This is a genomic window from Gemella sanguinis ATCC 700632, from assembly GCF_000701685.1.
Classification (GTDB): Bacteria; Bacillota; Bacilli; order Staphylococcales; family Gemellaceae; genus Gemella; species Gemella sanguinis.
Window position 1 is genome coordinate 1 of the sequence record NZ_JNJO01000012.1, and the last position, 45,706, is coordinate 45,706.

Genomic DNA, 45,706 nt, shown 5'->3' on the forward strand with positions numbered 1-45,706 from the left:
TTGTTTCTCTCATAGATTTTATTCCATAAAAGTCTTTTAAAAATACCAGTTTAAATAATACAACAGGATCTAGACTATTTCTCCCTGTCGTATGGCTATAGTATTTTTCTGTTAAATCATAAATAAATTTAAAATCGATAGCTTTATCTACTTTTCTTAAAAAATGGTCTTTAGGTACTATTTCTGATAGTGTCATTAGTATTATTTCATCTTTTATATTTTCTACTTTATTAAACATACTAAAACCTCCTTTATATACTTATATTATACCATTTTAAAGGTTTTATTTCAGTTAAAAAAAGGCTGTTGACCTATTTGTCAACAGCCTGAAAAATATCAAGTAAAATAATACTTGATATTTTTTATTATTTAATCTTCTATAATATTTCCATCTGAACTACAATGTAATAATGTTACTAGTAATGCTATAGCTGTTAATATTAATATGTATATTGCTACATTCCAGTTAGATATATCTCTTATATATCCTAATAATGGTGGGAATATCGCAGCAAGTAAATAACCACCTGACTGAGCTAATCCTGAAATATTAGCTGATTCTTTTTCATTTCTTGCTTTTGCTGAGAATAGATACATTACATAAGAGAATGATCCTCCTCCAGCTAATGCAAATAAAATTACTAAGATTGCCATTAATGTAAAGTTACCATGTACATATACCATTCCTAATAATGATACTATATATCCTACTACTATAAAAATAGGAATAATTAATTTATTTTTTAACTTATCAGCTAATACTGGTACTAAAAATGTAGATGGAAATTGTGCAAATTGACTTATTGATAATAGTAATCCAGCCGCTTCTGGAGTAAATCCTTTACTTATCATTATTTCAGAAAACCAAGAAACACTACAATAGAATAATGCTGATTGAAGTCCCATACTTAAAGTTAAAGTCCACATTTTCAAACTACCTAAGTAATTTTTAATACCATCAGATTTTTCTGCTACTACATTTTCTACAGTAGCTTTTCTAGAAATATAAAAGTAAACTATCGCATTTAAGATAGCTATCACTATCCAAATATTAACAGCTAATCCTATAGAAAATTCAGTACCTCCTATATTAGAACTTGCTATTGGATAACTTATTCCCGCAGCTAAAGCAGCACTCACATTCATCACGACTGCATAAAATCCAGTCATAACTCCTAGATTTTCTGGGAAATATTTTTTAGCTATTCCTGGTAATAATACGTTACCTACTGTTATTCCTACACCTACAATAAATGTAGCAAAGAAAAACACATAAGTATTTAGATAAAATCTTAAACCTAAACCAATAGTAATAATTATTGCAGAAAAGAATACAGTTTTTTCTAGACCTAACTTTCCAGAAAATTTACTAACAACCGGACTACATAAAGCGAACGCTATTAGTGGAATTGTTGTTATTAAACCAACTACTGTATTATTTATATTTAAGATACCTTTTAAAGGTCCAGATATTGCCCCTACAGAAGTAATAGGCGATCTAAGTATCATACCTAATAAAACTATACCTAATATAATAATTACTTTATTTATATTTTTTGTCATTATATATCCTTTCTCAAATCTTTCTCACAAAAAAGAAGATAGAATAAACAAAACAATTACTATTCATTCTACTTCTTTTTTTATTTTTTAATTTTAATAAGTTCTTACTGGTAGAATAAGTTCAATAATATCTCTATGATAATCACTTGGTTGAACTATAAATGCAGTTAATTCACCAGAAAACTTAATTACGATTTCTTCAGAAGCAATAGCTGAAACTGCATCTTTCAAATATTTACCAGATACAGATATTTCAAAACTATCATCTTCTAATTTAGAATTAACTTGTAATTCTTCAACAGCACTACCTAAATCTTTAGCCTGTGAAGAAATTTCTAAGTTACCTTCAGTTACTACTAATTTAATAATATCATCTTTATCTTCTCTACTCATAAGTGAGATTCTATCAACAGCATTGAAAAACTCTCTACTATCTGCAGTAAATGAACATTCAAACATAGTTGGAATAAGTTTTTCTGTATTTGGATAATTACCACTTATTAATAAAACAGTATAAACTACATTTTGGTAGTAAAGAACTATTCTATTATTTTCATAGAAGATTTCAACCTCATCTCCACCAGTTTCTATCATTCTTTGGAAGTATGTTAGAGCCTTACGTGGAATAATTAGATTAAATTCTTTTTCTGCATCTTCATCATTTAAAACTATTTGTCTTCTACTTAGACGATAAGAGTCTGTAGCAGTCGCAGTTAAAATTTTATTTTTTAATGAGAAGTTAACACCTTCTAAAATAGGTCTTTGATCATTAGGTGCTGTACAGAATACTGTTTCTCTAATAATATCATTAAATACTGTAGCTTCTAATTTAAGACTATTTTCTCTAGATATTACAGGAAATTCTGGATATTCCATAGCATCATAACCTTTAATATTAAATTCACTCTTACCTGAATGAATTTTAATAAACGAATCTGTACTTTCAAATTCAATAAGATTAGTAGGTGCTTTTCTTATAATTTCTATAAAATTACGAGAAGGTAATACTACTTGTCCTTCTTCTTCTATAGTAATAATTTCTTTATCATCTTTATAAGCATCTATTATAAATTCAACAGATACTAAAGAATCACTTGCTTTTAATACTAAGTTGTTAGAAGATAGTTCTAATTTAATTCCTTTTAAAATTTCAAAAAGAGAATTAGGAGCTATAACTCTAGCAACATGATTTAGACCTTCTAAAAAATCAGATTTTTCTATAGTAAATTTCATTTTGTCTCCTTATATATAATATATATTAAATAAAATAATAATAATAATAAGGGCTGTTAACACTGTGGAAAACTCCACCCAAATTAAAAATAAATTGTAAAGTTTGCTGTGAATAACTTGTTAATAACTAACACAAAAAGTTAATACTTATTAACAGCTATTATATTTGACCTAACTTTTCTTTAATCATAGAGATGTTTTCAAAAATATCAGGGAATTCATCTTCATTTAACTTAGCTATCTTATTAAATGAATAAAGAATAGAAGTATGGTCCTTATTAAAGTGTTGACCTATCGCAGGAAACGATAGATTAGTAAGTTCACGACATAAGTAAATAGCTATATTTCTAGCTTGAACAACTTCTTTTTTTCTAGTAGAAGAAAGAATATCATCTTTTCTAATAGAATAAAAATCAGAACAAGCATTAATAATATGATCAGGTGAAATATTTTTACGAGGAGCTTTTCTCACATCTTTTAATATTTCTTCTGCGATTTGAAGAGAAGGTTTTTTATTCATTGTAGCTGACATAGATTTAATACTCTTTAAAACACCTTCTAATTCTCTTATATTTGATGAAACATTATTAGAAATATATATAAGAGTCTCTTCATCTAACTCAATGTCAAACTGAGTACATTTATATTTTAATATAGCCATACGAGTTTCAAAGTCCGGTGGTGTAATATCTGTAGTAACACCTTGTTCAAATCGAGTAACAAGACGATCTTCTAGATCATTAAGTTGAGAAGGTGACTTATCACTTATAAGAACTATTTGTTTTTGGTTCATTTGAAGCTCATTAAAAGTGTGGAAAAATGCATTTTGTGTTTCAGTTTTTCCAGATAAAAACTGAATATCATCAATAAGTAAGGCATCTATCTCACGATACTTACGTCTGAAATCTTCATCAGCATTATCATTTTTATTTTTCATAGGTTTAATAGAGGCTAAAAACTCATTTAAGAATTTTTCCGATGAAATACACTCTATTTTAAACTCAGGAAAGTTTTTCTCCATTTCATTACCTATAGCATGTAAAAGGTGTGTTTTACCTAATCCAGCTCCACCGTAGATAAATAAGGGGTTATAGATACCACCAGGAGAATCAGCAACGTTATAAGCAACGTTATGAGCATATATATTACCAGCACCAACGACAAAATTATCAAATGTATAGTTTTTATTTAGCGTTGGGTTCTTTTTGCTGTTAAAAGCATTATTAGAGGAAACAGGCTTTTTATATTCATCTAAAGGTAAACTTTGTTTTTGATAAAAGTGTTGAGCTCCAGAAGGCTTATTACCTTGTAAGAAGTTTTGTCTAATAATATCTTCAGCAGCAGGTGTTGTTTTAGTTGGTTTTTCAGGTATTTCAAAATTATTATCAAGTGAATCATACTCAATATTAAAATCAAAACCAGTAGTATTCTTTAATATTTGTTTAAGACGTGCATCGTAAGCTCCATGAATAAATTGAGATACAAGAGCTTCTTTACTAGTAATTACGATAATCTTATTAGCAAAATCAACTTTATCAATAGAGGCACCTAAAAACCAAGTTTCAAAAACTTGAGCAGGAAGTTCTGCTTTTAATTCTTTAAGAATAATCTCCCATAAAAAATTAGAATTACTCAAAAAAAATCCCTCCTTAAAAAAATGTACACTAAATTATATCATAAAAAAAGAGATAAACCAAATAAAAAATTAAAGTTATTCACAGTCTGTGGAAAAACTTTTAATAACTATGAAAAACGAAAAGAAATTCTCTGTGAAAAACGTAAAAAAAGTATAAATTTTATAAAAAGTATAAAGAAAAATAACAAGTTTTTAACAGTTAAGAATATTATAAGAAAAGTAATTTAATATTTTTTCACACATAATTCACAGCTGTGGAAAACTTTATTAAGTGAAATTGTGAAAAAGTATAAATTTCTGTGGAAAAACAGTAAGTTTTGAAAATGAATTTTGAACATATTCATAACTTTTTAACAGTTATTCTATGAAAAACTAACTAAATCTGTGGAAAACTTTTAAATATATATTTTTTTATTTGTTAAAAAAGTTTTCAATAAATATCTCTATTTGAGCTATATTTTTTAAAATTTTTAAAGGTTTCTTCTTGATTAATTAAGCTAGATATGTTAAACTAAATCAGTTATTACATCTATCTATTAAGAATTAAAGAAAACTCGAGGAGGATAAAATGAAACGTACGTATCAACCAAATAAAAGAAAACATTCAAAAGTACACGGATTTAGAGCTAGAATGAGCACTAAAAACGGAAGAAATGTATTAGCTAGACGTAGAGCTAAAGGAAGAAAAGTTCTTTCTGCTTAATATATAAGTACTTAAAGCATCGCTTCGGCGATGCTTTTTTGCGTTATACGTTAGTATTTCGAATGTTGAAAACATGAAGAAATACTTACGTATAACGTATGCAAAAGGAACTTGAATTTTGAAGACGCAAGGATGAAAAAATTCCTAGTTCCAACTGCTGCGTTTAAAATAGGTCTGCGCAGAAATGCTTACGTATAACGTATGCAAAAAGAACTTGAATTTCGAAGACGCAAGGATGAAGAAATTCTTAGTTCTGACTGCGGCGTTGACTGCTTAAAGCAACTGCGGTGTTGTTAATAAATACTCGTAAAATACTTACGTATAACGTATGCAAAAGGAACTTGAATTTTGAAGACGCAAGGATGAAAAAATTCCTAGTTCCTACAGTGAATATCAGCCAAGGATAGAGTCGTCTTCCTCCCTATCCTTGGGATATTCTTGAGTACGTTACTCAATAAGATTTCTTTGTATCTTACAGATTTAAGAAATCTAATGATTAACGCAACTGCAGCGTTGAAAATAGGTCTGCGCAGAAATGCTTACGTACAACGTATGCAAAAAGAACTTGAATTTCGAAGATATTGTATAGAAAAACATACTTTAAAAATTAAAAATGTAAAAAGAAAAATATTCTATAACTCAAACAAGATAGATAATTTAAAGAAAGATAGTTGTAAAAATTTCAAGAAACTGTTAAAATATTAGTGTTAAGAAAGGTTTAAAGATGAAAAAAGAATATAGAGTAAAAAAAAGTCAAGATTTTGATAATATAATAAGAAAAAAACAATCTTTTGCTAATAGACAGTTTGTTATTTATTATCAAGAAAATAAACTAGATCATATGCGCTTAGGTATTTCTGTGAGTAAAAAATTAGGAAAAGCTCACGAAAGAAATAGGCTAAAAAGATATGTAAGAGAGAGTTTTAAGACAAGGAAAGATTTCTTAAAAAATTACGATATTATAATTATAGTAAGACCTGCGGCAAAAGGATTATCATTTTTAGAGTTTGGTAGTTCAATTGACCACGTATTAAAAAGATCAAAATTATATAGAGGAAAGAGGGTTTAAAAATGGAAAAAGAGTTTATTTATGTAGCAGGAACAGTAGATGAGGCTATAAAAAATGGTTTAACAGACTTAGGATTAAAAGAAGAAGATGTTAAAATAGAAGTATTAGAAGGTGGAAGTGCTGGTATCTTTGGGTTATTTAAAAAAGAAGCTAGAGTAAAATTATCTCCACTAGATAGTGAATTTAAAAAAGAAGATAAACCAAAAGTAGAAGAAAAAGAAGTTAAAGAAGTAAAACCTGAAGTAAAAGAAGAAGTTAAAGAACAAAAACAAGAAGAAAAAGTTGTTGTTAAAGAAGAAAAAGAAACACCAGTAGTCGAAAAAACTACAGAAGTACAAGAAGAAACAGTAGTTGAAAAAGAAGAAGTAAAAGAACAAAAACCAAAAAGAGAAGACTATATTGTAAAAAATCAAGATAAAATAGTTAGCTATTTACAAAATATAGTAATAGCTATGGGATATCCAGATGCTACTGTAGAATTTAGTGAAGATGGAAATAGACATTTCACATTAAATATAAAAACAGAAGAAAATACAAGCCTAATTATAGGTAAAAGAGGTTCAACTCTTAATAGTTTACAATTTTTAGTAAACAATTACGCTAAAAAATTCAGTTCACACTTCTTTAGAATAGAAGTAGACTGTGATGATTATAGAGAAAGTCGTAAGAAAACTTTAGAAGAATTAGCACTAAATCTTGCTAAAAAATCTAAAAAAACAGGAAGACCAGTTGAATTAGAACCAATGACAAGTGTTGAAAGAAAAATTATTCACAATGCTTTAACTGGTATAAAAAATGTTGAAACAGAATCACGTGGTGAAGAACCATATAGATATTTAGTTATAACAGCAAAATAGGAGAAACAATGAAATCAATACTAATTGTTGATGATAGTGCATATTATAGAAGTCGTGGCGCAGAGATAGCTGAATTAGCTGGTTTTAAGTGTCATTTTGCAGAAAATGGAGAACAAGCAGTAAGGATGTATCATAGAATACAACCGGACATAGTTACAATGGATATTTGTATGCCTCTTATGGATGGTCTAGAGGCTACTAAACAAATCTGTTCTCGCTATCCTAATGCAAATGTACTTATTTGTAGTAGTGTAGGTCATGTGCCAGTATATCGACGTCAAGCGTATGATAACGGAGCTAAAGGTATTCTTCCAAAAGAATATGATTTAGATGAATTAGAATTTGCTATAAAAGAAATAGAACTAATGAAATAAAAATGAGTAAGGCGTTAGCCCTACTCATTTTCTTTAACTTAAAAAAGACATTTAGAAGTAATTAAGTAATATATAACATAAATTTATGACTTTATTAACTAATTACCTATAAAATGGAGAAAGACCCGCAAAGTAGCGAGACTATATTAGGAAGGAAAATATATAAAATATAGGTGTTTTGTTGAAAAAAGATTATTAATTTTATAATATTATTGATTGAAATAGTTTTTCTATAGATGTTATAATACAAGAGAGAGGGCTAAGCTGTCTTCGCTGCACCAGTGTTTTTCGTTAGTTATGGAGCTATACAAGACAGTAAAGTAATTAATAAAGAAATAAAGTTATTACATAAAAAATTCTCAGAATTAAAAGATATTTTAGATTTTATTTATGAGAATAAAGGGATTGTATATTCAAAAAAATTAGTTGAATATATTATAAAATCAAGTTTAGATGAGGTTTCATCTAATATTAAGGAAAATATTTAAAAAAATGTAATAAAGCATTAACATAAGAAAGTAGTTGCTTTCTCTTATTTATAATTTTAAGGAGGTAATAACTATGTCAAAATTACAAATTTTAATTTTTTCAGGGATTTCTATATTATTGATAGTTATAGGAAGAACTATGGAAAATAATTATTCGTTAAAATCAGGAGTAGCTATATTAGCTATAATGTCATTTATCACAGGATATAATATGGTAATTCAAAATCGAATAGATTTATTTGCGGGTTCAGGTTTAAAAAAAGAAGATTTGGATAATTTATCGGAAGAAGTAAAAATTAAATATAGACCTGTAACCTTAAGTTGTGGATTATTCTCATTTGTTGTTGGAATATATTTAATATATACTATTTTTAATAAATAATTAGGGATAAGGGTTGAGAGAAAACTATAAAATTAGGATATTTTGACCTCTATATCAAATATATCGCTTTATAAGGAGAATAAATATGCTAAAAAAAACAATATTATTATCTTTGTTAACGGTAGGTGTAGGTTTAATAATAATATCGAATAATAAAGGAGTAATGAAAAGTGGAGGAATAATAGTAACCGTGGGTATGTTGTATGGATCTTTTGAATTACTATTTAGGAATAGTGTAGAATTACTTTCTGGATCTAAAATTACTAGCAAAGACTTAAAAAAACTACCTTTAGAAACGCAAAAAAAATATAGAAAAGCAACAATATTAGTTGGTATTCTGTGTTTATTAGGGAGTATATTAAATATGTATGCTGTGCTTTATAGGTTATAGTGACATAGATAAAAAAATGAGTAAGGTATATTTGCCCTACTCATTTTCTTTAACTTAAAAAAGACATTTAGAAGTAATTAAGTAATATATAACATAAATTTATGACCTTATTAATTAATTACCTATAAAATGGAGAAAGACCCGCAAAGTAGCGAGCCTATATTATGAAAAAAATATTATTAACTGATTACTATTATATATAACTTACTTAAAGGGAACTTAAAATGCTACTTAAAATTTCAAAAAAAGATAATAAGTTTCAAATATATAATATAATAGTGTATAATTAATAAGGTATTTAGAAAGATAAAAAATTAGAAAGAAGGAGTACAGTAATGAGTGAAACGATTTGCGCTATATCTACTGCCTTAGGAGAAGGTGCTATTGGTATAGTAAGACTTAGTGGTGATGAAGCTTTTAGTATAGCGGATAAAATAGTAAGATTACCTAAAGGTAAAACTGTAGAAAGCTTACCTACCCACACTATTAACTATGGAAATGTTATTGATCCAGCAACAAATGAAAAAATAGAAGAAATAATGCTTGTTAAAATGGTAGGTCCACGTACATATACTACAGAAGATGTTGTAGAAATAAATTGTCACGGTGGAATAATTACTATTCAAAAAGTATTAGCCTTATGCTTAGAACATGGAGCAAGAATGGCAGAGCCTGGTGAATTTACAAAACGTGCCTTTTTAAATGGACGTATAGACTTAACACAAGCAGAAGCTGTTATCGACTTTATTAAGAGTAAAACAGACGAAGCTAGTCAAATAGCTAACAATCAAATGCAAGGCCGCCTATCTACCCTTATAAAACGACTAAGAGCAGAAATTTTAGATATATTAACGGTAGTAGAAGTTAATATAGATTATCCAGAATATGATGACCTTGAAATAGAGACAACAAAAACTATTTTAGAAAAATCAACAAGTATAAAACGTAGTTTAGAAGAATTATTAGAAACTTCTAAACAAGGTAAAATAATAAAAGAAGGTATAAACACAGCTATTATAGGACGTCCTAATGTAGGTAAAAGTTCATTATTAAATAACCTATTACAAGAAAATAAAGCTATTGTAACTGATATAGCTGGAACTACGCGTGACGTACTAGAAGAGTATGTAAATATTAAAGGAGTACCTATAAAATTAATAGATACAGCGGGTATTCGTGAAACAGATGATATAGTAGAACAAATAGGAGTTCAACGTAGTAAAGAAGCATTAGAAAAAGCGGATTTAGTATTATTCTTACTTAATAGTAGTGAAGAACTAACAGAAGATGACAGAGAATTATTAAAACTAACTGAAGGAAAAACTACTATAGTAATACTAAATAAATTAGATTTAGAAACAAAAATAGATTTAGAAGAAGTAGAAAAATTAGCACATAATCACCCTATTATCAAAACTTCTATGACTACTTATAAAGGTATAGATGAATTAGAAAAAAATATTAGAGATTTATTCTTTGGAGGAGCAGCAAGACCAAAAGATGCTACTTACCTATCTAATACACGTCAAATTAATTTAATTCAAAGAGCCCTATCAAGTCTAAATGAAGCAATAGGAGCTGCAGAATTAGGATTAGAAGTAGATATGGTGCTTATAGATTACACAAATGCTTTTAATTTATTAGGAGAAGTAATTGGAGAAAACTCAGGAGATGAGTTAATTAATGAATTATTTAGTAGATTCTGTTTAGGAAAATAAAATGTTTCGCGTGAAACAAAAGTAAAATATATAGGAGAATTAAATAATGAAATGTATAAGTTTTAATGTAAATGGTCTACGTGCTATAGTAGGAAAAAACTTTGAAGAAGATTTTAAAAAATTAGATGCAGATTTTTTCTGTTTGCAAGAAACTAAAATGCAAGAAGGTCAATTAGATTTACAATTTGAAGGTTATTATAGCTATTTTAACTATGCAGAACGTAAAGGTTATTCAGGAACAGCAATATATACAAAACACAAACCTTTAAATGTAACATATGGAATTGGAATAGAAGAACATGATAAAGAAGGTCGTGTAATAACATTAGAATATGATAATTTCTTCTTTATCACAGTTTATACACCTAACTCAGGAAGTGAATTAAAGAGATTAGAATATAGAATGAGTTGGGAAGATGATTTTAAAGATTATTTATTAACACTAAATAAAGATAAAGGTGTTATTGTTTGTGGAGATTTAAATGTTGCTCACACAGAAATAGATTTAAAAAATCCAAAAACTAATGTAAAAAATGCTGGATTCACACCAGAAGAAAGAGAAAAATTTACAAAGTTATTAGATGCAGGTTTTATCGATACATTTAGATATTTCAATCCAGACTTAACAGGTGCTTATTCATGGTGGAGCTATAGATTTAATGCTCGTAAAAATAATTCAGGGTGGAGAATTGATTACTTTTTAGTAAGTAAGGACTTGAAAAAATACTTAGTTAGTGCTAAAATACATAATGATATTTTTGGTAGTGATCATTGTCCAGTAGAACTTGTATTAGATGAAACTTTGATGTAAAGTAGAATATAATTCGGAGAGAACAAATATAGGTCTCTCCGAATTATATTATGAAAGTAAGATGATTATTATTAAAAATAGTTTCAAAATTACCCAAAAAGGTAGGTAATATAATGTTAAGAAAAGCAAATAGTACAGAAATAGAAGAAATAATGTCAGTAATAGAGGATGGTAAAGAGTTTTTAAAACAACAAGGTATAAATCAATGGCAACACGGTTCACCAGGGTGTAGTGATGTAGAAAATGATATAAAACAAGAAACATCATATGTTTATGAGTTAGATGGTGAAATAGTCGGAACAGCTATGTTAAATACTTATGACGCTGATTATGAGAAATACCCTACTCTTTGGACAAAATGTAATAAATACCTAGTTATCCATCGTTTATCTATAAAAAAAGAATATCGTTCACAAGGTATAGGACATAAATTTATGAATGATATTATTTTATTTGCTAAAGAAAATAGTGTAGAATACATAAGAATAGATACTCATAAAGACAATGTAATAATAAGAAAATATTTAAGTAAAAACAACTTTAAAGAGCTAGATGAAATAAAATTATCAATGAAAAATAGTTTAGATGATAAAGAAAGAATAGCTTATGAGTTAAAAATAGAATAATATAAATGTTTCACGTAAAACAAAAGGAGTGATAGGTTTGAAATTTTACTCTTATGAATATTTATTAAATAAAATAGATCAGAGTAATACTATAACATATATAATAGGAGGCTGCTTACTATTAATAATAATAGGATCACTATTTAAGTATTATAAAAATAGACAAGATAGTAAGTATAGAGAATTAGCTATCATAATGGTAGTAGGCATCTTTTTATTAATTGGGATACAAATAAGTGATTATCAAAGTAATAGTATATCAGCTAATCAGTATAAGAGTTCTGTTAAATTTATTGAGGAAGTTTCAGAAAAATTAAATATTGACAAAACACATATTTATATAAATAGTGAAGTATCTATAGAAAATTCATTTTTAAAAATAGATGACAACTACTATAGAGTTATAAGTAGCGAGAAAAAGGATGATTATTTACTAGAGAAAATAGAATTGGTAGAACCAATTGTTGAAAAAGTAGAGGTGAAAAAATAATGCAACTTTCATATATAGAAATAGCGGTAAAACTAGCTTTAGGTTTATTATCGCTTGTAATAGTAATTAATATATCAGGAAAAGGAAACTTAGCCCCTACTTCAGCAAGTGATCAGGTTCAAAACTATGTACTCGGGGGAATAATAGGAGGAGTAATATATAGTCCATCAATATCTATTTTACAATATTTAAATATATTATTAATATGGATAATTTTGGTATTAGGTATGAAGTGGTTAAAAACAAATAACTCATACTTTAAAAAAATGATAGATGGACAACCTACAACAATAATAAAAAAAGGAAAAATAGATATAGAAGCAACAAGAAAAGCAGGTTTAACAGCGCAAGATGTTGCATTTAAATTAAGAACACAAGGTGTCTATAGTATTCAAAAAGTAAAAAGAGCAGTTTTAGAACAAAATGGACAACTAATTATAATACAACAAGGTGAGGAAAATCCTAAATATCCGGTAATTACTGATGGAACTATCCAACATAGCACGCTAGAATCAATAGATAAAACAGAAGAATGGTTATTGGAAGAATTGAAAGATATGGGGTATAAAAATGAAAGTGATATCTTTATAGCTGAATATGATAAAGGTCAATTACATATAGTAGAATATTAATTAAATAAAGATAAAAACAAATAAAAACATAAAATTTATCAATATAATAAATTTTATGTTTTTTTGTTTTATAAAATACTATTTATCTACGTTAATAAAATCGTAAGAAGAATCTTCTTCAAACTTTTTAACTACATACGAACAACTAGCTTTAATCTTTTTATTTTGTTGTTTCATATCTTCAACAAGAGCGTTTAGAAGCTTTCCAGCAACACCTTGCCCTCTTAATGAAGAATCAACAAATGTGTGGTCTGCAACAACTACATTAGGATCAGAAGTATTAGCATAAGTAATTTCGGCTATTAATTTGCCATTTTCATCGTGTTTAACGAAACCATTATTAGTTTTTTCGAATTTCATAGTAAACCTCCCTAGCTAAATATAATATTAGCTATAATTATTTATTGTACATCTTCATTATAGCATATTTAAAATAGTAATACGAATGTTAAAAATAATAAAAATATAAAAAATAAAAAGAGTAATAATTTTATATTAATGATATTAAGTATTTTATTGTTAAAATTTTAAAAATTATAATATATAAAATTTAAATATTTTTTTTTGAGAAACATTTTATAGAAGAAAAAAATAAGAGAAAAAATTTATAAAAAAGTGTTGACAAATAAAAAAAACAGGTGTACAATGAGTACAAACTTAATAAAAAACGTTGAAAAGATAAGTAGATTAGTACGTAGCTAAAACAGAGAGTTGCTGGGTGGTGCGAAGTAACAAAGTGAAGATTAATTGAAAATGGTCTTAGAGTTTTGTTTATCTAATAGGTAAACACGTGAGTTGCACGATATAGCACGCAGTATAATTTTGTACTGGCTAAGGTACTAGCTGTAAAGTTAGTATAAAGTAGAGTGGTAACGCGAATATTAACATACTCGCCTCTATTGCAAACGCAATAGGGGTGAGTTTTTTTATTTATTACACTCCCCTAATCTATTATCAATAAAACAAACGAGAAAAGAGGAAACACAATATGACAAGAAAATTTAGTTTTGAAACATTACAATTACACGCAGGACAAACTGTTGGAGATACTAAATCTCGTGCAGTACCAATTTATCAAACAACATCTTTTGTATTTGATGATACTGAAGAAGCTGCTGATTTATTCGCTTTAAGAAAAGCGGGGAATATTTATACTCGTATAACTAACCCTACTACTTCTGTATTTGAAGAACGTATTAACGCTTTAGAAGGTGGTGTTGGTGCACTAGCTGTTGCATCAGGAATGGCAGCAATCACTTATGTATTTCTAACTTTAGCTCATGCTGGAGATCATATCGTATCATCTAAAACGGTATATGGTGGAACATATAACCTATTCAAATTAACATTACCACGTTATGGTATTAATACAACATTCGTTGATCCAGATAACTTTGAAGAAGTAGAAGCAGCAATCAATGAGAATACAAAAGCTCTATTTGTAGAAACATTAGGAAATCCATTAGCTAACGTTGCTGATTTAGAAAAATGGGCAGAAATTGCACACAAACATAAAATTCCATTAGTAGTAGATAATACATTCGCTACACCATACTTAATTAATGCATTTAGCCACGGTGTTGATATTATCGTTCACTCTGCAACTAAATTTATCGGAGGACATGGTACTTCAATCGCTGGTGTGATTGTAGACAGTGGTAAATTTGATTGGGAAGGTAGTGGTAAATTCCCACAATTAGTAGAAGAAGATCCAAGTTACCACAACTTAAGTTATACACGTGATGTAGGACCAGCTGCATTTATTACTAATGTAAGAACACAGTTATTACGTGATACAGGTGCTGCTTTATCACCATTTAATGCATTCTTATTATTACAAGGATTAGAAACACTATCTCTACGTGTAGAACGTCACATAGAAAATACTAAAAAAGTAATAGACTTCTTAGTAAATCATCCAAAAGTAGAAAGTGTGAACTACCCTGGTTTAGAAAATAGTAAATATTATGAACTAGCTAAAAAATACTTACCAAAAGGTACTGGTTCTATATTCTCATTTGATGTAGTTGGTGGAGAAGAAGCTGCAAGAAAAGTAATAGATAGTTTAGAAATATTCTCTAACCTTGCAAACGTAGCTGACGCTAAGAGTTTAGTAGTGCACCCAGCTTCAACAACTCATGGGCAATTAAGTCCAGAGGAGTTAGCTTATACAGGTATTACTCCATCACAAATCCGTTTATCAATCGGATTAGAAAATGCTGATGACTTAATTGAAGACTTAAGATTAGCGTTAGAAAATATTTAATATAGAACAAACAAAAATGTTTTACGTGAAACATTTATAAGATTACTAAATACCAAATAACCTTAAAAAAATATATATTTATAGAATATGTGCGGGGTTAAGACTCGACTTCTGATAATTTAATAACCGTTTATTTTTGTATTGTATATTTATAATAAACACGTCTTAACCCTCGCGAGTTTTCTCTTTTTGGAAGGTGATTAACAAAAGATAAATAATGATAAAAACAGTATCGACATTTATCTTTATAGTTAATCACCTTCTTTTATATTCAGTTATAAAAAAGAGGGTATATAAAAAAAGTCTTTTTAGGGGAATATCCTAAAAAGACCTATATAAAGGATAATAATTAAGTTAATAGGGTGAAAAAACTAGCTTTTAGCTATTAACATATCACCTGAGGCAACTTCTTTACCATTTTCATCTTGAATCACAGCATTTACTCTTATAAGACTACGTAAACTAGACTGTAGTTCACATATAATCTTTAATTGATCCCCAGCTGTTACTAATCTTTTAAATTTAAAGTTTTTAACGCTAGCTAAATAACCAACGTTATTTGTGACAGTTTCAAAGTCAGTCTGTTCATTTATTTCATCTACTCCTAAAGAGTCTAAAATACACAGTAAACCAGCAGATTGTGCTGCCATTTCAATCATTAAAACTCCTGGTACAACAGGTTTTTTAGGAAAATGCCCTTGAAAATAAGGTTCATTTATCGTTATATTTTTACGACATTCAATTGAACCAGGTTTATAACTAATTACTTTATCTACCAATAGAAAAGGGTAGGTATGAGGTAATAACTTCATTATAGTTTCAATATTAATCATGATAATAAAACTCCTTTTTGTAAAAAATTATTTCAATACTTATTAAAAACACCTTAAAACATTAAATATCTTTACTATATATAATAGAATTTTATTCTTCAATTGTCAAATTAAATAGAAAAAATCGCTTAATTAAATAAAACTATAATTTCTTAAGTTATTAAAGCTAGTTAAAATATTTTTTTAGTGATTTTTTACTATAAGTAGATTAAATTTAGAATGAAATATCTTGTTTTTTCACTCCCTTCCCTTTTTTCTTACATATTCTCCTCTTCCCCCTTTTTTCAGGTGCTTTCCCTCTTTTTTTACATAGATCTATTCCTTTTTCTTTAAAAATCACAATAAATGTTACATATTCATTCCTTTAATACGTATTTTACTACTAAATAATGAATATCCGCCCTCCTCTTTTTTGCTTCTAGACGCTCTCCCCTCCCCTATCAGTATTTTATTATTTAAATTTTATTTATAAAAGCAGTTAACTACAAGAAATATCGATTATAAAATATTAAGGTGAATTAATTTTAATTTTATTATAAAAATTATAAATAACTTTAATATTTAAGGAAAATACTCCTCTTTTATATAAATTTAAGAATTAATTTCTGTTTGTTTACATTTTATGGTATAATTTTATTAAAGTTTTACAATAAGGAGGAGATAATATGTATAAAGTAATGATAGTAGAAGATGATGAGATAATCTCTAACTCAATAGCTGGCTATCTTAATAAATGGCAGTACACTACACATGAAGTAAGTAACTTTCAAAATGTTATTACTGAATTTGTAGAAGAAAAGCCCGATATAGTGTTAATGGATATAAATCTCCCCTATTTTGATGGATATTATTTTTGTGAAGAAATAAGAAAAATATCTAAAGTACCTATTATATTTATTTCATCAGCTAGTGATGATATGAATATAGTTATGGCTATGAATATTGGTGCGGATGATTTTATAGAAAAACCTTTTAAACTAGTGGTATTAAAAGCTAAAATAGAAGCTCTATTAAGACGTGTTTATAATTTTAATAGTAGTAATTCGCTAATTGTTTATAAGGAAGTTATATTTGATATAAATAAAGATGAAATTAAATACAAAGATAATATTGCAACATTAACAAAAAATGAAAGTAAAATTTTGACGATATTATTAGAAAATAGAGAAAAGATTGTTTCTAGAGAAGATATAATAGCTGCTTTATGGCAAAGTGATAATTTTATAGATGAGAATACACTTTCTGTAAATGTTAATAGACTGCGATCAAAATTAAAAGATATAGGAATAGCTGATTTTATAATTACAAAAAAAGGTAAAGGGTATATGGTTTAATGGATATAATAAAGAGTTATATAAAGAAAAATTTAAAAATATACTTATTGCTTATCGTCTTTATTTTTATCTTTGTTTTAATATTTTATTTATACAATCTACCTTTTGAATCCTTGTTTTATGGTGGTTTATTATGTTTTCTAGTTTCTTTAATAGCGAGCATAATAGATTATAATAATTATAGAAAAAGTTATATCGATTTAAAATATCTTGAAACTAATATTTTAAGTAGTATGGAAGACTTGCCTAAGAGTTTAGATATAAGAGTTGAATACTATCAAAAGATTATCGAAAGATTGCATAATGAAGTAGAAAGACTAAAAATTGAAGATAATAAAAAAATGGAAGATTTAGCTGATTACTATAGTATGTGGATTCATCAAATAAAAACACCAATAGCTGCGATGAATTTTCTATTAGATAATGAAGAAACTGATGTAAAAGTATTTAAACAAGAATTATTTAAAATAGAAAGATATGTAGAGATGGTTCTTACATATATCCGTCTAGGTAGTGAAACTTCAGACTATGTAATAACGAGTATTGATTTAGATGAAGTAGTAAGAGAAAACATAAAGAAATATGCGACATTATTTATTAATAAGAAGATTAAATTAAATTATGTTTCACATGAAACATATGTAATAAGTGATAAAAAATGGCTTGGTTTCGCATTTGAACAACTTCTTAGTAACGCTATAAAATATACGAAAAGCGGCGGTGAGATAAGTATAAATATATCTGAGAGTGAATTAATAATAGAAGATAATGGAATTGGTATTTACGAAGAAGATTTACCAAGAATCTTCGAACAAAGTTTCACTGGATTAAATGGAAGATATGAGAAAAAATCAAGTGGTCTAGGTTTATATCTATGTAAAAAGACTTTGGATAAACTTCAACACAAGATAGAAATAACTTCTGAAGTGAACAAAGGAACAAAAGTAAAAGTTAGTTTTCCTAAGAAAGATATATTTAGAGATTAAAAACTCTAGTCTTACAAAATTGTAAGATTAGAGTCTTTTTTGTAAGGAAAATCGATAGAACGAGTAAGAAAAGTAAGGTAAAATATAAATATAAACAAGATAAAACTTGTAGATAAAAGTTCGAACTAGTTAAATTAGATTAAGATAAAATTAGGAGTGATAAAGATGTTATTAGAAGTAAACAATATTAGAAAAGTTTATACAACAAGATTAAGTACACAAAGTACAGAAGCATTAAAAAATGTGAATTTCTCAGTAGACAATGGTGAGTATGTAGCGATTATGGGAGAAAGTGGTAGCGGGAAAACGACTTTGCTTAACATACTAGCTACATTTGATAAAGCAACTTCAGGTAATGTATTGCTAAATAATTTAGATTTAAGTAAGTTAAAGGATAAAGACTTAGCAGATTTTCGTCGTGATAATTTAGGTTTTGTTTTCCAAGATTTCAATTTATTAGATAATTTTTCAATAAAAGATAATATTCTTTTACCATTAGTTTTAGCAAATAAAAAATATAAAGATATGGAAGCAAGATTAGAAAAAGTTACTAAACCTTTAGGTATAGACCAACTAATTAATAAATATCCATATGAAATCTCAGGTGGTCAAAGACAAAGAGTTGCAGTAGCCCGTGCGATTATAACAAACCCATCACTAATTTTGGCGGATGAGCCAACAGGTGCTCTTGATTCAAAATCAACAGATCAACTATTAAATGTTTTTGATAAGTTAAATGAAGTTGGACAAACAATTATAATGGTTACGCACTCTGTAAAAACAGCGGCGAGAGCTAAACGAGTATTGTTTATTAAAGATGGAGTAGTTTTCCATGAATTAAGAAAAGGAAATGCAACAGCAAATGAAATGTTCCAAAAAATAAATGATACACTATCATTGATGCAGGCAGGTGAGTAAAAATGAATTTATTTTATAGTAAATTTGCATTCAATAATCTTTTAAAAAATAAAAGATTTCTAGTACCTTATGTGCTATCAGCAATCTTCACGATTATTTGTTTTTACATATTAAGTTCATTAACATATGGTGGAAATTTAGATAAACTTGAACATGGAGCAAGTGCAGTAAAACAAGTATTAGGTTTTGGGGTTATAGTTATTGGTATATTTTCTGTAATATTCCTTTTTTACACATATAGTTTTTTAATAAAACGTAGGGTAAAAGAGTTTGGGTTATACTCAGTGCTAGGAATGACTAAAAAACAAATAGCGCGTATTTTAGTATTAGAAACAATATACATCGCAGTAGTAACTATAGGATTAGGATTAGTACTAGGTATTGTGTTAGATAAATTAGCACTATTAGCTTTGTTAAAATTATTTACTACTGGTGTTAGTTTTGGATTTGTAATTACACCAAAAGCAATAGTAGTAACAGCATTACTATTTGGTGGAGTGTACTTCTTATTATTAATATATACAATAATCAAAATTTCAAGATTAAAAATAGTAGCTTTACTAAAAGAAAGCAGCAAAGGTGAAAAAGAACCTAAAGCTAGATGGTTATTAGCGATAATAGGTTTAGGATTAATAGGTTATGGTTATTACACAGCTCAAACTGTAACTAACCCTATAAAAGCAGTGACAGTATTCTTCTTTGCGGTAATAGCGGTAATTATAGGTACATACTTTATTTTTGTTGCTGTAAGCATTACAGTATTAAAAATAATGAAAAATAATAAAAGTTTCTACTATAAACCTAAAAACTTTATAAGTGTATCAGGTTTATTATATAGAATGAAAAGAAATGCCGTAGGACTAGCAAATATTTGTATCTTAGCAACTATGATTCTAGTTACTATGGGGACTACTTCAGCTTTATATGCAGGATCAGAAAGTTCATTTGAAAAAAGATATCCAAGAGATATAGCTATAATGGCATATGGTCAAAACGATAAAGAAATAGCTGATTTAGATGCAGGTATAGAAAAAATCGTAAAAGAAAATAATACTGAAATAAAAGATTTAATAACATATAATCAATTAAATATTGCGGGTACAGTAGAAGGTTCAAATTTTTCTTTACAAAGAGAATTTGGATTAGGATCAGTGGATAAAGTTAAGTTTATGACAGTGATAACACTAGATGATTATAATAAAGTAGCTAAAACTAATAAAACACTTAAATCAGATGAAATATTATTGTACGTTGATAAAAAGGGAACTTATGACTATGATCAACTAAATATAAATGGTGAAAACCTAAAAGTAAAAGAAAAAATGAGTAGTTTCCCTGGTGAAGTTGGTTCGCAAACTGCAAATATAACGGATACATACTATGTAGTAGTTAAAGATAAAGAAAAGCTAAACAGTATAAGTACTAAAACAGGTGAAGCTTTTAAAAGAAGTAATATGGATGATATGAAATCAAAATATATTACATTTGATTTAGGAGATAAGAGTAAAGAAGAAATAGTAGTAAATAAATTAAAAAATTTAGAAAATAGTGACAGAGTAATTATAGAAAGAAAATCAGAATCTAAAGTAGAATTTATAGGGTTCTTCGCATCATTCTTATTCATCGGAATATTTATTAGTATGGTGTTTGTAGTTTCACAAGTAGTTATAATGTACTACAAACAAATATCAGAAGGTTATGAGGACAAAGACAAATTTGAAATAATGAGAAAAGTAGGTTTAACTGATAAACAGATTAAACAATCTATAAGAGCACAAGTATTGTTAATATTCTTTGCTCCACTAGTAGTAGCGACAATACATACAATAGTAGCTTATCCGTTTATAGAGAAAATTCTTAAACTATTCTTATTATCAGAAACACGTTCATTCTTAATAGCTATGTTTGCTACAATAAGTATCTTCGCTCTATTCTACCTAGTAGTTTACACAATTACATCGAAAACATACTACAGAATAATAAAAGAAAAATAAATAATAAGTCGGTCATTATTATGATCGACTTTTTTAAGTTGATTAAACTTGATAAGATAGGGATTTTTAATAGGTGTAGAAAACTCTTTTTATTTTTTCCACAAAAAACTATTGACAAGTGAGTGATTACTCACTAAAATATAAATATAAGGTGAGTGGTTACTCACTAATAAAAATAAATAGTTGATTCTTATAAAAAAGAAGTAGAGTTATGTAATGTAAAGAGGTGTTTTTACTATGGGAAGACTAATAGAAATAGAGAAATTATCAAAAAGTTTTGGAGAACAAAAAGTATTAGATAAAATAGATTTTAATCTTGAAAGTGGCGAAATCGTTGGCTTAATAGGTCCTTCTGGTTCAGGTAAATCAACATTAATTAAAACAATGTTGGGAATGGAAAAAGCAGATGAAGGAGAAGCGTTAGTATTAAATTATAAAATGCCAAAAAGAGAAATCTTATCTAATATAGGATATATGGCACAAAGTGATGCTTTATATGAAATGCTAACTGGGTATGAAAACTTAGATTTCTTTGGAAAAATGAAAGGTGTACCTTCTGATAAATTGAAAAAAGAAATAGAATATATAGCTGAGATTGTTGATTTAACAGATGATTTGAAAAAGTTAGTATCTAAGTATTCAGGAGGAATGAAGCGTAGATTATCTTTAGCTATAGCCTTAATAGGGAGCCCAGAGTTATTAATATTAGATGAGCCTACAGTTGGTATAGATCCAAGTCTTAGAAAAAACATATGGAAAGAGCTATTTAAACAAAGAGATAGTGGTGTAGGAATATTAGTAACGACTCATGTAATGGATGAAGCTGAACTTACAGATAAAGTAGGGTTACTTCTTAATGGTAATATTATAGCTTTTGATACACCACAACAGCTGAAAGTAAAAAATAATGTTAAGACAATAGAAGAAGTATTCTTAAAAGTGGAGGAAAACTAATATGAGAGTATTTATGATAATAAAGAGGGTATTTAAAGAATTTTTTAGAGATAAAAGAACGCTAGCACTGATGTTTTTAGCCCCTATATTAATTATGTGGTTAATTAGTATTGTCTTTTCTGCGAGTACAACAACAGATGTGAGTGTCGCTTCAGTAAACACACCTACAAATGTTGTAGAGTTTATGAAGAGTATTGATAATGTTAGTTTAGAACAATATCAAACAAAAGAAGAAGCTGATAAAAGGTTAAAAGATGGAGAAGTAGATACGGTTATTTATTACGATAATGGCACATATAATGTAACTTATGCCAATATAGATTCTAGTAAAACTGTTAAAGCTCAACAAGTATTAAAAAGCTCCATACAAGGTGCAGAAGCAAAAAATCTAGTAGAAGTAGTAAAAAAAATAAATCCAAAAATTGAGAATAAGCAACAACAACAACCAGAGTTAAAAGAATATTACAATTATGGAAATGCTGATACAACATTTTTTAATAAAATAGCTCCGGTATTAATAGGTTATATATTATTTTTTTATTGTTTTTTAATCTCAGGTATGGCATTACTAAAAGAAAGAACAACAGGAACACTAGATCGCTTACTAGCCACTCCAGTAAAAAGAAGTGAGGTAGTATTTGGATATATATTATCTTATAGTTCATTAGCGATAGTACAAACTATTATAGTAACACTATCATCAATATATTTATTAAATATTGAGGTTGTTGGAAGTCTATATTATGTTATAATAGTAAATGTATTATTAGCTATGGTTGCATTAACATTAGGTTTATTACTTTCAACTATAGCGAAGTCAGAGTTTCAAATTATGCAATTTATCCCAATTGTAGTTATTCCACAGATGTTCTTCTCTGGAATAGTATCAGTAGAAAGCATGGGAAAAATAGCGGTGTATATTAGCAAAATACTACCAGTTACATACGCAAGTGATGGATTAAGTAAAATCATTTTAGAAGGAAAAAGCTTAGTTGCGGTAAAATATGATGTAATAGTATTAATAGTATTTTGCATAGTGTTAATAGTATTAAATATTATAGGTTTGAAACGTTATAGAAAAGTTTAATAATAGCGGAGAAAAGCGATGAAAGAAAATATTTTAAGTTCATATTTGGACATAATGAAAGAAGAAAAAATGCCATCTGGCAAGAAGAAAACTATAGAAGCAGCGATAAAGCTATTTGCAAAACAAGGGTATAATGGAACATCAACTTTGCAGATTGCAAAAGAAGCGGGAGTAAGTCAGGCGACGGTATTTAAATATTTTAAGACTAAGGAAGATTTATTATACTCTATAACTTTACCAGTCCTTCCAAAATTGTATTTAGTTTTTTTAGGTAGAGTTCAAAATGCTAATTCTTTACAGGAACTAATTAGATATATTGTAAGAGATAGGTTTGAATTTTTAGAAGAAAATAGTAATACTGTTAAAATTATATATTCAGAAATATTAACAAATGAAAATTTAAAAAAACAGGTAATTGAATCAACTTTAGAAATTTTTGATGAGTTTGATATTAAAGAAACACTATATAATTATAAAAAAATTAATCCAGAAATTAATGAAAATCTTACAACAGCAGAAATAATACGTTCATTTACCGGCCCAATTATCACTTATGTAGCACAAAGATTTGTATTATTTGAAAATGTTCCTTGTGAAACACAAGAACATGATTTACAATTTATAGAAAATCAAATTTATAGAAATATTACAAAATAAAATAAAAAGCAGTAGAAGAAAAAGTATTCTTCTACTGCTTTTTCGAACGTTAAGTATGGAATGATCGGAAAATAACGCAAAATAATATGCCATTAGAGACATTAATGATAGATTTTTAGAAATAACGTTCATTTTTTTATTATACCACAAAAAAATATAAATAAAAGTCTTTTTTTACAAAAAAATATACTATATAATGAAATGTAAGAAAATGAAAACAAGACTTCATTTTCACAACATAGCTGTTTTATGTCTATAAGAGAAGATTAATTATTATTCTTTATAGGTATAAGGTAAGCTAGAGTATAAAATATAAGGAGAGAACGGTAATGAATAAAGTAAAAAATATCACAATCGCGACTTTAGTTTTTTCTAGTTTAGTGGCAGTATCTGCTAATACATCAGCAGCTCAAGCAGGAGACACAGCATCTGAAAGATATGGGGTTCATTTAAACCTTACTCCATCTCATATGACGGCTGAAGAATATCAAAAATATTTTGGTTCAAAAACTGAGAGTACAAATACGGTATCAACAAAACAAAGTGAAGTACCAACTTTTGAAAATACAGAAGTGAAAAAAATAACAATTCCTTATTATTATAATTCTTCTACACTTTCAGGTAGATATGGTATCTATACAGACGATGAGAAGAAAGATATTATAGTAACTCAATATAAAACTTCAACAGGTAGTTTTGTAGATAGAGGTTATGTAGGCTATGAAGGAAGTTATTCAACAAACAATGAAGGAAAGAAAGTTTATAACTTTAGAGAAAACGGAATGCAATTAAAAGAAGAAAGTACTAATTTTGCAGACAAAACTTTCCTAGGAGAAATTAAAAATAGTGATGGAGCAATTTATCGTTACTGGAGATAATAATTACAAAAGTCTTTTGTAAAACATAAGATGTTTTATTACTAAATAGGGCAAAAAGAAGATCGAACATAAATAGTTGATCTTCTTCTTTTTTTATTCTATTTCATATAATTATTCTTTTCCTGCCTTATAAACATCATCCAGCAGTTTATTTATTTCTTCTTTTACCTCTTTTTCATACTTAGGTTTTTCTTCTTCTGTTAACTCCCTTCTAGGTTTTTCTTTATCTTGGTCAATAACACTACTAACTATATTCATATTTTTATCGAAAATTATAAACTTACTACGGTCATCTAGATAGGTATACAATTTTCCGTTGTCATCAGGAGATAGAATAATAACTTTTACTTTCCCTTTAGTTTCTAACTTTGGTATTCTATCCATAATCTTTAAGTCATAATCATCTACTTCATATCCCGCTTTTCTTACTTGTTCTGCATATCTTGTTGTATTCATTAATCTATCAAGTTGTTCAATCTCATTTCCTTTGTTATTTTCTCTTGTTAAGACTTTTGGTGGTATTAATAAGTAACAAGTAACTATTATTGTTAAAACAGCGACTATACATAAAATTATTTTAATTTTCTTATTCAACATGCTTTAATTTAACCCTTTCTAAATAATCATAGAAATCTATTTCTGCCTACTTTCATCACACTATAAAAAGTACTAATTTGTAAGTTATTATACTATACTTTATACTATTTATCAAAATTATCTAATGCTTATAAAAAAGAATCTAAGTAATTATATTTTACTTAGATTCTTATATTTATCCTTCTAATTTAACGATTTTATCACAAATAGATAGGGTAGATTTATTATGAGATATAATAATTGTTATTTTATCTTCTTTATTAGCTTCTAGAGCTTTAAGAACTTCGATTTCACTGAAAATATCGATGTTTGCTGTTGCTTCATCTAAGATTAGAAGTTTACTATCGTTATAGAATGAACGAGCAACAGATAGACGTTGTTTTTGCCCAGAACTAATATTTGAACTACGCTCCCCAACTATTTCTTGGTCTTCGCGTTTTAAGCTAGTTACGAAGTTTTTAAGATTTGTATTTCTTAAAGCATCGCTTAATCGATTTTTATCTAAATCTTTATCAAAGAAGTTTATATTATCTCTTATTGTCGCATTAAATAAATAGCTGTCTTGAAGGATAATAGAGCTGTTTTCTCTGAAATATCTATTATCTATATCTGCTAAGTCGACATTATCAATAGTGATACTGCCATCCATACCTTCATCTGAGATAAATTTCATAATCAGTTTAGCGATTGTAGATTTACCACAACCACTAGGTCCGCTAATACCGATGATTTCGCCTTTTTTAGCTGTTAGATTAATATTACTTAATACTGGAGTACCGCTATAGCTGTAAGATAGATTATCAATTTTTAGTTCATTGAAATCTACTACTTTTCCACTATTTTGATCTTCTTCTGGCATATTCATCAGCTCTAAAAATCTTTTACCACTAGCCATAGTTTGACTAAGCGTAGAAGCTAAGTTACCCATATATAAAATAGGAATAAACGACACAATAAACATAGCCACTAAGGCAAGTATCATATTAGGTCTATCTAGTGAAGTAGTAGCGAAATAAATAAATGCCAATACTCCAAAATTATATGTAACAACATTAAGTGCATTTAAATCAATTAAAAATTTATTTTTTACATAAGAGCTACGTGTTAATTCCTCTGTCTCATCAATAATTGCTTGTTTTGCTTCTCTAACTTTATTATATTGTAAAGTTTCAAAGATTCCATAGGCTTGTTCTGAAGAATTATTATTTACCTTTGTAAGTTTTCTTCTGTATTTTTCTCCGACTAATTGACCTCTATTTTTAAAGCTTAGCGGATAAACAAGTCCAATAATAATATAGACAGCTAATGCGATAAAAGCAAGCTTGAAGCTAAAGAACATTAGGAATATAGTTACGGCTAAACTTTGAACGATATAAATCATAAATGGAGTAATTGTATGAGCGTAGAAAACCTCTAATAATTCAATATCAGTAGTAATAATAGTCATATAATCTCCAGAAGTGTTTCGCGTGAAACTATCGATAGAAATCTTCTTAAATTTGTTTAGTACTTTAACTCTTAGGGTATGCAGCACCTTGAATGCTACGTAGTGATTTAACAATTGTTCAGTATAACTAAATAATCCTTTTAAAATAGCTAATGCAAAAATTATAAAAAATAATATTACTGCAATAGTAGTTATTTTTGTTAAAAAGAATAATGCTAGGAAGTAGGTAAATACTACAAGTGTTAGGTGTCCTAAACTACCAAACAGTGTTGCGCGAAGTAGAGGACGTTTAAAGTCTTTAGCGATTGCTAAAAGTTGTTTTAATTCTTTTAAAGAAGTCATTATTCTACCTCCTTAGCTGAAAATTTTGATTTTAGTTCTTGTTGATCATTAAATAATCGTTTGTAAAGTGAAGGAGAATCTAGTAATTCGTCATGTGTACCTTCTTCGATTATTTTTTTATCTTTAAGAACATAAATGTTATCAGAGTTTGTAATTGTTTCTAAATCGTGAGAGATTATAATAATTATTTTTTCTTCTTTAATTGAATCGAAGGCAGAAAGAACGATATTTTTACTATAGTCATCTATATTAGAAACAGCTTCATCTAGTATATAAATGTAACTATTTTTTAGAATAGCTTTTGCGGCAAGTAGACGTTGTTTTTGACCACCAGAAAGGTTACCCGCCCCAGCAGTAAGCTCATAGTCTAAGCCACCATTTTTAATTACAAAGTCTTTTAGATTCACTTTTTCTAATGTATTAAACATATCTTCTTCCGTGATGTATTTACTTACGGTTAAGTGATCGCGGATAGTTCCTTTTACTAAGTAACTATCGTTTGTAATAAGTGTTGTAATTTTTAACATTTCATCAGTAGGGATTGCATCGATATCACAAGTATCATATTTAATAGTCCCTGAATAATTAGAGTATAAACCAAGGATAAGTTTAACAAGTGTAGATTTTCCACTACCACTTTCACCAACAAAAGCTATTTTAGTACTTGGTTTAAGAATCATATTTATATCTTCTAATGTAGTGTTATCACCGTAAGAGAATCCAACATTACTTAAAACAATATTTTTTCCTGGTGTTAGGGTAATATCATTATTTTTTTCTTGTTCAGGATAGTCAAGAAGTTTATAGATATTATCTAATTCTACATTACCTTTCATAGAAATGTGGAATAGTCCACCTAAAGCACGAAGCGGTTTAAAACATTCTAAAGATGCTACAATAACAAAGATAATAAGTTTATTATCTTTAACGATAAATATCGCAATAATTGATAAAACAAAAATCGAAATATAAGTAATAGCGTCCATTACATTAATTGAATTTAACTGATGACGTAAAAGAGCCATAGTTGATTTTCTATATTTAGAACTACGTGTATCTACATCACCAGCTACGCTATCTTCTTTACCGTAGATTTTAGCAGTTGTAAAACCAGCTAGTCTATCATAGAAAACTTCTGATAAGTTTAAGAAATCACTGAAGTTTTGCTTATTTGCCTTTTTAGATTTTTTAATAATAATCATAATAGAAATAGGAATCAGTGGGTAAAGAAGTAACATCGCTACAAATAGTAGAATATGTATTTTTCCATAGATTACAAATGAGCTAAGCACTATTAATAGTGTTGCGAACATTTGTGGTACAAATTTATTAAAGTAAAACTCTATATTAACAATAGAAGATGAGTTCATCACAAGAAGGCTCCCAGTATTAACCGCCTCAGTATAGTTAAGAGACAGACGTTCTACTTTATTATAAATTTCTTGACGTAAAGTATTTCTCACCTGTTTAGAAATTTTATGGCTAAAGAAATTATCCCCAGTAGTTGCAAGGTAATAAAGAACAAAACTTAGTGCAGTTCGTAGTGTAAAAGTAAGAATATAACTAATAGGGTATTCACCGCTAAGTAGGGTAAATAGGAAGTCTACAAAGTTATATATGAAAAAAAGCGAACACCAGAATGCGACTAGTTTGCAAAATGCAACGAGATAAACTTCTTTTTTGATATTAAAAAGAGCCAGAGCTCTACCGTCAATTTTCATATTGCCTCCTTAAATAAGTTAGTTTATGATTGAAAACATCAATCAGATAAGGTAATATAACATTAAAGAGTAAGTATAGTTCATCTGTTGATATTTACTATCAATTATATCTTATTTATTATACTATATTGTGCAAATAAATGAAATAGTAAAAGAAAATATTACGAAAATGTTCAAAAAAATCTATGTTTTATAGCGAAATAACAAAAGTCAAAAAAGGTAAAAAATATAAGCTATATTTTAAGTTGCTAAAATATAATATAGGAACATTAATAGATTAGGAGGAATTTATTAAGATGAAAGTTATAAACAAATTATGGAATAAATTTCTTGGTTATTTAGAGGATAAGAAAATTTATAGAACATATGACGGCGCATTATTCGCTGGTGTATGTAGTGGAATTAGTAAAAGATTTGGAATAAGTTTAAGTTTAGTAAGAGTATTATTTTTATTAACAGGAATAGCCTTTATCGGTAGTCCATTAATACTGTACTTCTTGCTAGTAATAATAATGCCGGCAGAACCAAGAAAACAAAGATATAGAAAACCAAGTTATATTGACGTAAGAGCTTGGGAGAAATAAATAATTGTTTCTAAATAAAAGAAACGCAAAAAAATAAAACAGGATTGACTAAAAATCAGTCCTGTTTTTTTCTATATTTTTTGTTATATCCTGATTATATATAATTAGTAAAATTATGATATAATAGAGAAAATAAAAGGGAACGAAATATCCGGAAAGGAATTAAAAATCATATGAAAAAACTTATAAATAGAATAGCAAATGTTTTTAGAAAAAAATCAGAAGACTCAAATAATGGGAGTGAAATATTTGAATATCACGCACTTATAAAAGAAGATGGTCAGTATAAAATAATATGGAGCAGAGATGGTAAATCTTTTGAATATGAAATCTCAGAGACTTTAGCGAATAAATCAAGAAAGTCAGATAAAGGTGCGCTAGAAGTAATGTTCTATGTAGAGCATAATAGATGGCCGCAAGAAGGGGAGCTAGATAATTATCACCAAGTAAAAGTAAAGACATATAGAGGATCGTTGTTTACAATTTATGTTGAGGATGACAAGTATGAAATAGGGTTTGAGAGTGAACACGGTCATATGAACTTAGGAGATGAAAAATTTCCTATAACGAAAGAACTAAAGGAAAAAGCTTTTAAATCATATGAAGACGCAGAAGCGGTAATGTGGTATGCGTTGACGGGGGCTTGGTTATCCGATGGTAAGGAAGAAGTCTTTAGAAGATTCTTTAGAAGGTTTCCAAAATTCATACTTGTAAACCCAGAAAAATATAAAGGATTATTTTCGGAAGAAGAGTATGAGCATATATTGACAGTTGCTAAAGAAACAGAAGAAAGAGAAACTGAAGAAGCTAGGGAAAGAATTAGAGAAAAGATTCGTGAAGAACCTGAGTTGATACTATTGGATACTGAGAGAAGAAAACAGTTATTTTCAAAAGAGGAGTTTGAATATCTATTTTCACTTGCATTAGACAAAGAAAGAGAATATATTAGAGAAAATCCTGTAAATATATTAGTGTATCCAGGGAGAAATCAAAGATTATTTTCAAATGAGGAGGAGTACAATCGCCTAGTTTCACTTGCAGAAGAACAATGGGAAAAGGAAAAAGGGGATGTAAGATATAGCTTAAAAACCGCTGATGACGGAGAAACAAGATATTTTGAAAAGATAACACTAGAAGCTATAGTAAGGAATCAGAAAGCTCGTAAAGAATATATTAGAAAGAATCCTGAAAGTATGTTAGAGAGTATACAAGAAGGCAAAGATCTGTTTTTAGAGGAAGAATTTGAATCTATCTTATCATTAATAGAAGAACGAGAGAAGGAAAGAAAAGCTATTCGTAAAAACCCAGAGCTTATATTGGAAAAAATAGAAGAAAATAGAAAACTATTTTTATCAGAAGAAGAATTTAACCATTTAGTGTCGATTGCTAAGGAAAAAAAGAATTCTTAAGGAATAAACTATGAATAAGTTAAGCAAAAAATGGAAGATATCTATAATGGCTATAGCAGTTTTGTTAGGCAGTCTATATGGCATTTATAAAGCAAACAACAGAAATGCATTTGAAGAAATGTTCAACTCATACTATAATTTTGTACCGATATCGGCTCTATATAATATGCCGCAAATAGAGCCAATACCTAGAGATAATATAGGAGCTGATGTTGTAGTATTAAACTATAAAGAAAATAATAATGAACGGGAGATAGATATTACATTAGTAGGTGATGATAATGAAAGTATTTCAATATTTTACTCTGTATTAATATCTGATGGAGTACATTTAGCTATAAATTATAGTTATGATATAAATAGTCATAAATTAAGAAATTATGTAAGTTTCTACGGAGATAATGTTCCAAAGACTAAAGATGAAAAAAAACAAATTGAAGAACTACTCAAACAATATAATATTTCTAAAGAACAGCTACAAAAAATATCAGATGAAGGATTAGATAGAGTACTGACGGACTGGAAAAGGTATAGTAATAGCCCATATTCAAGAGATAATATGGGAAGACTAACGATAGAAAAAGATGAGTTTTTAAGGTGATAAATTAAATATAGATATAATAAGGTTGTGGCTTAAGTAAAGTTACAACCTTATTGTTATAATTACTCAATAATAGTATAATAAAGATAAATAATATAAGGTTTTAAATAAGGGAGAAATAAGTTAGTTTAAGCGTAACTAGTATACTGAAAAAAAGGGGCGATTGAAAAATGCAGGAAGTAGAAATAGAAACTTATAAACATCATGGAATATGGATAAGTGGTGATGAGTATAATATATTTTGGTTTAGAGGTAAAGAATATTTCAGTTATGATGCAACGGAAGAATTGGTAGAGAAATCAAGAAAATCAGATAAAGATGCATTAGAGGTAATGTTTTATTTAGAACATAAAAGATGGCCCGAAGAAGGTGAATTAGAAAACTACAATAAAACAGATATTAAAACATATGTAGGAGACGGATTTTTAATTTATGAAGAAAATGGAGAATATGAAATAGAAATAGAAAGAGATTGGGGAAAAGCACAACGTTATCCTATAAATAAAGAGCTCAAAGAAAAAGCGCTAAAGTCCTCTAGAGATGGATACGAAGTCGCAATATATGCAGAAACGGGACGATGGCCCTTAAAAGATCAAGATGAGGTAGACAGAGAATTCCTTAGGAAATATCCTGAATTCATTCTTAAAAACCCTGAATTTAATAAAAAACTATTTTCAGAAGAAGAATATGAACACTTAGTAAAACTTGCAAAAGAAGAACAAGAAAAAGAAAAAATAGCGGAGAGAGAAAAAGAAGAAATTAGAGGGAATCCAGAACTTATCTCATGGGTATCAGAGAAAAAAAGAAATTTATTTTCCAAAGAAGAGATAGAGCGTTTAGAGGTGCTTGCAAAAGAAAACAAAAAAATTCATAAAAAGAAAATAAGAAAACGATGGGGAAAAATTATAGTAGCAAGTGCAGTAGTACTTATATTCTTGAGTGGAGGGTTATATGGATATTTTAAAATAAGTAATAAAAATGCATTTCAAGAGATGTATAACTCATATTATCATTTATCCCCTTATAAGTCAGTTGAATATATGCCACAATTAAACGAGCATTATAGACCAACAAAAACACTGTGGGATACACTTACACATTTATATTCTAATAAAGCAAGCTTGACATACAAAGGTTTTAAAAAAAGTATAACCTTAGTAGAAGATGGTCAAATAGTATTGGAAAAGTATATCCCAATATCGGAGGATGCAAGTATAGAAATATACTATTCATATGATATAAAGGCCTATAAATTAACCAATTATGTAATTGCAAAAGAAGGGTCTAAAGAAGTACCAGTAGAAGACTTTCTGGAAAAATATAACATCTCAAAAGGATACATAAAAGCAGTATCAGATAAATTGTTAGATAGTGTATTGACTGATTGGAAGAACTTTAGCGGTAGCCCATATTCAAAAGATAATATGGGAACAATAACAATTGAAAAAGATGAAATATTAAAATAACAAAAACAGGATTGACTAAAAATCAATCCTGTTTGTTCTATTTCACAGCGTTAATAAATCTTGATGCTATCTCTTTTGGACGAGTAATAGCTCCACCTACAACTACACTAAATGCTCCAGCATCATAGGCAGCTTTTGCATTTTCAGGGTAGTGGATTCTACCTTCTGCAATAATAGGTATTGAGATGTTTTTTGATAAATCTGAAATAAGTTTTAAGTCAACTTCATCAGGTCTTTTCGCAGTGTTTTCTGTATAACCACTTAGAGTAGTACCGACAAGATCCACACCTATTTTTTCAGCATTGATTCCTTCTTCTAATGTTGCGATATCAGCCATAAGAATAATATCAGGATATTTTTCTTTAATTTCTTTTACGAAATCATTTATTGTTGACCCGTCAAAACGTGGACGAAGTGTACAATCTAGAGCGATAATTTCACAACCTGTTTCTACTAGTTCATCAACTTCTTTCATAGTAGCTGTTATAAATTGTGACATACCTTCGTAGCTGCGTTTAATAATACCGATAATAGGTAAGTCTACTTGCTGTTGAATTTCTTTGATGTCACGTACTCCTTGGGCACGGATTCCTACTGCACCAGCTTCTTTAGCGGCTAAAGCCATAAGAGGCATAATGCCACCTTTTTCTGTATATAGTGGTTCACCAGGAAGAGCTTGGCAAGAAACGATGATACCACCTTTAATTTGCTCTAAAATTTCATTTTTTTTGTTCATAACAAACTCCAATCTTAACACATTAATCTTTGATTGTTAATGTATAGTATTTATAATTTATATATATTTTTACATATTCAAAAACCTTACCGTCTGCAAAATATGTGAATCTATCAAATTCGAAGCAAGGTTCATTGTCTTTAGCTACATATTTAGCAACTTTTTTCGGTGTATCTAACGTTACTTTCATTGTTTTTTTAGATTTTTCTTTATGTATGTCTATGCGATATTTTTTTCTAATCATAGTTGCTAATTCTTTAAAGTTATCTAAGTCGTCTGTATTTATGTCTGGTAAGTATTTTAACGGTATGTAGTTAGTTTGATGTGCCCAAACTACATTTCCAATATATTTTACACGAACTACTTTTAGTAGTTTTTGATTTTTGATTTTTAATTTGTCACAAAGTTCTTTATCTTGGATTATTTCCGCAGAAATAACTTTTGAGTGTTCATAAACTGACTCTTTAAAGTATTTATGAAAATTATTGTTTTCTGTGACATAAACTTTTTTATTAACTAATGTTTTATTAACGAAGCTACCTTTCCCTTGAACTCTGAAAATATATCCAGTAGTTTCTAGTTCGTTTAAGACACGAACAGCAGTAGTGCTACTAACGTTATAAATTTCTTTTATTTCACGTTCTGTATAAAGTTGTTCTCCCTCTTTAAACATTCCTGATTGTATCTTTAAGATGATATCATCAATAATCTTTTCGTATTTTTTCAAAAATGGCACCTCCGTCTCAGTGTTATGAAGTAAAATATTATTTGATTATAAATTTAATGTGTTAACTTATTTTTATATTATCACTTAAAGTATTGTTTGTAAAGTTAAAACTGAAGAATTTATATAAAAAGAAAAAAAGAACCGCAAAAGCGATTCTTTTAGGTTTTATATTATTTTTTTACGAATGGACTAATCGCTCCGTAAAGCGCAGCATCATTACCTAATTCAGCCGCTAGGAACTTAGTTTTGTTAATTTTAATTGGGTGAAGTTCACGAACTTTTGCTTCTAATTTGTTTAATAAATAATCTCCTTGTGCAGATACAGCTCCACCAATAATTATGTATTTAGGATCTAAAATACATAATAGATTAACTATACCGCGAGCAACTTCGTATAACCATTCATCAAGTACTTTAAGTGCAGTAGAGTCATCGCGTTTACAAAGATCAAAGAATTCAATAACGCTTAAACCTTCGTACATTTCATTTTTAATTTTACGATCTAGTGCTATAGTAGATGCACGTTGTTCATATGTAGTGTCAGTATCCGTGTCATAAACAGATTGTCCGATTTCTCCTACACTGAAGTTTGAACCAAATGGTAAGCTAGTTAAGTAATAAGCTCCTCCAATACCAGTTCCTAAAGCCATGCAGAATACTTCATCAAGACCTTTAGCTCCACCTAACCATTGTTCCCCAAGTAACGCACAGTTAACATCATTATCAGCGTAAACATCAATACCTAGACGGTCTCCAAAATCTTTTTTAAAGTTTGTCCCTAAATAATTTTTAATAGTTGGAGCAGAACGGATAACTTCCATATTTACATTATCGATTACTCCAGCTGCAGAAATACCTGCGGCAGTAAAGTTATAGCTTTCGCGAATTTTGCTAGCGATTCTAAACATTTCATCTGTGATTTTCGTTGTTACATTGTCTGGTGTTTTACAAGTTTCATAGTGAACAATTTTATAGTTATTATCAATAACTGCAAATTTGATACTAGTACCACCGATATCTATTCCTAAAAACATATACATACCTACCTTATTATTTTATTAAATTCATAAATTGGATAAAATCACCAACTTATGAAGATGCTGTCAACGTTATGTTATCATAAAAGAGTATTTTTGAAAATAGTTTGTAAGAAATTTCTTATAATATTTTTTGAATAAGGTTTTATAACTTTATTATTAATGTTATAAGTTATATGTTATAATGATTTGGTAAGAAATAGTTGAGTAATAAAAAATTATATAGGAGAGCGGAATGGATAAAATAGTATTTTTAGAGCCGGTATTTTGCGAAAGAATTTGGGGTGGAAGAAACTTAGAAAGTTTTAACTTTGATATACCTGAAGGAAATATAGGAGAAGCGTGGGTTGTTGCGGCTCATGATAATGGTAGTTCAAAAATAGTTAACGGAGAACTAGCAGGCTTAACATTAAAAGAAGCTTACGCTAAAAATCCACAACTATTTACAGAGAAAAAATATGATAAATATCCGTTGCTAATTAAAATTTTAGATGCAAGTGATAATTTATCGGTACAAGTTCATCCAGAAGATGATTACGCACGCGTAAATGAAAATGGCGAGCTAGGTAAGACAGAATGTTGGTACGTTCTAGACGCTAAAGAAGATTCAAAACTTATATATGGGCATACCGCTAAAACAAAAGAAGAGTTTGATGCGGCTATTGATAATGAAGAGTGGGATAAGCTTTTTGTAGAAGAAGGAGTAAAAAAAGGTGATTTCTTCTATATTCCAGCAGGAACTCTACACGCTATTGGAGAAGGCATATTAATATATGAAGTACAACAAAACTCTGATACAACTTACAGAGTATACGACTACGATCGTGTAGACAAAGATGGTAATAAACGCGAATTACACATTGAAAAAACTAAAGATGTAACAAAAGTTCCATTTGAAAAAGCAGCTACGACTAGAGAAGTAGAAAACAAAGAAGGAGCTACTATCACACACTTAGCTAATGAAAAATATTTCGCCGTGTATAAGGTAGATGTCTCAGGAAAAGTAACATTAGAGAAAAACAAAACAGGAAACTTATTTACTGTACTAGAAGGTAGTGGAGTCGTAAGAGTAGGAGGAGATAGTTTTGATGTTAAAAAAGGAGATAGTTTTATCTTAACAACAGCTTGCGATACTTTTGAGTTAGAAGGTGCAATGTTCTTAATAGGAAGCTACGATAAATAATTACACAATAAATTAAAAATATAAGAAATTCAAAAACTAGAATTAACTATAGTTTTTGAGTTTCTTTTTTTGTTTTTAAAATACATAATGTGTTAAATAAATAATAGTTATCTATACAAGTGAACTTAAAATTTTTTTGTTGTTTTCTCAAGCCGAACACAAGGAAACCTTTACACATCAACGTTTATAGACGCTAAAATATTTTGTATAATTTAAGCGTTTTCTATTGACAAAACAAAGAAAACGTTTTAAAATGAAAGTGTATTAAAATTTAATGTGTTAAATTATTTTTAAATAACGGAGGACAAAAAAATGAAAGATTTAAAAGGTATTTATTCAGCATTACTTATTCCTTTTGATGAAAAAGGTGAAGTAAAAGAAGAGGGATTACGCCAAGTAATTGAACACAATCTTAATGTTTGTGGAGTTGACGGTTTATACGTTAACGGAAGTAGTGGGGAAAACTTCCTACTAAACACAGCACAAAAAAAACAAATTTTTAAATTTGTTAAAGAAGTAGTTGGCGATAGAGCAAAACTTATTGCACAAGTAGGTTCTTTAGACTTAAATGAAGCGGTAGAATTAGCAAAATACGCAACTGAATTAGGGTATGATTCATTATCTGCAGTTACACCATTCTACTATCCTTTATCATTTAAAGAAATCAAAGATTACTACGAAACAATTATTAACGCAACTGATAACAGTATGATTCTTTACTACATTCCAACTTTAACTGGGGTAAAAATCAGCTTAGAACAATTCTCTGAATTACTAGATAATGAAAAAGTTATCGGTGTTAAATACACTGCGGCAGACTTCTATCAATTAGAAAGATTCAGAAGAAGATTCCCAGATAAATTAATTTGGTCTGGATTTGATGAAATGTTAGTTCAAGCTGCTATATCTGGAGTAGATGGAGCTATCGGTTCTACATATAACGTTAATGGTAAAACAAGTAAAAAAATCTTTGAACTTGCTAAAGAAGGTAAAGTAGAAGAAGCATACGAATTACAACACAAAGCAAATGATGTAATTGAAAAAGTATTAGAACTTGGTTTATACCAAACATTAAAAGAAATCTTAAAAGTAAAAGGTATAGATGCAGGATATTGTAAAAAACCTATGAAAGTTTTTGATCCTGAGAAATTACCAGAAGTAGAAAAATTAGTTAAAGACTATAATCTTTAATAAAAATTAGGGAAAAGGAAGAATGAAGACAAATAGTCGATTTGACTAAAAGCCACATTATAAAAAATTAATAAGTAGGAGGGATGTACCATGGATAAAATAGGATTTGGTACGCTTAACAGTATAGTATTAGCAGTTTATCTAATAGCTATGCTAGCGATAGGGGTGTATTTCACTAAAAAAGCGGGTGAAAGCACGGATGAATTCTTTAAAGCCGGAGGAAATATTCCATCTTGGGCAGTAGGATTCTCAATTTACGCAACAACATTATCTGCCATTACATTTATGGCAACACCGGAAAAAGCATTTAACGGGGATTGGACATATGCGGCTGGGAACTTCTCAATTATCGCGATTATTCCGATATTGATTCACTACTATGTTCCATTCTTTAGAAAATTAAATGTAACAACAGCATATGAATATTTAGAAGAACGTTTTAATCCTAGTGTACGTGTAGTAGGAAGTGTGTTATTCTCGCTATTCCATATTGGACGTGTAGCTATCGTTATTTACTTACCAACAGTTGCTATTACATCAGTATCGACACTTAACCCATTCTTAGTGTGTGCGGTTATCGGATTACTTTGCGTAGTCTACTCATTCTTAGGAGGGGTAGAAGGAGTTATTTGGACAGACGTTATCCAAGGTATTATTTTACTTGGAGGAGCTGTTTTAGTAATTATCTTAGGGGCATACCACGTAGGTGGATTTGGACACATTACTCAAGATGCTTTAGCAAATGGTAAAATTGTAACTGCTGAGAAATTTAATTGGTCATTAACTGCATCTACTATTCCAATCATCTTCATTGGATCAGTATTTAACAGTTTACAACAATATACAGCTTCTCAAGACGTAGTTCAACGTTATAGTACTACTGAATCAGTTAAAGAAACTAATAAATCACTTTGGACTAACGGATTATTAGCATTCATTTCTATTCCAATTTTCTATGGAATGGGAACAGTTCTTTACAGCTTCTACAAAGGTAGCCACGCTGTAACTAAATTACCAGACTTCATGAACGCTGAAGTAGTAGGTAAAGCAGCTAACACAACAGCTTTAGTACCTTACTTCATCTTAACAGCATTACCAGCTGGTATCGCAGGATTAGTTATCGCAGCTATTTTAGCAGCTGCTCAATCAACTATCGCATCAAGCTTAAACTCAATTTCTGCTTGTATCACAGTTGATATTAAACAACGTTTCTTCGGATTAAGTAAAGATGCTAAACAAGACGTTCTATTAGCTCGTGTTATCATTATTGTAGCAGGGGTACTTGGAACAATTGCAGCATTATACTTTGTTAACACTAACCAAAAAGAAACTTGGGATTTATTCCTTAAATATATCGGACTTCTAGGAGTGCCTTTAGCTGGTACATTTGCACTTGGTATCTTTACTAAACGTGCAAATGGAGCTGGAGCATTATTAGGATTATTAGTAGCAGGTGTTGTATGTTGGTATATCCAAGACTACACAACTTATGCTAAACAAAGTCCATTTATCTTCTCAGGATTCTCATTCTTAAGTGCATTAGTATTCGGTTATATCTGTAGTTTCTTCTTCAGATCTACAAAAAATATCACAGGTCTAACTATCTATACAAAAGATCAAGAATATGTAAAAGAAGCAAAATAAAGTTAAACAACAAAAGAAGAGTAGAGTTACTAATTTGTAACTTTACTCTTTTTTTTCGATTTTTAAATAGATGTATATACATGCTCAAGGTAAGGTTAATTTAGGGTGATTTTATAGTTGAAGAATTTATTGAATGTATTAGAGACGTTAAATCTATTTTATTTATATTTTAAGTGAGTGATTTATGATGAAGGTCGATGATTTCGTTCATTATCAGGATTAATATAGTATAATAATTTAGGTATAAATATTGATAATGACTAGAGAGTTGGTGGTATAAATAAAAGAATAGCGAGAGCGTTCATTAGATTATATTGCTGTATTTATTATATTATAATGAAACGCCATTTATAGTTAGGGTAGTAGATGAGGTTGAAAATAGTCTACATAAAAATGACATGTAGATGTATTTTCCAATAAAAGTAAGTATATTTGATTAAAAATAAAAACCAAGAAAGGATGTAACTATGAAAGTTAATAAGAAAAAGTTATTTTTAACAGTGTTAATGGCAAGTAGTTTATTTACTAGTCAACAAGCGTTAGCAAATGATACATCTCAAAAAAATATTGAAGCTAAGCTAAACAGCGCGCAGTGGAAAGGGCTAAAACCTTCTAGAGCTGGTGGAGATAATATTGCGTTTGTAGATAAAGCATCGTTGAATAGTGATGAAGTAAAAGAAATTAAAACACTAGGTGAGAATGAAAAAGTAGATGGATGTACAGTTTATAAGTTAGTCTACGAAAAAAACTCGGTAGGAACTACTAACAGTACTAAAGAAAAAATTCAAAAAATCTTACCTAAAACAGGAGATGTTATTGGGTGGGGACACCTAGTGGGTGCTGGTATATTAGCTGGTTTAGCATTTTTCCTAATTAAAAATAAAAAAGGACGTAAATTCCTAGTTATCGCTTTAATCGGAGGGGGATCACTAGTTTATGCAATGCAAGATACAGGCGCATATTCAGGAACTGAAATAAAAGAAACTACTTTTATAGCGAGCGATCAAGAGTTAAAAACACCCGAGATAGACGGTTATCATTTTGTAGGTGTAATAAAATTAGAAGATGCATGTGTATTTAATACTTCATCAGATGAGACGCCTGCTGATAATCAGAAAGAAGAAAAACCAAAAACAGAAAAACCTGATAATAAAAAAGAAGAGCAGCCAAAAACAGAAAAACCTAATAATAAAAAAGAAGAGCAGCCAAAAACAGAAAAACCTGACAACAAAAAAGAAGAAAAACCAAAATCAGATAATCCTAAAACAAATAAAGAAGAACAGACAGTTAAACCCGCTGAAATACAGTTTAACTTCACAAAAGCTTACCATGGTAGAACACTAAAAGCAGGTCAATTCAAGTTTGAAATGCGTGATAGTAGTGGCAAAGTAGTTCAAACCGCAACTAACGATGAAAAAGGAAATATCTTATTCCAATCAATTAAGTTTAAAGATAATGAAGTAGGGACACATACGTATACTATAAGTGAAGTAAAAGGGACTGAAGAAAATACAGAATACGACAAAATGGTATCAACAGTAACTGTTACAGTAACTAAATCTGATGATAAGCTGGTCGCAAAAATAACGAAGATTGTTTCAGCTAATGGAATAGACGGAAAACATAAGTCTACGAATGGACAAGCAGATACAGAGTTTAATAACAGTTATATTGAACCTATCACAGTAGCGCCATCAGATCATTTAGATGATTAATTATAAGTATAAGTTCTCGGTAATATAAAAAAGAGTTACAAAAAAATGTAACTCTTTTTTGTTTATATTATTTAATTTTACTAATCTCTTCTTCAAGAGCGCTCTCTGTTAAAGCACCAGAGATTTGGTTTGAGATAGTTCCATCAGAATTGATAAAAATATGTGTTGGGAATGAACGAATAGTGTAGTTTACTAAGAATCTATCGTTCACATCGAAAAGAACAGGGTATGTAACTCCAAGTTCTTTTGCCTTAGCAAGGATAGTAGCTTTATCCTTATCTTGAGGACTTTGGTTTTTGAATACATCATCGCTAGGAGATGTTATTGATAAGAAAACAACATCCTCCTTATCTTTTAATTTTTGATAAGCTTTTTCTAATTCAGGCATTTCTCTAACGCAAGGACCGCACCAAGATGCCCATACGTTGATATATACTTTTTTACCTTTGTAGTCGCTAAGTTTAACTGTGTTACCGTCTTTATCCATAGCGCTAAAGTCAAAGGCTTGTCTAGTTTTTTTCTCTTCAGTAGAACTTGAAGAGCTAGAACTTGAAGAACTAGAGTTATTTTGTTCGCTAGAATTTGATTGAGTCTTTGAACATGCTGTTAAGACTAATGCACCACTTAAAAGAGTGGCAGTAAGTATTGATAATTTTTTCATTAATTATACCTCCAAGGTTAGTGTGAATAATTTTTATTAACTAAAGTATCTTGCAATCGTAGTGAATGAACCACTTAAAATTAGAACACCGATAATTATAAGTATTATTCCAGAAATAATCTGTGTATATTTTAAAATATTAGTATTGCGTTTGAATACTGCAAGTAGTGTAGAAGCGAAGAAAGCTACTAAAATAAATGGCAGAATAAATCCTAAACAATATACTAATACTAAAAGAATACTCATAATACCTGTATGGCTAGAAGCGTATAAGAAAACACTAGCTAAAATAGGGCCGATACAAGGTGTCCAAGAGAAACTAAAAGTGAACCCCATAAGAAATGCAAGAAACGGTGTAGTTTTATTACCTTTTCGTTTTACTTTATTTTTTGCAGAGAATTCTTGTTTTAAGAAACCGATTTTGAAAACTCCTAATTGAAGAAGCCCCATAAATACGATAAGAACACCACTTATAATTTGTAATGTTTTTATATTTTCATTTAAGAAGACACTGATAAAACTTGTTGCAAATGCCAAAATAAAGAATGTGGCACAAATACCTAGTACAAAGAATAGGGTATTAGTTATAGTGTTCTTTTTGTTAAACACTAATTCTCCGTTAGCATTTTCCTCTTTTTTTCCTGCGAGAATACCGATATAAATTGGTAATATTGGTATTACACAAGGAGAAAGGAATGATAACAAGCCTTCTAAAAATAAGAGTCCCATTTTTGTAAGAGAAGCAGCACTGTTTATGTCTGTCATATTACCTCCCGTTTATATTTAATTTTTATATTTTTAAACATTGTCAAATACTTGTATAATCAACTTTTTAAGAAAAGGACTCCACAAGTGATTCACAAAGATAATATATAACAAAATACACTTTTTAGCAAAGAAAGTGTTTTGGAAATACGGAAACACTTTTAAAAAGTTATTATAAAGATAAGAAAATATTGTTTACAAAATTTAAAGTATATAGTTTTTCGTAAATAGAAGTTTATAAAATAGGAAAAAAAGAAGAATTTTAGCCTATAATTGTTTGATATTTATCGTTGTTTTTTTTATAATAAAAGCATAAAATTTAATCAAATGCTTTAAGGGGATAATGTTAAGTAGTTATGAGATTAGGATTCTAGAAGATACAATGTGCATAAATACATTTTTCGTTAATGGTTAAATTACTTAATAAATTTTTTAAAAAAACTATGAAATAAAGCTTATGTTTAACCAGGTGACATTGATTAAAGAAATTTATTTATTATTAGGAGATTTTTATGTATAGAGCTAAAATAGAGTTTTCTTATTTTGAGGAGTTAGGTAATAATGATAGAGACACTGCTTTGAGTATTCCAAACGGAGCTTGTTTTACTTTTTGGGACTGTAGATTAAAGTACGTAAACAATAGTGAATTTAATCACTATTTTGAAATATTTGCTAATAAAGAAGAATATATTACAGAATGTTTATCTATTCTATCATTTTTTACGTATATTCCTTTGTTACCCTTATCTTCTTCAGAGATGATAATTGAGGATATGTGTGAAGGAGAAAAAATCCCAGTAGAAAAGCAAAGTGATAAAATGAATGACTGGCTAGAGAGGTTAACTTTAATAGAGATGGGTTTAAAGGAGAAAATCCATGATGAAAAAAGAAAAAAAATAATTAACTGGATGGAAACTTACTCGTACGGTATTAAACATCATTATCAAGAAAACAGGAAAGAAGAATTCCTTAACTTATTTATACCAGTCGAAAAAATTTCAGCAACTGTGTTACAAGAATGTGAAACAGAAGAAAAAGAACCTGCAAATACAAATAGAGAAAAAATAATACTTGCTTGGAAACGGCTGAAAAGTTACTATCTTGGTGGTTATCAATTTGAAAATGAAAAAATAAAAAAAAGTTTTTCTGAAATAAACGATAAAAAAATTGGAAATTTAGTGAAAATAAGAAATAAAATAGCACATGATGGATATCGAGTAACCGAAGAAGATATAAGAACAATACAATTTCTATCTTCACAGTTTATTTCAATTTATGCTTTAAAGAAACCGTATAACGAATACTATTTACGATCACGAGTGCTTGGTGAAAAATTCTAAGTAGACAGCTTTTCCGCTTTTTTATTTAAAGGCCTAAGTCGATTGAGGAGGCGAAGTCTCCGAAAAAAAACCACCCGCTATGCGGGTGCGAGATAAAAGATAAACAATTGAAAAATCATCCTTTCTTGATAAAATAAGAGTAGTTCAAGCTCTAAAATAAAGAAAGGATGATTTTATAATGGCCAATAAACAAAACAGTTTATCGCATACAAAGTGGTTGTGTAAATACCATATTGTATTTACTCCTAAGTATAGACGAAAAATCGAATTTAATCAATATAAACGAGATATAGTGAATATAATCCAAAGATTGTGTAAATATAAAGGAGTATTGTGTAAATATAAAGGAGTAGAAATAATAGAAGGACACATAATGCCTGATCATATACATTTGCTGTTGTCAATCCCGCCAAAATATAGTGTTTCAAGTATAATGGGATACTTGAAAGGAAAAAGTTCATTGATGATATTTGATATGCATTCAAACATGAAATACAAGTATGGGAATAGGAAATTTTGGGCAGAAGGATATTATGTAAGTACAGTAGGACTGAATGAAAGTGCGATAAGAGAATATACTAAGAAAACAAGAATCGTATAAAACCGCAATGGGTAATATATAATTATGATATTGTGTTCGTTAATAATATTAATTTAATACATTAAAAAGGAAGGGTATCTTCTGCTTTTATTACAATAAAAACACCAAAAAGTATGTGATTTGCTGTTGTTTAAGGTAGAATTTGTCATTTTAATAGTAAAGTATATCAAGAAATACTACAGAAAAATGTCAATAAATCTATAAAAAGAGCTCTGTTAAATTACCGGTAAATTACGAAAACAGACTTATGTAACAGCAAGTTATCACTATTGTTACAAAACTGTTACAACTATTGAAAAGCCATCTGTTACATCATATAATGTTATTACGTCGAAATTAAAACGAAGTTTAAACACATTTAAACGAGGTTAAAGACGTCTTACAAGTATTAATAAAAATTAAGAAAATTAGAAAATGGAAAAATAGAAAATTATTGAGGGAGTCGCAAGACTCAAAAATTCGATTTAAAAAGGAGACTTATTTATATGAGTAAATTACATAAAATAGTAGCAACAACGGCATTCGTAGGAACAGTAGCAGTAGGTGGATCTCAAATCGCTGACGCTGATACTTATACAATCAAATCAGGTGATACTCTTTGGGATATCGCTGTAAACAACGGGACAACTGTTGATGCACTTATGCAAGATAATAACTTATCAAGTCATTTAATCTACCCAGGAGATAAATTAAACTACTCTTCTAACTCTTCTAGTTCAGTAGAAAAATTAGCTCAAGTTAAAAATGATGGTTACTACACAATCGCATTAGGTGATACTTTAGGAACAGTAGCAGATAAATTTGGTACTTCAGTAGATAACCTAGTTGAAATTAACAACCTTTCAAACCCACATTTAGTATATGTTGGACAAGTAATTAAAGTTGATGGAAATGCAGCACCTAAAGCAACTCCAGCTGTAGCGCAAGCAGCTCCAGTACAAGCTGCACCTGTACAAGCAGCTCCAGTTGCTAGAGTACAAGCAGCTCCAGTAGCTCAAACAAGAGTAGCAGCTCCAGCGGCTCAAACAAAAGCAGCAGCTCCAGCGGCTCAAACAAAAG

The 45,706-nt window shown here is 28.9% G+C and carries 44 protein-coding genes and 2 pseudogenes; 32 read left to right on the forward strand and 14 right to left on the reverse strand.

The genetic code is table 11. The features are described 5' to 3' along the window. From T369_RS0106225 to dnaA, 4 genes and pseudogenes are all read right to left on the reverse strand, one after another. Positions 1–178: pseudogene (locus tag T369_RS0106225) on the reverse strand (IS5/IS1182 family transposase); the annotation flags it as partial. A 191-nt stretch (positions 179–369) separates the two neighbouring features. After that, on the reverse strand, positions 370–1,563 hold the full coding sequence (locus T369_RS0106230; RefSeq protein WP_031553136.1) for a CynX/NimT family MFS transporter: 1,194 nt from the start codon (positions 1,561–1,563) through the stop codon (positions 370–372). Positions 1,564–1,656: 93 nt separating this feature from the next. Further along, on the reverse strand, positions 1,657–2,796 hold the full coding sequence (dnaN, locus tag T369_RS0106235) for a DNA polymerase III subunit beta (RefSeq protein WP_031553139.1): 1,140 nt from the start codon (positions 2,794–2,796) through the stop codon (positions 1,657–1,659). 160 nt (positions 2,797–2,956) lie between these two features. Then, positions 2,957–4,432: a chromosomal replication initiator protein DnaA gene (gene dnaA / locus T369_RS0106240; protein WP_031553141.1), complete on the reverse strand. Its 1,476-nt coding sequence runs from the start codon at positions 4,430–4,432 to the stop codon at positions 2,957–2,959. A 568-nt stretch (positions 4,433–5,000) separates the two neighbouring features. Here dnaA and rpmH point away from each other — a divergent pair. The 12 genes from rpmH (at position 5,001) to T369_RS0106305 (ending at position 12,973) form a co-directional block, all read left to right on the forward strand. Further along, positions 5,001–5,135 (forward strand): 50S ribosomal protein L34, encoded by a 135-nt coding sequence (gene rpmH, locus T369_RS0106245; protein ID WP_003144116.1) that lies wholly within the window; start codon positions 5,001–5,003, stop codon positions 5,133–5,135. Positions 5,136–5,627: 492 nt separating this feature from the next. Further along, entirely contained in the window at positions 5,628–5,840 is a 213-nt protein-coding gene (locus T369_RS0106250; RefSeq protein ID WP_031553142.1) for a hypothetical protein, read from the forward strand. 19 nt (positions 5,841–5,859) lie between these two features. Then, positions 5,860–6,204 carry a ribonuclease P protein component gene (gene rnpA / locus T369_RS0106255; protein WP_006363810.1) on the forward strand — a complete coding sequence of 115 codons (345 nt, stop codon included), beginning with the start codon at positions 5,860–5,862 and terminating at the stop codon, positions 6,202–6,204. Between the two features lie 2 nt (positions 6,205–6,206). Next, complete coding sequence (gene jag / locus T369_RS0106260; RefSeq protein WP_031553144.1) at positions 6,207–7,061, forward strand: RNA-binding cell elongation regulator Jag/EloR; 855 nt, start codon at positions 6,207–6,209, stop codon at positions 7,059–7,061. An 8-nt stretch (positions 7,062–7,069) separates the two neighbouring features. Continuing rightward, the gene (locus tag T369_RS0106265) at positions 7,070–7,435 is read left to right on the forward strand and encodes a response regulator (protein ID WP_031553146.1); all 366 of its coding nucleotides are present in this window, start codon (positions 7,070–7,072) and stop codon (positions 7,433–7,435) included. Between the two features lie 561 nt (positions 7,436–7,996). After that, entirely contained in the window at positions 7,997–8,305 is a 309-nt protein-coding gene (locus tag T369_RS0106275; protein WP_031553150.1) for a hypothetical protein, read from the forward strand. Positions 8,306–8,390: 85 nt separating this feature from the next. Beyond that, positions 8,391–8,696 (forward strand): hypothetical protein, encoded by a 306-nt coding sequence (locus tag T369_RS0106280; RefSeq protein ID WP_031553152.1) that lies wholly within the window; start codon positions 8,391–8,393, stop codon positions 8,694–8,696. A gap of 335 nt (positions 8,697–9,031) precedes the next feature. Next, positions 9,032–10,414 (forward strand): tRNA uridine-5-carboxymethylaminomethyl(34) synthesis GTPase MnmE, encoded by a 1,383-nt coding sequence (gene mnmE, locus T369_RS0106285; protein WP_031553154.1) that lies wholly within the window; start codon positions 9,032–9,034, stop codon positions 10,412–10,414. A 46-nt stretch (positions 10,415–10,460) separates the two neighbouring features. Beyond that, positions 10,461–11,225, forward strand: coding sequence for an exodeoxyribonuclease III (locus tag T369_RS0106290; protein ID WP_031553156.1), 765 nt, complete (start codon positions 10,461–10,463; stop codon positions 11,223–11,225). Between the two features lie 113 nt (positions 11,226–11,338). Next, a complete protein-coding gene (locus T369_RS0106295) occupies positions 11,339–11,851 on the forward strand; it encodes a GNAT family N-acetyltransferase (protein ID WP_031553159.1) in 513 nt (170 codons plus the stop codon). Positions 11,852–11,879: 28 nt separating this feature from the next. Next, entirely contained in the window at positions 11,880–12,341 is a 462-nt protein-coding gene (locus T369_RS0106300) for a DUF3290 family protein (RefSeq protein WP_233417886.1), read from the forward strand. Further along, positions 12,341–12,973 carry a DUF421 domain-containing protein gene (locus T369_RS0106305; protein WP_031553165.1) on the forward strand — a complete coding sequence of 211 codons (633 nt, stop codon included), beginning with the start codon at positions 12,341–12,343 and terminating at the stop codon, positions 12,971–12,973. The genes T369_RS0106300 and T369_RS0106305 overlap by 1 nt, the downstream gene beginning before the upstream one ends. A 78-nt stretch (positions 12,974–13,051) precedes the next feature. On the opposite strand, the gene T369_RS0106310 is transcribed toward T369_RS0106305, so the two are convergent. Beyond that, complete coding sequence (locus T369_RS0106310; RefSeq protein WP_031553169.1) at positions 13,052–13,333, reverse strand: GNAT family N-acetyltransferase; 282 nt, start codon at positions 13,331–13,333, stop codon at positions 13,052–13,054. Positions 13,334–13,961: 628 nt separating this feature from the next. On the opposite strand from T369_RS0106310, the gene T369_RS0106315 reads away from it, so the two are divergent. Beyond that, the gene (locus tag T369_RS0106315; protein ID WP_031553171.1) at positions 13,962–15,239 is read left to right on the forward strand and encodes an O-acetylhomoserine aminocarboxypropyltransferase/cysteine synthase family protein; all 1,278 of its coding nucleotides are present in this window, start codon (positions 13,962–13,964) and stop codon (positions 15,237–15,239) included. A gap of 371 nt (positions 15,240–15,610) precedes the next feature. Here the strand turns inward: T369_RS0106315 and fabZ are convergent, their stop codons facing one another. Beyond that, positions 15,611–16,072 carry a 3-hydroxyacyl-ACP dehydratase FabZ gene (gene fabZ, locus T369_RS0106320; protein ID WP_031553173.1) on the reverse strand — a complete coding sequence of 154 codons (462 nt, stop codon included), beginning with the start codon at positions 16,070–16,072 and terminating at the stop codon, positions 15,611–15,613. 665 nt (positions 16,073–16,737) lie between these two features. Between fabZ and T369_RS0106325 the strand changes: the two genes are divergently transcribed. The 8 genes from T369_RS0106325 to T369_RS0106360 all read left to right on the forward strand — a co-directional run bounded on the left by T369_RS0106325 (position 16,738) and on the right by T369_RS0106360 (position 24,880). After that, the gene (locus tag T369_RS0106325; RefSeq protein ID WP_031553174.1) at positions 16,738–17,406 is read left to right on the forward strand and encodes a response regulator transcription factor; all 669 of its coding nucleotides are present in this window, start codon (positions 16,738–16,740) and stop codon (positions 17,404–17,406) included. Next, a complete protein-coding gene (locus T369_RS0106330) occupies positions 17,406–18,392 on the forward strand; it encodes a sensor histidine kinase (RefSeq protein ID WP_031553176.1) in 987 nt (328 codons plus the stop codon). The genes T369_RS0106325 and T369_RS0106330 overlap by 1 nt, the downstream gene beginning before the upstream one ends. 165 nt (positions 18,393–18,557) lie before the next feature. Beyond that, positions 18,558–19,310 (forward strand): ABC transporter ATP-binding protein, encoded by a 753-nt coding sequence (locus tag T369_RS0106335; protein ID WP_031553178.1) that lies wholly within the window; start codon positions 18,558–18,560, stop codon positions 19,308–19,310. Between the two features lie 2 nt (positions 19,311–19,312). Beyond that, positions 19,313–21,304, forward strand: a complete 1,992-nt coding sequence (locus tag T369_RS0106340) for an ABC transporter permease (RefSeq protein ID WP_031553180.1) — start codon at positions 19,313–19,315, stop codon at positions 21,302–21,304. Positions 21,305–21,541: 237 nt separating this feature from the next. Next, a complete protein-coding gene (locus T369_RS0106345; protein ID WP_031553181.1) occupies positions 21,542–22,258 on the forward strand; it encodes an ABC transporter ATP-binding protein in 717 nt (238 codons plus the stop codon). Between the two features lies 1 nt (position 22,259). Then, positions 22,260–23,345 (forward strand): ABC transporter permease, encoded by a 1,086-nt coding sequence (locus T369_RS0106350; protein WP_031553183.1) that lies wholly within the window; start codon positions 22,260–22,262, stop codon positions 23,343–23,345. Positions 23,346–23,363: 18 nt separating this feature from the next. Further along, entirely contained in the window at positions 23,364–24,002 is a 639-nt protein-coding gene (locus T369_RS0106355) for a TetR/AcrR family transcriptional regulator (protein ID WP_031553185.1), read from the forward strand. A gap of 329 nt (positions 24,003–24,331) precedes the next feature. After that, on the forward strand, positions 24,332–24,880 hold the full coding sequence (locus T369_RS0106360; protein WP_031553187.1) for a hypothetical protein: 549 nt from the start codon (positions 24,332–24,334) through the stop codon (positions 24,878–24,880). 111 nt (positions 24,881–24,991) lie between these two features. On the opposite strand, the gene T369_RS0106365 is transcribed toward T369_RS0106360, so the two are convergent. From T369_RS0106365 to T369_RS0106375, 3 genes are all read right to left on the reverse strand, one after another. After that, positions 24,992–25,477 carry a hypothetical protein gene (locus T369_RS0106365; protein WP_031553189.1) on the reverse strand — a complete coding sequence of 162 codons (486 nt, stop codon included), beginning with the start codon at positions 25,475–25,477 and terminating at the stop codon, positions 24,992–24,994. Positions 25,478–25,652: 175 nt separating this feature from the next. Continuing rightward, the gene (locus tag T369_RS0106370) at positions 25,653–27,266 is read right to left on the reverse strand and encodes an ABC transporter ATP-binding protein (RefSeq protein WP_031553192.1); all 1,614 of its coding nucleotides are present in this window, start codon (positions 27,264–27,266) and stop codon (positions 25,653–25,655) included. Beyond that, positions 27,266–28,987, reverse strand: coding sequence for an ATP-binding cassette domain-containing protein (locus T369_RS0106375; RefSeq protein ID WP_031553195.1), 1,722 nt, complete (start codon positions 28,985–28,987; stop codon positions 27,266–27,268). Before T369_RS0106375 ends, T369_RS0106370 begins: the two co-directional genes overlap by 1 nt. Positions 28,988–29,283: 296 nt before the next feature. On the opposite strand from T369_RS0106375, the gene T369_RS0106380 reads away from it, so the two are divergent. The 4 genes from T369_RS0106380 to T369_RS09330 all read left to right on the forward strand — a co-directional run bounded on the left by T369_RS0106380 (position 29,284) and on the right by T369_RS09330 (position 33,047). Further along, positions 29,284–29,571, forward strand: a complete 288-nt coding sequence (locus tag T369_RS0106380) for a PspC domain-containing protein (RefSeq protein ID WP_031553198.1) — start codon at positions 29,284–29,286, stop codon at positions 29,569–29,571. Positions 29,572–29,744: 173 nt separating this feature from the next. Continuing rightward, positions 29,745–30,980 carry a hypothetical protein gene (locus tag T369_RS09505; protein ID WP_051618981.1) on the forward strand — a complete coding sequence of 412 codons (1,236 nt, stop codon included), beginning with the start codon at positions 29,745–29,747 and terminating at the stop codon, positions 30,978–30,980. A gap of 10 nt (positions 30,981–30,990) precedes the next feature. Continuing rightward, the gene (locus T369_RS0106390) at positions 30,991–31,581 is read left to right on the forward strand and encodes a TipC family immunity protein (protein WP_031553204.1); all 591 of its coding nucleotides are present in this window, start codon (positions 30,991–30,993) and stop codon (positions 31,579–31,581) included. A 170-nt stretch (positions 31,582–31,751) separates the two neighbouring features. Further along, on the forward strand, positions 31,752–33,047 hold the full coding sequence (locus tag T369_RS09330) for a TipC family immunity protein (RefSeq protein ID WP_162164962.1): 1,296 nt from the start codon (positions 31,752–31,754) through the stop codon (positions 33,045–33,047). Between the two features lie 37 nt (positions 33,048–33,084). On the opposite strand, the gene T369_RS0106405 is transcribed toward T369_RS09330, so the two are convergent. The 3 genes from T369_RS0106405 to T369_RS0106415 form a co-directional block, all read right to left on the reverse strand. Then, positions 33,085–33,783 (reverse strand): N-acetylmannosamine-6-phosphate 2-epimerase, encoded by a 699-nt coding sequence (locus T369_RS0106405; protein ID WP_031553207.1) that lies wholly within the window; start codon positions 33,781–33,783, stop codon positions 33,085–33,087. Positions 33,784–33,805: 22 nt separating this feature from the next. Then, a complete protein-coding gene (locus T369_RS0106410; RefSeq protein WP_031553210.1) occupies positions 33,806–34,510 on the reverse strand; it encodes a GntR family transcriptional regulator in 705 nt (234 codons plus the stop codon). 170 nt (positions 34,511–34,680) lie between these two features. After that, positions 34,681–35,544 carry an ROK family protein gene (locus T369_RS0106415; protein ID WP_031553213.1) on the reverse strand — a complete coding sequence of 288 codons (864 nt, stop codon included), beginning with the start codon at positions 35,542–35,544 and terminating at the stop codon, positions 34,681–34,683. Positions 35,545–35,782: 238 nt separating this feature from the next. On the opposite strand from T369_RS0106415, the gene manA reads away from it, so the two are divergent. From manA to T369_RS0106435, 4 genes are all read left to right on the forward strand, one after another. Beyond that, on the forward strand, positions 35,783–36,730 hold the full coding sequence (manA, locus tag T369_RS0106420) for a mannose-6-phosphate isomerase, class I (protein WP_031553217.1): 948 nt from the start codon (positions 35,783–35,785) through the stop codon (positions 36,728–36,730). Positions 36,731–37,042: 312 nt separating this feature from the next. After that, positions 37,043–37,921, forward strand: coding sequence for an N-acetylneuraminate lyase (locus T369_RS0106425; RefSeq protein ID WP_031553219.1), 879 nt, complete (start codon positions 37,043–37,045; stop codon positions 37,919–37,921). Positions 37,922–38,011: 90 nt separating this feature from the next. Further along, positions 38,012–39,565: a sodium:solute symporter family protein gene (locus T369_RS0106430; protein ID WP_031553222.1), complete on the forward strand. Its 1,554-nt coding sequence runs from the start codon at positions 38,012–38,014 to the stop codon at positions 39,563–39,565. A gap of 467 nt (positions 39,566–40,032) precedes the next feature. Further along, the gene (locus tag T369_RS0106435) at positions 40,033–41,280 is read left to right on the forward strand and encodes a Spy0128 family protein (protein WP_031553225.1); all 1,248 of its coding nucleotides are present in this window, start codon (positions 40,033–40,035) and stop codon (positions 41,278–41,280) included. A gap of 67 nt (positions 41,281–41,347) precedes the next feature. Here the strand turns inward: T369_RS0106435 and T369_RS0106440 are convergent, their stop codons facing one another. Further along, positions 41,348–41,941 carry a TlpA family protein disulfide reductase gene (locus T369_RS0106440; RefSeq protein ID WP_031553227.1) on the reverse strand — a complete coding sequence of 198 codons (594 nt, stop codon included), beginning with the start codon at positions 41,939–41,941 and terminating at the stop codon, positions 41,348–41,350. 36 nt (positions 41,942–41,977) lie between these two features. After that, complete coding sequence (locus tag T369_RS0106445; protein WP_006363861.1) at positions 41,978–42,706, reverse strand: cytochrome c biogenesis CcdA family protein; 729 nt, start codon at positions 42,704–42,706, stop codon at positions 41,978–41,980. Between the two features lie 512 nt (positions 42,707–43,218). Between T369_RS0106445 and T369_RS0106450 the strand changes: the two genes are divergently transcribed. From T369_RS0106450 to T369_RS0106460, 3 genes and pseudogenes are all read left to right on the forward strand, one after another. Further along, positions 43,219–44,046, forward strand: a complete 828-nt coding sequence (locus T369_RS0106450; protein WP_031553233.1) for a hypothetical protein — start codon at positions 43,219–43,221, stop codon at positions 44,044–44,046. A gap of 178 nt (positions 44,047–44,224) precedes the next feature. Continuing rightward, positions 44,225–44,629, forward strand: a pseudogene (gene tnpA, locus T369_RS08875) (IS200/IS605 family transposase); the annotation flags it as partial. A 503-nt stretch (positions 44,630–45,132) separates the two neighbouring features. After that, positions 45,133–45,706 (forward strand): LysM peptidoglycan-binding domain-containing protein (locus T369_RS0106460; RefSeq protein WP_035496479.1); only part of this gene is annotated, 574 nt, incomplete at its 3' end.

Bases quoted from the DNA above. Each gene is read 5' to 3' on its own strand.
- rnpA (WP_006363810.1), top strand. From the start codon at position 5,860: ATGAAAAAAGAATATAGAGTAAAAAAAAGTCAAGATTTTGATAATATA.
- T369_RS0106425 (WP_031553219.1), top strand. From the start codon at position 37,043: ATGAAAGATTTAAAAGGTATTTATTCAGCATTACTTATTCCTTTTGAT.
- T369_RS0106415 (WP_031553213.1), bottom strand. From the start codon at position 35,544: ATGTTTTTAGGAATAGATATCGGTGGTACTAGTATCAAATTTGCAGTT.
- T369_RS0106450 (WP_031553233.1), top strand. From the start codon at position 43,219: ATGTATAGAGCTAAAATAGAGTTTTCTTATTTTGAGGAGTTAGGTAAT.
- T369_RS0106280 (WP_031553152.1), top strand. From the start codon at position 8,391: ATGCTAAAAAAAACAATATTATTATCTTTGTTAACGGTAGGTGTAGGT.
- T369_RS0106430 (WP_031553222.1), top strand. From the start codon at position 38,012: ATGGATAAAATAGGATTTGGTACGCTTAACAGTATAGTATTAGCAGTT.
- T369_RS0106370 (WP_031553192.1), bottom strand. From the start codon at position 27,266: ATGACTTCTTTAAAAGAATTAAAACAACTTTTAGCAATCGCTAAAGAC.
- T369_RS0106360 (WP_031553187.1), top strand. From the start codon at position 24,332: ATGAATAAAGTAAAAAATATCACAATCGCGACTTTAGTTTTTTCTAGT.
- T369_RS0106305 (WP_031553165.1), top strand. From the start codon at position 12,341: ATGCAACTTTCATATATAGAAATAGCGGTAAAACTAGCTTTAGGTTTA.
- T369_RS0106335 (WP_031553178.1), top strand. From the start codon at position 18,558: ATGTTATTAGAAGTAAACAATATTAGAAAAGTTTATACAACAAGATTA.
- T369_RS0106325 (WP_031553174.1), top strand. From the start codon at position 16,738: ATGTATAAAGTAATGATAGTAGAAGATGATGAGATAATCTCTAACTCA.
- T369_RS0106275 (WP_031553150.1), top strand. From the start codon at position 7,997: ATGTCAAAATTACAAATTTTAATTTTTTCAGGGATTTCTATATTATTG.
- rpmH (WP_003144116.1), top strand. From the start codon at position 5,001: ATGAAACGTACGTATCAACCAAATAAAAGAAAACATTCAAAAGTACAC.
- T369_RS0106405 (WP_031553207.1), bottom strand. From the start codon at position 33,783: ATGAACAAAAAAAATGAAATTTTAGAGCAAATTAAAGGTGGTATCATC.
- T369_RS0106330 (WP_031553176.1), top strand. From the start codon at position 17,406: ATGGATATAATAAAGAGTTATATAAAGAAAAATTTAAAAATATACTTA.
- T369_RS09505 (WP_051618981.1), top strand. From the start codon at position 29,745: ATGAAAAAACTTATAAATAGAATAGCAAATGTTTTTAGAAAAAAATCA.
- T369_RS0106340 (WP_031553180.1), top strand. From the start codon at position 19,313: ATGAATTTATTTTATAGTAAATTTGCATTCAATAATCTTTTAAAAAAT.
- T369_RS0106345 (WP_031553181.1), top strand. From the start codon at position 21,542: ATGGGAAGACTAATAGAAATAGAGAAATTATCAAAAAGTTTTGGAGAA.
- T369_RS0106435 (WP_031553225.1), top strand. From the start codon at position 40,033: ATGAAAGTTAATAAGAAAAAGTTATTTTTAACAGTGTTAATGGCAAGT.
- T369_RS0106250 (WP_031553142.1), top strand. From the start codon at position 5,628: ATGATTAACGCAACTGCAGCGTTGAAAATAGGTCTGCGCAGAAATGCT.
- T369_RS0106355 (WP_031553185.1), top strand. From the start codon at position 23,364: ATGAAAGAAAATATTTTAAGTTCATATTTGGACATAATGAAAGAAGAA.
- T369_RS0106350 (WP_031553183.1), top strand. From the start codon at position 22,260: ATGAGAGTATTTATGATAATAAAGAGGGTATTTAAAGAATTTTTTAGA.
- fabZ (WP_031553173.1), bottom strand. From the start codon at position 16,072: ATGATTAATATTGAAACTATAATGAAGTTATTACCTCATACCTACCCT.
- T369_RS0106445 (WP_006363861.1), bottom strand. From the start codon at position 42,706: ATGACAGACATAAACAGTGCTGCTTCTCTTACAAAAATGGGACTCTTA.
- T369_RS0106265 (WP_031553146.1), top strand. From the start codon at position 7,070: ATGAAATCAATACTAATTGTTGATGATAGTGCATATTATAGAAGTCGT.
- manA (WP_031553217.1), top strand. From the start codon at position 35,783: ATGGATAAAATAGTATTTTTAGAGCCGGTATTTTGCGAAAGAATTTGG.
- dnaN (WP_031553139.1), bottom strand. From the start codon at position 2,796: ATGAAATTTACTATAGAAAAATCTGATTTTTTAGAAGGTCTAAATCAT.
- T369_RS0106310 (WP_031553169.1), bottom strand. From the start codon at position 13,333: ATGAAATTCGAAAAAACTAATAATGGTTTCGTTAAACACGATGAAAAT.
- T369_RS0106365 (WP_031553189.1), bottom strand. From the start codon at position 25,477: ATGTTGAATAAGAAAATTAAAATAATTTTATGTATAGTCGCTGTTTTA.
- T369_RS0106230 (WP_031553136.1), bottom strand. From the start codon at position 1,563: ATGACAAAAAATATAAATAAAGTAATTATTATATTAGGTATAGTTTTA.
- T369_RS09330 (WP_162164962.1), top strand. From the start codon at position 31,752: ATGCAGGAAGTAGAAATAGAAACTTATAAACATCATGGAATATGGATA.
- T369_RS0106315 (WP_031553171.1), top strand. From the start codon at position 13,962: ATGACAAGAAAATTTAGTTTTGAAACATTACAATTACACGCAGGACAA.
- T369_RS0106390 (WP_031553204.1), top strand. From the start codon at position 30,991: ATGAATAAGTTAAGCAAAAAATGGAAGATATCTATAATGGCTATAGCA.
- T369_RS0106375 (WP_031553195.1), bottom strand. From the start codon at position 28,987: ATGAAAATTGACGGTAGAGCTCTGGCTCTTTTTAATATCAAAAAAGAA.
- T369_RS0106290 (WP_031553156.1), top strand. From the start codon at position 10,461: ATGAAATGTATAAGTTTTAATGTAAATGGTCTACGTGCTATAGTAGGA.
- T369_RS0106295 (WP_031553159.1), top strand. From the start codon at position 11,339: ATGTTAAGAAAAGCAAATAGTACAGAAATAGAAGAAATAATGTCAGTA.
- mnmE (WP_031553154.1), top strand. From the start codon at position 9,032: ATGAGTGAAACGATTTGCGCTATATCTACTGCCTTAGGAGAAGGTGCT.
- jag (WP_031553144.1), top strand. From the start codon at position 6,207: ATGGAAAAAGAGTTTATTTATGTAGCAGGAACAGTAGATGAGGCTATA.
- T369_RS0106440 (WP_031553227.1), bottom strand. From the start codon at position 41,941: ATGAAAAAATTATCAATACTTACTGCCACTCTTTTAAGTGGTGCATTA.
- T369_RS0106380 (WP_031553198.1), top strand. From the start codon at position 29,284: ATGAAAGTTATAAACAAATTATGGAATAAATTTCTTGGTTATTTAGAG.